The sequence below is a fragment of the Novosphingobium sp. KN65.2 genome (genome assembly GCF_001368935.1).
Taxonomy (GTDB): Bacteria; Pseudomonadota; Alphaproteobacteria; order Sphingomonadales; family Sphingomonadaceae; genus Novosphingobium; species Novosphingobium mathurense.
Window position 1 is genome coordinate 55,388 of the sequence record NZ_CCBH010000202.1, and the last position, 42,938, is coordinate 98,325.

A 42,938-nucleotide genomic window follows, 5' to 3' on the forward strand; every position below is an offset into this window, starting at 1 on the left:
CCGATCCAGGGCCTGATCCGCCACTTCCGCCCCGAGCTGGAACGCCGGATCGCTGAAAACATGCCGGAGGCTGCTGAGTAATGCCCAAGGTAACCGTAGACGGCGTAGAACTCGAGGTCCCCGCAGGCGCCACCGTCCTGCAGGCCTGCGAACTCGCCGGCAAGGAAATCCCGCGCTTCTGCTATCATGAGCGCCTGTCGATTGCGGGCAACTGCCGCATGTGCCTCGTCGAGGTGAAGCCCGGACCGCCCAAGCCCCAGGCTTCGTGCGCGCTTCCGGCCACTGAAGGCCAGGAAATCCGCACCGACTCCGAGATGGTCAAGAAGGCGCGGGAAGGGGTGATGGAGTTCCTCCTCATCAACCACCCGCTCGATTGCCCGATCTGCGATCAGGGCGGCGAATGCGATCTGCAGGACCAGTCGGTGGCCTATGGCCGCGGCGCCTCGCGCTATGACGAGAACAAGCGCGCGGTCACCGAAAAGTACATGGGCCCGCTCATCAAGACGACGATGACGCGTTGCATTCACTGCACCCGCTGCGTGCGTTTCTCGGAAGAGATCGCCGGCGTGGACGAGATCGGCGCGCTCTATCGCGGCGAGAACATGCAGATCACGACCTATCTCGAACATGCTGCCAAGCACGAGATGTCGGCCAACGTGATCGACCTGTGCCCGGTCGGCGCGCTGACCTCGCGCCCCTATGCCTACGAAGCGCGTCCCTGGGAGCTCAAGAAAACCCTGGGCATCGACGTTTCCGACGCGATCGGCGCGAACATCCGCATCGACAGCCGCGGACGCGAAGTGCTCCGTGTGCTCCCGCGCATCAACGACGACGTCAACGAGGAATGGATCTCGGACAAGGCGCGCTACCAGGTCGATGGCCTGACCAAGCGCCGCCTCGACAAGCCGTTCCTGCGTCGCGACGGCAAGCTGGTTCCCGCCAGCTGGGGTGAAGCCTTCGCTGCCATCGCTTCGCTCAACCCGGGCAATTCGATTGCGGCGGTTGCCGGCGACATGCTCGACTGCGAGACGATGTTCGCGGCCAGGAAGTTGGTCGGTGCCCTTGGCTCGAACCTGCTCGAAGGTCGCCAGACCGGCATGGACTACGACACCTCGAGTCTTGCTGCGGTGAACTTCAACTCCACGCTGGGCGGCATCGAGACTGCCGACGCGATCCTGATCGTCGGTAGCAACGTGCGCTCTGAAGCGCCGCTGGTTAACGTGCGTCTGCGCAAGGCCGTGAAGGCCGGCGCCAAGGTGTTCCTGGTCGGACCGGAGTGGGAAACCACGTTCGGCGGCGAGTTCCTCGGCGACGACCTTTCGGTTCTCGGCAAGCTTCCGGCGCATGTCGGTGAAGCGCTCAAGGGCGCGGCGCGTCCGGCGATCGTCGTCGGCGGGGCAGGGTTGGGCCGCGGTGGCCTCGAAGCGGCCCTGGCGCTGGCCGGCGAGTTCAGGCTCGTTCGCGATCTCGAAGACGGCACCAGGTGGAACGGCTTCAACGTCCTGCACATGGCGGCAGCCCGCATGGGCGGCCTGATGCTCGGCTACGCCCAGAAGGGCGGCATCGCTGATATCGTGGCAGCCAAGCCGAAGGTGCTTATCTCGCTCGGCGCGGACGAAGTGGACTACACCAGGTTCGCCGATTCGATGATCGTCTACATCGGCCATCACGGTGACAAGGGCGCGCATGCGGCCGATGTCATCCTGCCGGCAGCGGCCTACACCGAAAAGGCCGGTACCTACGTGAACACCGAAGGGCGCGTGCAGATGGCCGACAAGGCCGTCTTCGCGCCTGGCGATGCGCGCGAGGACTGGTCGATCTTGCGGGCCCTGGCCGACGCTTTCAACGTGTCGGTCGGCTTCGACAGCTTCGAGGAATTGCGCGCAGCGATGATTTCCGAGGTTCCGGCCCTTGGCATCGAAGGTCTGGCCGACTACGGGAGCGACCTGCCTGCTGGTGGCGGTTCTGCCACCGGCGTGATCGCCTATCCGGTCAAGGACTTCTACATGACCAACCCCATCGCCCGCGCCAGTGCGACGATGCAGCGCTGTTCGGCTGAACTGCTGCACGGCGAGGAGATTGCGGAGGCTGCGGAATGACCGCTTTCTTTCAATCCCTTGGCATGTCCCACGACTGGGCCTGGTTCGTCTCGACGATCTGCGGCATCCTGCTGATCGCGCTGCCGCTGCTGCTCGGCGTGGCCATGATCATCTACGCCGACCGCAAGATCTGGGCGGCCATGGCGCTGCGCCGCGGTCCGAACGTGGTCGGCCCGTTCGGCCTGCTTCAGTCCTTCGCGGACGGCCTCAAGGTCTTCCTGCAGGAAACCATCATTCCCTCGGCTGCGAACAAGGGCATCTTCCTCATCGCGCCGGTGGTGACCTTCACGGTGGCGTTGATGGCCTGGGCGGTGATCCCGTTCAATTCGGGCGCAATCCTCTCGGATATCAACGTCGGCCTGCTCTACGTTCTCGCGATCAGTTCGCTGGGCGTATACGGCACGATCATGGCGGGCTGGGCTTCGAATTCGAAGTACCCGTTCTTCTCGGCGATGCGCGCCTCGGCACAGATGATCTCCTATGAAGTCTCGATCGGCTTTATCCTGATCTGCGTTGTCCTTTGGGCCGGCACGTTCAACCTCAACGACATCGTCAAGGCGCAGGAAGGCCACGTACTCGGCATCTTCAACGGCTTCGCGTTCAACCCGTTGCTGTTCCCGATGTGGGTGATGTTCCTCATTTCGGGCATGGCCGAGACGCAGCGCGCGCCCTTCGACCTTACCGAAGCGGAATCCGAGCTCGTCGCCGGTTACCAGACCGAGTACTCGTCGATGGCTTTCGCGGCCTACTGGCTGGGCGAATACGCCAATGTGCTGCTGATGTGCGCGCTCAACGCGACGCTGTTCTTCGGGGGCTGGCTGCCGCCGCTCGACATTCCGATCCTGTACCTCGTTCCGGGCTTCATCTGGTTCCTGCTCAAGGTACTGTTCTTCTTCTTCGTGTTCAGCTGGGTGAAGGCGACCGTCCCGCGGTACCGCTACGACCAGCTGATGCGTCTGGGCTGGAAGGTCTTCCTGCCCGTATCGCTGCTGTTCGTCGTAATCGTCAGCGGCTACCTCATGGCTACCGGACACTTCGCATGACCGTCGGACACCTCATCAAGAGCTTCACGCTCTGGGAGTTCGTGAAGGCGCACTGGCTCACCTTGAAGTACTTCTTCAAGCCCAAGGCGACGATCAACTACCCCTTCGAGAAGAACCCGCTTTCGCCCCGCTTTCGTGGTGAGCACGCCCTGCGCCGTTATCCCAACGGCGAGGAACGCTGCATCGCGTGCAAGCTGTGCGAGGCGATCTGCCCGGCGCAGGCGATCACGATCGAGGCCGCGCCGCGTGCCGACGGTTCGCGCCGTACCACGCGCTACGACATCGACATGACGAAGTGCATCTACTGCGGCTTCTGCCAGGAAGCCTGCCCGGTCGATGCAATCGTCGAGGGGCCGAACTTCGAATACGCGACCGAAACGCGCGAAGAACTGCTCTACGACAAGGCTAAGCTGTTGGCGAACGGGGACAAGTGGGAGCGGGCTATTGCCGCGAACCTTGAAGCCGATGCGCCGTATCGCTAGGGGCGCGCCGAGGTCATGATTCACGTATTTGCCTTCTACCTCTTCGCCGTGATCACCATCGCGTCCGCGGTGACGACGATCACTGCCCGCAACCCGGTCCACTCGGTCCTCTGGCTGATCCTGGCGTTCTTCAACGCTGCCGGCCTGATGGTGCTGACCGGGGCCGAGTTCATCGCCATGCTGCTCGTCATCGTCTATGTCGGCGCGGTCGCGGTGCTCTTCCTGTTCGTCGTCATGATGCTCGACATCGACTTCGCCGAACTGCGTGCCGGGTTCGTCAAGAACTTCCCGCTGGGCCTGCTTGTCGCGATCGTTCTGCTGGCCGAGATGGTCCTGGGCATCGGTGCCTACCGCGCCGGGGCAATGGATCTGGGTACGCCCGACGGCGCAGCGGCGACTCCTGCCGGCGCCAGCAACATCGAGGCCATCGGTGGTCTCCTCTACAGCCGCTACCTCTTCCTGTTCGAAGCTGCGGGCATCATCCTGCTTGTCGCGATGATCGGCGCCATCGTGCTGACCCATCGCCAGCGTTCGGACACCCGGGGCCAGAAGATCTCCAAGCAGATCATGCGCCGCCCCGATGAGGCGACCGTCAACGTCAAGCCCGAAGTGGGCAAGGGGGTCCAGCTGTGATCGGTATCGAACACTATGTCGTGGTGAGCTCGATCCTCTTCGTGCTCGGCGTTCTCGGCATCTTCCTGAACCGCAAGAACATCATTGTCATCCTGATGGCGATCGAACTGATCCTGCTTGCGGTGAACATCAACCTCGTCGCCTTCAGCTCCTTCCTGGGAGACCTGACAGGTCAGATCTTCGCCATGTTCGTTCTGACCGTGGCGGCGGGCGAGGCCGCAGTGGGGCTTGCTATCCTCGTGATCTATTTCCGTGGCCGCGGCAGCATCGCCGTCGACGACGTCAACCGGATGAAGGGATAAGGCCTTGCAGTCGATCCTGCTCATCGTCTTCCTGCCGCTCCTGGCAGCGATCATCGCCGGGCTTGGCAACAAGCAGCTCGGCAATGTTCCGGCGAAGGTGGTCACCACCGGCGCGCTGTTCATTGCCTGTGCGCTGTCCTGGCCGATCTTCATCAGCTTCCTGACCGGCAGCGCCGAAGCGACTGTCGTTCCGGTGCTGACCTGGGTAAAGTCGGGCCCGATGGCCTTCGACTGGGCCCTGCGCGTCGACACGCTGACCGCGGTCATGCTCGTCGTGGTCACGTCTGTTTCGGCTCTCGTGCACCTCTACTCGTGGGGTTACATGGATGAGGAGCCGGATCAGCCGCGCTTCTTCGCCTACCTCTCGCTGTTCACCTTTGCCATGCTCATGCTGGTGACGGCGGACAATCTGGTGCAGATGTTCTTCGGGTGGGAAGGCGTCGGTCTGGCTTCGTACCTGCTGATCGGCTTCTGGTTCCGCAAGCCGTCGGCCTGCGCTGCCGCGATCAAGGCCTTCGTGGTCAACCGCGTTGGCGACCTTGGCTTCATGCTCGGCATCTTCGGCACGTTCCTGGTCTTCGGCACCGTCTCGATCCCCGAAATCCTTCAGGCAGCCCCGGGCATGGCCGGTTCGACGATCGGTTTCCTCGGCCATCGTTTCGATACCATGACCGTCCTGTGTCTGCTGCTGTTCATCGGCGCGATGGGCAAGTCAGCGCAGCTTGGCCTGCACACCTGGCTTCCGGACGCGATGGAAGGCCCGACCCCGGTTTCGGCGCTGATCCACGCGGCGACCATGGTCACCGCCGGCGTCTTCATGGTCTGCCGTCTCTCGCCGATGTTCGAAACGAGCCCGACGGCGATGGCCTTCATCACCGTGATCGGCGGCGCGACCTGCTTCTTCGCCGCGACGATCGGCTGCACCCAGTGGGACATCAAGCGCGTTATCGCGTATTCGACCTGTTCGCAGCTCGGCTACATGTTCTTTGCCGCCGGCGTGGGCGCTTATGGCGCAGCCATGTTCCACCTGTTCACGCACGCTTTCTTCAAGGCGCTGCTGTTCCTCGGTGCCGGTTCGGTCATCCACGCGATGCACCATGAGCAGGACATGCGCTTCTATGGTAACCTGCGTAAGCACATCCCGATCACCTTCTGGACGATGACGGCCGGTACGCTCGCCATCACCGGTGTGGGCATGTTCGGCGTCGGCTTCGCGGGCTTCCACTCGAAGGACGCGATCCTCGAGGCCGCCTATGCCGCAGGCAGCGCTTCGGGCAGCTTCGCCTTCTGGATGGGCATTTTCGCCGCCCTGATGACGAGCTTCTATTCCTGGCGCCTGGTTTTCCTGACTTTCTTCGGCAAGCCTCGCTGGGCCGGTTCGGAGCACATCCAGCACGCCGTGCACCATCACCATGAGGATCCTTCCGAGGAAGCCGGCCATGACAACCATGTCCACAATCCCGAAGGCACCGCCGGCTATCATCCGCATGAAAGCCCGCTGGTCATGCTGATCCCGCTCCTGATTCTCGCATTCGGTGCGGTCGCGGCAGGTTATGTGTTCCAGCACGAGTTCGTCAGCGAAGGTACCGGCGAATTCTGGAAGGGCGCGCTGGTGTTCCACGAGCACCTGATCCACGCGATGCACTCGATCCCCGAGCTCATCAAATGGAGCCCGTTCATCGTAATGGTCATCGGTCTGGTCACCGCCTGGTACGGCTACATCCGCAACACCCGGTTCCCGGCCGCCGTCGCCGAACAGCTCGGCCCGGTTTATACCTTCGTGTACCGCAAGTGGATGTTCGACGAGCTCTACCACTACCTGTTCGTGGTTCCGGCGTTCTGGCTCGGCCGCGTGTTCTGGAAGCAGGGCGACGTCGGTCTGATCGACCGCTTCGGTCCCAACGGCGCGGCCTGGGTCGTCGCCAAGGGGTCGACATACGCACAGAAAGTCCAGTCGGGCTATCTCTACAGTTACGCACTAGTCATGCTGCTGGGCCTAGTCGGCGCCATCAGCTGGGTGATCGCGGGATAAGATGATGAGTGGTTTTCCGATCCTCAGCCTGATGCTGCTTGTGCCGCTCGCGGCGGCACTGGCATGCCTCTTCCTCGAAGCCAAGCCGGCGCGGAACCTCGCTCTGGCGGCCACGCTGCTCGATTTTGCACTGGGCGTCTTGCTCTGGGCGAACTTCGACATCGGTGGTGCGCAGTGGCAGTTCACCGAACGGGTGGAGCTGTTCTCCGGCTTCTCCTACGCGCTCGGTATCGACGGCATCGCCCTGTTGCTGATCATGCTTTCGGTCTTCCTCATGCCGATCTGTATCGGCGCGAGCTGGAAGTCGATCGACAAGCGCGTCGGTGAGTACATGGCCGCGTTCCTGCTGATGGAAACGCTCATGATCGGCGTTTTCGCGGCGCAGGACCTGTTCCTGTTCTACATCTTCTTTGAGGCCGGCCTCATCCCGATGTACCTGATCATCGGCGTGTGGGGCGGTGCGGACCGTATCTACGCTTCGTACAAGTTCTTCCTCTACACGCTGCTCGGTTCGGTGCTGATGCTGATCGCGATGCTGTGGATGGCGAACACCGCCGGTACCACAGACATCCCGACGCTGATGGCCTATGACTTCGATCCGCATGTCCAGACCTGGCTGTGGCTCGCCTTCTTCGCCAGCTTCGCGGTGAAGATGCCGATGTGGCCGGTGCACACCTGGCTTCCCGACGCACACGTTCAGGCACCGACCGCCGGTTCGGTGATCCTGGCAGGCGTGCTGCTGAAGATGGGCGGCTACGGTTTCATCCGCTTTTCGTTGCCGATGTTCCCTGAAGCCTCGGCCTACTTCGGTCCTCTGATCTGGGGCCTGTCGATGGCGGCCGTCGTCCTGACTTCGCTGATCGCGCTCGTGCAGCACGACATGAAGAAGCTGATTGCCTATTCGTCGGTCGCGCACATGGCGATCGTGACGATCGGCCTGTTCGCCTTCAACGTGCAGGGCCTCGAAGGTTCGATGCTGATCATGCTCAGCCACGGTCTTGTTTCGGGTGCACTGTTCCTGTGCGTTGGCATCATCTACGATCGCCTGCACACCCGCGAAATCGACCGTTACGGCGGGCTTTCGATCAACATGCCGCGTTACGCGCTGTTCTTCATGCTCTTTACGATGGCTTCCGTCGGCCTTCCGGGCACCAGCGGTTTCGTCGGCGAGTTCCTGAGCCTCGCGGGTATCTACCAGGTGTCGACGTGGGCCACGCTGATCTGCGCCACCGGCATCATCCTGGGCGCCGCCTACATGCTCTACCTCTATCGCCGGGTCGCTTTCGGCGAGCAGAAGAACGCCGATGCCGCGGCCATGGCCGACCTCGACGTCCGTGAGCTGTTGATGGTGGTTCCGCTGGGCATCGCGGTGCTGTGGATGGGCATCTATCCCGAGAGCTTCATTGCGCCGATGCGCGCCGACATTGCCGCGCTCGACGCCCGTCTTGCCGCCGCCAAGCCGGAAGGAGACTCCAAGGTCGCCATGGGTAAGGAAAAACCTGTGCACGAAGAAGTATCTGCGCATGAGGGGGCACACTGATGGACTGGTCACAGTCGCTGCGCCTGATCGCGCCGGAAGAAACGCTGAGCGTTGCAGGTCTCGTCCTGCTTCTGATTGCCGCCTGGGGCGGTGACAAGTCGAGCCGGCTGATCTCGATCCTTGCCGTCGCCGCGCTTGCCGCTGCGTCCTTCCTCGTTGCCCCCGCGCTTTGCGGTGGGGCGATGGGGCCGGATACGTCGGCCTTCTTCGGCCAGTTCCGTGCCGATGCCTTTGCGTCCTATGCCAAGATCCTGATTTACATCTCGGCTGCCGCATCGCTGGTGATTGCGCCGAAGTTCTTCGATCGCTTGGACGCGATGCGTGCGGAATATCCGGTGCTTGTCGTCTTCGCGGCGCTGGGCATGGGCATCATGGTTTCGGCAGGTGACCTGCTGACGCTGTACATCGGTCTCGAGATGAACTCGCTGGCTGCCTATGTTCTCGCCGCGTTCCTGCGCACGGACGACCGTTCGGCGGAGTCGGGCCTCAAGTACTTCGTGTTGGGTTCGCTGGCCTCGGGTATCCTCCTGTTCGGCATGAGCCTGACTTACGGCTTTACCGGCACGACCTCGTTCTCGGGCATCAACTCCGCGCTGTCCTCCGGGCTGTCGCATGGCGCACTGTTCGGCATCGTGTTCATGCTCGCAGGGTTGGCCTTCAAGATCAGCGCCGTGCCGTTCCACATGTGGACTCCCGACGTTTACGAAGGCGCGCCGACGCCGGTCACGACCTTCTTCGCGACCGCGCCGAAGGTGGCTGCGCTTGGCCTGACCATGCGCGTCATGCTCGATGCGTTCGGCGATCAGGCCGCGGCCTGGCAGCAGATCGTGATCTTCATCTCGCTTGCTTCGATCGTCGTGGGTGCCCTTGGCGCCATCGGCCAGACGAACATCAAGCGACTGATGGCTTACTCGTCGATCAACAACGTCGGCTTCATGCTGATCGGTCTGGCTGTCGCAACGCCGCAGGGCGCCTCGGCGATGCTCGTGTACCTTGCGATCTACGTCGCGATGTCGCTGGGCGGTTTCGTCGCGATCCTGATGCTCAAGGACGAGAACGGCAACTTCGTCGAGGACATCCCGATGCTGGCTGGCCTGTCGCGCACGCGCCCGGCGCTGGCGCTCGGCCTGGCGATGATCATGTTCAGCCTTGCCGGCATCCCGCCGCTGTTCGGCTTCTGGGGCAAGTTCGTCGTCTTCCAGTCGGCAGTGCAGGCCAACATGATCGCACTTGCGGCAATCGGCATCGCAGCATCGGTAATTGGCGCCTTCTACTACCTCAAGGTCGTCAAGATCATGTATTTCGATGAGCCTGCCGATGTGGTGAAGGGTGAGAACGACATTTGGCACAAGATCATCCTTGTCGCCTCGGTCGTGTTCATTTCGCCGCTGGGCTACCTGCTGACCAAGTGGCTGGGCGGTCTCGCAGACGCCGCCGCTGCAGCGCTTTACTTCTCGCTTTGATCCGATCCGTCACTCAGACGGGTTCGACCAACGCTGATCTGGCTGCTCGCCTGTCCGGTGGGGAATACCTCCCGGAAGGCGAGTGGCTGGTTGCGGACCGCCAGACGGCAGGGAAGGGCCGCCTGGGCCGCGCCTGGAATGACGGGCTCGGCAATTTCATGGGTTCGACGGTAGTAAGGCCTGGGCAAGGCGATCCGCCGTTCGCCAGCCTTGCGCTTCTTGCTGGCCTTTCCGTCCATGAAGCCATCGCGTCGCTGCTTCCCGATCCTTCGCCCCTGTGGCTCAAGTGGCCGAACGATCTCTTGCTGTCCGGTAGCAAGGTCGCGGGCATTCTCCTGGAAATGGTCGCCGGCACAGTCATCGTCGGCATCGGCGTGAACTTGCGCGTTGCACCGCATGTCGAAGGGCGTGCCGTTGCCGCGCTCTGCGATCATGGCGTCGATGTTTCCCGCGATGATTTCGCGGTCGGGCTGGCGCGTGCTTTTGCTCTCGAACTCGAGCGCTGGCGTTCGGCCGGCCTTGCTCCCATGCTGCGTCGCTGGCAGAGTGCCGCGCATCCCAAGGGAACCCGGCTCACGGTGCTTCCTCCGGGAGAGGAGGCAATCGAAGGTGGGTTTGCCGGGCTGACGCAAGAGGGGAACCTCCTGCTCAGCCTGAACGACGGATCGCTGCGGACGATCCATGCCGGCGACGTGCTTCTTTCCGCAACTTCGCATTGAGGAAAACCAGGTCCCATGCTGCTCGCCATTGATGCCGGCAATACCAATGTCGTTTTCGCGCTGTTCGACGGACGCGAGTTGAAGGGGCGTTGGCGCATTGCCACCGATCCGCGCCGCACCGGGGACGAGTATGCCGTCTGGCTCATGCAGTTGCTCGGCATTCGCGGGATCGACAGCAAGCAGGTCGATACGATCATCATCTCGACCGTGGTTCCGCGCGCGCTCCACAATCTCGAGATCCTCAGCCGGCATTACTTCGATGTCGAGCCGCTGATCGCCGGACATGGCAAGGCCGATTACGCCATCGACATCGATGTCGATGAGCCGCGCTCGCTCGGGGCGGATCGTGCAGTCAATGCGATCGCGGCCCATGCCAAGCACGGTGGAGACCTGATCGTCGTCGATTTCGGTACGGCCACGACCTTCGACATCGTCGACTTCAAGGGCGCCTACAAGGGCGGCATCATCGCCCCGGGCATCAATCTCTCGCTCGATGCCCTGGTTGGGAATACCGCCAAGTTGCCGCGCATTGCCATCGAGATCCCCAAGACCACCAGCGTCATCGGCCGCAACACCGAGGACCAGATGCTGATCGGCGTTTTCTGGGGCTATGTTGCCATGATGGAGGGCCTGATCGCGCGGATGCGCGCCGAGATCGGCCGGCCCGCCAAGGTCATCGCGACGGGCGGCCTTGCGGTGCTGTTCGACGAGGCGACTGAGATTTTCGATGCCGTGGATGCCGATCTTACGCTCGACGGCCTTGCCATACTTGCCGAAAGGGCAGCTTCTAAGTGATTCCCGGTAACGAATTGTTGTTTTGCGCGCTCGGTGGCTCGGGCGAGATTGGCATGAACGTCAATCTCTACGGTTGCCAGGGCAAGTGGCTGATGGTCGATCTCGGCATGACCTTCGGCATGAATGAGTACCCGGGAATCGATCTCGTCTTCGCCGATCTCGAGTTCATCGAGAACGAGCGTGAGAACCTGCTGGGCATCGTCCTGACCCATGCGCATGAAGACCACATCGGTGCCGTTCCCTATTTCGCCGAGGAACTGGGTGTGCCGATCTACGCCACGCCCTTCACGGCAAAGCTCGTGGCCGCGAAGCTGGATGAGGCCGGTATCCTCGACGATGTCGAACTGATCGTGGTGGAAGACCTTGAGCGTTTCGAGATCGGGCCTTTCGGTATCCGTTACGTTCCGCTCGCGCACTCGATCGCGGAAGGCAATGCCCTGTTGATCGATACGCCGTTCGGCCGGATCTTCCATACCGGCGACTGGAAGCTCGACGATGCGCCGCAGATCGGTACTCCGGCAACCGCCGAGGAACTGACCAGGATCGGCGACGATGGCGTGCTGGCACTGGTCTGCGATTCCACCAACGTGTTCAATCCGAAGGCTTCGGGCTCGGAAGGCGATGTCTTCGACGGCCTGCTTGAGGAAGTGAAGCGTCACAACGGCCGCCGGGTTCTGGTGACGACCTTCGCATCCAATGTGGCGCGGCTGCAGACGCTGGGCGAAGTGGCGCGACGCACCAACCGCAAGTTGTGTGTGGCGGGACACTCGCTCGACCGCATCATCCAGACGGGCCAGGCCTGCGGCTACCTCAAGGATCTGCCCGAGATCGTCGATCCGGAAGCGGCGATGGATCTACCGCGCAGCGACGTGCTGATCGTCGCGACCGGCGGACAGGGGGAACCGCGCGCGGCACTCGCGCGAATTTCCGAAGGCAATCACCCGATCAAGCTGGAGAAGGGCGATGTCGTCCTTTTCTCCAGCCGCCAGATCCCGGGCAACGAAATCGCCATCGGCAAGATCCAGAACCGCCTTGCCGATGATGGGATCGTCATTGTCACCGACCGTCAGAGCCATATCCACGTTTCGGGGCATCCCGGGCGACCGGAACTCGAAGCGCTCTATGGCTGGATCAGGCCGGATATCCTCGTGCCCGTGCACGGGGAGATCCGTCACATGCGTGAGCAGGCGAAACTCGGCCTTTCCTGCGGTATTCCCAAGGCCGTGTTCCAGAAGAACGGCGATCTTGTGCGACTGGCGCCGGGGGCGCCGGGCAAGTTTGGCGAAGTTCGCTCGGGCCGGCTCGTGCTCGACGGCGATATCATCGCGCCGGCTGACGGTGAGGCCATCGTGATGCGCCGGCGCATCGCCTTCAACGGCGTCGTCTCGGTCGCAGCGGACCGCAAGGGGAACGTCGAGGTGGCCGCCATGGGCCTGCCTCTGGACGAGGACTATCGGGCCTTCATCGAAGAGGCGCGCGGCGACGTTGCCAATGCGCTCGCCAAGGCGAAAAAGGCGGACCATGCCGATCGGGTAGAGGCGGCGCGCCTTGCCGCGCGGCGTGCGGCCACCCGCTGGTCGGGCAAGCGGCCGCAGGTCCAGGTCCTGCTTCTCGAGAGTTGATCGGAGCGCGCCCATGCAATGGACATCGATAGCCGCGATCTACAGCCTGCTGTGGGTCCTCAGCGCTTTCCTCGTCATGCCGATCGGCTTGCGTACGCCGGATGAGGTCGACGGTCACAAGGTCGAGACCGGCCATGCCGACAGCGCGCCGATCAATTTCCGGCCCGGCCGCATCGCGCTGCGCGCAACGGTGCTGGCCGCTGTGCTGATGGGGCTGTTCTACCTCAACTACGTATATGGCTGGATCGAAGTCGAGGACCTCAACTTCTTCGGCGATCCGCCGGTCAAGGATCTCGGCTACTGATGGTGTCTCGGCAGGGCTGCTCCCTGATTGGGGAGCTCGCCTTGCCGATTGGCCTACGTGTCAGTTGCGCAGGCGTTCGATGGCCTGTGCCAGCGCCACGTAGAGTTTGCCCATGTCCGATGAGAGCAGGGTCACGCCGAGCGCATTGCCGTCGCGGGTCGAGAGGATCTGGCGCAGGATCGCCTCGAAGTCGTGGATGTAGCGGCTGACGTGCTCGCGGAAGGAATCGTCGCGCTCGAAGATCTGCTGGATCGCCTTGGCTTCCCCGGCTTCGAGCAGGCGCACCGCGCGGCGTGTGAAGATACCGCGGTCGCCGCGCAGGTATGCGGCCCAGGCCGTGTCCGAGACATCGGATGACAGGGCGTTGGCGATGTCGATCGAGTTCGAGTTGAGCGATTCCGTGATGAGCGCAACACGCCGTGAAAAGTCGTTGTCGACCTGTTCTTCGGCGCGGCTGCGGGCGTGGGCGACGCGGTTCTCGAGGTTGCCGACCAGTTCGTCGATCTTGCCGAGCTGGTCGCGCAGCTGGATTGCGGCCTCCCGGGTAGCGCCCGAAGCATGGGCGACGGCCTGATCGAGCTGGCCCGAGACTTCGGCCACGCGTGAGCGCATCGCCTTGTCGATCGCCATGGCGCCTTCCTTGCCGAGCTTCTCGGCGACGCTGGCGACTTTCGCCGCGCTCTTGCTTTCGATCGCTTCGATGCTCTCGGCAATCGTCGCGTTGAGAGCTTCGATGGACGCGCGCAGTTCGGTTCCGGCCTTGTCCGATGCCTTGTCGCTTGCCTGCTCGATATCGTCGAGAGCGCTGCGCAGGTCGCGCAGCAGTGCGGCGTGGTCGCTGCCCTGCCGGTTGATGTCGGCATGGGCCGTGGCAAGCGAAGCCATGAGGTCCTGAAGCGTCCTGCCGGTACCATCGATTTCGTTCGCAAGACCTTCGCTGCCGTCCCCGGCTTGCTTGAGGCTGTCGAGCAGGGCGCCGATGCCCTGATTGACGCGGTCTAGGCGGTCCTCGGTGATCGAGAGGGCTTCGGGCAGGGCATTGTGGGCCTGCTTGGCGCTCGCCTGGATCAGTTCCAGCAGCCGGATGCTGTCGTCGGTGAGTTTCTCGACGTCATTGTCCGTTGCCGCAAGGGTCGCGCGGGCCGAGGTCAGCCTTTCGGTCAGCGCGGTCAGGCTTGCGCTCAGGACTTCCTCGCCTTGGGCGCTGTCTTCCGAAATGGCCCGCAGGCGGGTTTCGAACGCGGAGAGCTGTGCGGTGATCGCGGCTGCCGTTTCGCGCAGGTTCTCGCTCTGGATGCGATGGTTCTCGAGGCGTTCGGCAATGCCGCTGTCCAGTTCGCCCAGTGTTTCGCGCAGGCGCGCGATTGCGGCGTGTTCCTGCTGTTGCTGGCGTTCGAGACGTTCGGCCGCTTCGCCGGCAAGCCGGGCAGAGCGCTCGGCAAACTTCTGGTCGAGCCGCATGGCCTCGTTCTCGATGCCGGCAAGCCGTTCGGTAAGGCTGTCGATCGCCTTGCGCTGGGATTGCGCGATGGCATCGCTGACACCCGCCTGTTCGGTCTGCAGTTCGGCCAGCGACGATTGCAGCCGCTCCACGGCCTTGGTCTCGGCATTGCGCAGGGCGCGCGAGACGACGTCGCTTTCATCGCGCAGGGCCTTGAGGCGTGCACGCAGCGAGGTGAGGCTTTCTGCCTCGTGGGTGTCGAGCTGGTTGCGGGTGCTGGCGATCTCCTCGCTGAGCGCGGCGGCACGGGTGCGCACGGCTGCAAGGGCCTCTATCTCGTGCTTGTCGAGCTCGGTGCGGAATTCCTCGCTCTTTTCGGTAAGCGCCGTGAAGCGCTTCTCGGTGAGGTCTTCGAGCTTTTCGCACTGTGTGGCGAACTCACCCAGCGTGGTCTCGACGGCGCTGCGCAGGGCTTCGACCTGGCGTTCGCTCGCGGTGCCGAATTCGTTCAGGCGGTTGAAGCCGGTGATCATGTCCTCAAGCTGGACATGCGCGGCGCGGCCCGCATTGCCGATGTTGTTGGTGACGTCCTTGGCCGAGCTGGCGATGACGGGCAGCTGGCTGCGCAGCTTTTCCATGTTTTCCAGCGCGGCATGACTGACCGTGCTGATGGAATCGACGCGGTTCCCGTTGTCGCGGATCAGTTCCTCGAGACGTCCGGCGTTCTCCGAGATGCGCTCGGCGGCGATGCGCCCGAGGCTTTCCAGGTCGCGCGACTGCGAGGCAAGGAATTCGCGGGCAAGGCTGAGTTCGCGATTGACGGTGGTCAGGCGCTCTTCGAGCCGTGCGGATTCGCGCGACAGGGACTGTGCCACGTCGCCGAAGCGCTTTCCTTCTCGTGCGCTGTGGCGAAGCACGAGGAGCCAGCACAGTCCGATCAGCAGGACCGGGACGGCCCATTCGCTGACCAGTGTGGGTACGGCCTCCAGGGCGACGCCGGGCTGGAATTGGGGAAGGCGGGCGAAAAGGAACAGCGCCGTCCAGCCTGCCGTCGCCAGACCGGCGAGGAGCGGGGCAATCCACGCGTTGGAGCGCGATTCGTCCGCTTCTTCGTGATCGCCGACCCAGGCTTCGTCCCAGTGCTCGTCCGCCTGACGGGGCTGCTCGGCAACCGCATCTGCGGGTGTGACCTCGGGCGCGGTAGCCTCTGGCTTGTCCGCGTTTGCCTCGTTGCCTCCGGCGCCGAAGGCAATGATCCTGTTTTCTCCAGCCATTTCGATAGAATACCACGAGCCGGGCAGCGATAAACCCCGGTTTAATACATTGCCTATTATCTTGGGGAAATGGCTTACGAATCAGGCGCCCTCGAAGCGACATTGGCTGCTGCGGCAGGCGGGGACGCCGTGCTTTTCGAGGAACTGCGTGCCAGTTTCGTCGAAAGCGTGGCGCGCCAGGTCGACCTGCTTGAACGCGCACGCTGTGATGGCAACTGGAACCTTGCGGCCATGCGGCTCAAGGGCCTTGCAGCCAGCTTCCATTCACGTGCTTTGCTCGATCTGTCGGAGGAAGCTCTGGACGCGGCTCCGGGTGAACCGACGGTCGTCAGGCGCCTGAAGGCATTTCTCGCGGAGTTTTCCGCCGATTGATCGGCCGGCGATGCTTGGCACCGGCCAAGCCTGTGCCTAAATGGGCGCGCTTCGCTGGAGATTGAAAACTGCGCATCGCTTTGCTTGCCATGACTGAACCCGCGGGAGCGGGACATGCGCTTCCTCGTGGATTTCTGCGGGTGGCGGGTGTGAGCGTGGCAGAGCACCAGCTTGGTCTGGCCCTTGCGCTCGATTGCCAGCGCGTGATCTGCATGGCGCGGGGCACTTCGCCTGATCTCCTGGCGCTCCAGCACGCGGCGGAAGATGCCGGACTGCAATTCTACATCGCGACGAACGTGCGCCAGCTTGGCGGGCTCATCACGGCCAGCGACGAAGTGCTCGTGGTCACCGAGGGGCTTTTCGTCGATCCGGGCAGCGTGACCCACCTGTTCGAGAGCCGCGCGCCGGTGGTGCTGGTCATGCCGGTCGAGAATGCGCTGGCGGCCGGGTTCGAACGCATCGATCTCAACCGCGCGGCGGCAGGGGTCATGCGGGTTCCCGGTGAACTGATGGAGCGGCTGCAGGAACTGCCGCCGGACTGCGACATGATTTCGGCCCTGACCCGGATAGCGCTCCAGTCTGGCATTGCCATGCGCGAAGTGCCTTCGGGTGTGCGTATCGGCGCCAACTGGCGTCTGGTCCGCAACGAGGGCGAGGCCGTCGCGGTGGAAGCCGAATGGCTAGCCGAGCAGGTCAGCGACGGACGCCAGCTTTCCCCCGGGGCTTCGGCGGCTCGCCTTGCCGTACTGACGTTCGGCACATCGCTGCTGCAGGCCGGCAACGCCTCGAACATGCTCAGCCTTGGCGCCTTGGGAGCCCTGGGTCTGTCAGCCGTCCTGGGCTGGTTCGGGCTTGTCTGGATAGCCCTGATCTTCGGTGCCATCGCCGCGCTGCTGGTCGAAAGCAGCCGCCTCCTGCGACAGGCCGAGCGTCGGGCCCGGGGGCAGATGACGCCGATCATCCCGCGTGCCGACGCACTGGGCTGGCTGGTCGATATCGAGATCGGTCTGCTCAGCCTTGCCGCTATCCCGCGTATCGCCGGGGAATCGCCGATCTCCTGGGCGTTTCCGCCGATCATGCTGGTCCTGCTGGTCGCGCTGATACCCAACAATCTCACCGGCTCTACCGCATCCTGGTTCCGCGACCGGGTTCTGCTTGGCGTTATACTGGCCCTTGCCGCGCTCTTCGGGCATGTTCAGATCGTGGTCGAGGTGATTTCGATCGGTCTCGTACTTGCGGGGCTGGTCCTGCCTCTGCGGCGCAAGGACTAACCCGGCTTTAACCAAGGATGGCGTAATACGAGCCGATGATCGATCAAGCTGTTCATTCGGCTGACCGGGACAACGTCGAAGCCGTGCTTCGCGACGAGCTTGCTCGCGGCGATGCAATGGCGGGAAGTGTTCTTCCGATTCTGCGGCACCTAATCACCGCGGAGGACAGCTCCGTCTTCAGTGACGAGATCCTTGCGCGCGTGCGCGGGATGCTGGCCGATCTTGCCAATGCCTTGCTCGATGCGCTGGCGCAGAGCGCAGGTCAGCCCGATCGCGCCGTTCATCCGGCCGACGAGGTTTCCCTGCTCACGCGGGCCTTTCTCCAAAATCAGGCGCTCCTGTCGCATCTTCACGCCCTGGCCCTGGAATGGCAGCTGACCGAGCGTCTGCAAACGCGCCTCGCGCTCGATCCGGTAGTATCGCCGCTTTTGCAGAGCTTCGTGTCGGCCCGCGAAGGTGCGATGCAGGATCTTGCGATGAAGTTCCTTGCCGCGCAGGCCCGCTGGTGCCAGTCGCAGCGGCGCATGAGGCTCTCGCTGTTCGAACTGCCGGCGGATCTGTTCCATGAAGCGCTCGTGACCTTGAGCGCGCGCATCGGTGACGATCCCGAGATGATCGAGCACGCGGCTTTTGCCGAAGCGGCCTTGCGCCGGAAATACAACGAAGGTGTGAGCCGGCTCGGGCTCGCAACCCAGCTTGTGTTGACCATGGCCGGCGAAGTCGAGGCCTCGCTCTCGGTTGCCAATTCGGGCGTGGCGCTGTTCCTCTCGGCACTGGCCATCGGTTCCCGGCAGAGCCGCGATGTAGTGGTCCTGTCGACCCATGAGGCGCAACTGGCGCGACTGGCGCTGGCGCTGCGCACCGCCGGCTTGTCATCCACCGGTGTAGAGCAGCAGTTTCTTGCCTTGCATCCTGACATTACCCTGCCGCAAGGTTTTGACCGGCTTGGCGCGGACAAGGCATCCGTCATCCTCTCGACAGGGCGCATTGCAGGCTGATGCAGGCAGGCGGAACCATTCTCGCCCGGGCGGTCAGCGATCCCGAGGACAGGCTGTTGACGGCCGAAGAGCCGCTTGCCGGACTGCAATTGCGTTGCGGTGGCGAGCTTCCCGGCACCATCGCCGTGCCCGAACTGCTGGAACTCGTACGCAAGGCGCGCCGCTATCGCTTCCGTCTTGCCCGCGCGATTTCAGCGAATGACGGAAGCGACACGATTACCGCCTGGGTCGAGGTCGAACCGCGCGAGGACGAAATCGGAGGCACGCCGGGCTGCGACATCGTGGTGCGCAACTGGCAATCTTCGCCGCTGCCTTCGGAAGAGATCAGCTTTGCCGAACGCCGGCGGATGATGACCGACCGCCACCTTGCCGAACTGACTGCGCAGCTCGATGGCTCGCAGCGCTTGCTGACGGCGGTGACGGACAGTCCCGATCTCGCGCAAGTGGCTGCGCGGATGGAAGACGGGATCGGTCGGCTCTGGACCGATTTCCTGCCGCCCGAGAACGTGACGCACAAGCAGCCGCTGCACTGGCGCCTTCTCGACGGGACCCGGGTCAGCGTCGAAGGCTCGGACCGACCCTGGCGGATCACACTGATCCCGCATATCCGGCCCGGCTTCGATCCATCCGGTTTCGAACTCCTGCTGATCTCTGACGAACCGCAGGCAGGTGAAGTCATGGGCGCGAACCCGATCGAGCCGGCCTTGCGGCGCAGTCTCGTCGGACAGGATCTTTCTCCGGTGCTGCGTCAACCGATTTCGCGCATCATCGCCAATGCAGAGACGATCCGCACGCGGCTCGCCGGACCGATCCCCGACGCTTATGCCGACTATGCGGGTGAAATCGCCAGTGCCGGCAAACTGCTGCTAGACCTGCTCGAGGACCTGGCTGACCTCGAGGTCGTGGAGTCCGAGAACTTCTCGACGGCGCCCGATCATATCGACCTGTCGGAAGTTGCACGCCAGGCTGCCGGGATTCTCAATGTCCGCGCGCGTGAAAAGGGCATCGTCATCGATGCGCCGCAAGTGGCCGAAAGCCTTCCCGCAGTCGCCGAATTCCGCCGAGTGCTGCAGATCCTGCTGAACCTGATCGGCAATGCGATCCGCTATTCACCGGAAAAGTCGCGCATCTGGCTGAGGCTGGAATCGCTTGGATCGATGGCCCGCGTCATCGTCGCCGATCAGGGACCCGGGCTCTCGGAAGAGCAGCAGGCCCGCGTGTTCGAAAAGTTCGAGCGTCTGGGGCGCAGCGGCGATGGCGGATCGGGGCTTGGCCTTTATATCTCGCGCAGTCTGGCCAGGGCGATGGGCGGCGAACTGTCGGTCGAGAGCGCACCGGGACAGGGCGCGCGCTTCATTCTCGACGTGCCGGCCGACCGGGAAGCCTGAACCCGTTCAGGACTTGCCGTTGCCGCGGCGCGCCAGCCACACGACGATGCAGCCGACGGCGGCAAGAATGGCGCCGCGAATGGCCCATGTGCGGTCGGCCAGCATGAAGCTTTCGGCAGGCCACATAACCACGCCCGTTCCCTGACCGACCCAGAGCAGGCCCATGGCGATGGCCAGCAGTCCCAGGATAAGTGCGACGATCCTGACAAATAGCATGCAAATACCTCGCCCTGTTCTTTATCGGCTTAGGATATCGAGGTGGCCAGATTAAGGCCGCTTGGCAAGTTCCGTCACGCGGGGTTTGGCCCGGGACAAGAAAAAACCCCCGCTTTCGCAGGGGTTTCTCCTCAGGACCGACCCCGAAGAGCGGTCCAGTCCGGCTAGCCGGCTATCAGCGCTGCGACAGCGGCACGTAGTCGCGCTGCGTCGGGCCGGTGTAGAGCTGGCGCGGACGGCCGATCTTCTGGCCGGGATCCGAGATCATTTCGTTCCACTGCGCGACCCAGCCCACGGTGCGGGCGAGGGCGAAGAGCACGGTGAACATGGTGGTCGGGAAGCCGATCGCCGAAAGGATGATGCCCGAGTAGAAGTCGACGTTCGGGAAGAGCTTCTTCTCGACGAAGTACGGATCGTTGAGGGCGATTTCCTCGAGACGCAGGGCGGTCTCGAACAGCGGGTCGTTGACCTTGAGGGCGTCGAAGACTTCCCTAACGGTGGACTGCATGACAGTCGCGCGCGGGTCGTAGTTCTTGTAGACGCGGTGACCGAAGCCCATCAGGCGGAACGGATCGTTCTTGTCCTTCGCACGCTCGATGTAGTGCGGGATCTTGTCCGGCGTACCGATTTCCTTGAGCATGTTCAGCGCAGCTTCGTTCGCGCCGCCGTGTGCCGGGCCCCAGAGGCAGGCAATGCCGGCCGCGATGCACGCAAACGGGTTCGCGCCCGACGAACCGGCGAGACGCACGGTCGAGGTCGAAGCGTTCTGCTCGTGGTCGGCATGGAGGATGAAGATGCGGTCCATGGCCTTTTCGACGGCCGGGATCACTTCATACTCTTCCGCGGGCACGCCAAAGGTCATGCGCAGGAAGTTACCGGTGTAGGACAGGTTGTTGTCCGGGTAGAGGAAGGGCTGACCGATCGAGTACTTGTAGGCCATCGCAGCGATCGTCGGCATCTTCGCGATCAGGCGGTGCGAGCTGATCTTGCGGTGCTCGGGATCCGAGATGTCGGTCGAATCGTGGTAGAATGCCGAAAGCGCGCCGACGACGCCGCACATGATCGCCATCGGGTGTGCGTCACGGCGGAAGCCGCGATAGAAGGTGGCGAGCTGCTCGTGCAGCATGGTGTGACGGCTGATGGTGAACTCGAACTTCTCGAGCTCGTCCTTGCTCGGCAGTTCGCCATTGAGCAGCAGGTAGCTGACTTCCATGAACGACGAATTTTCCGCCAGCTGACCGATCGGATAACCGCGGTGGAGCAAAACGCCCTCATCGCCGTCGATGTAGGTCAGGGCACTTTCGCAGCTCGCGGTCGAAGTGAAGCCCGGGTCGAACGTGAACAGCCCGGTCTGGCCGTAGAGCTTGCGGATATCGACGACATCCGGGCCGACGCTACCTTTCAGGACAGGATATTCGTAATCCGCACCACCTGCGGACAGTTTAGCCTGATCACCCACCAGTTCTTACTCCTTATACCTGTGACCCGGCCGGGACGTTGGCCTGTGCGGCGATGCGCGCGAGGCTTTCGTTCCTGCCGAGCAGAACCAATACGTCGAAAATTCCCGGCGAGGTCGTCTGACCCGTCAGGGCTGCCCGCAAGGGTTGCGCGAGCTTGCCGAGGCCCAATTCGAGTTCCTCGGCCATTGCTTTCAGGTTGGCTTCCAATGCCTCCAAAGTCCAGTCGGATTCCCCCGACAGACGCTCATGAATGACAGCCAGGCGCCCCCGCGCCTCGTCGGTCAGAAGAGCTTGCGCCTTCTCGCTCATCGCGAGAGGACGGGTGGCAAACAGGAAGGCGGCGCCTTCTGCAAGTTCGTTGACGTCCTTTGCTCGCACCTTGAGGACCGGCATGGCCTTTTCGAGCAGGACGGGATCTGGGTTTGCGAAGCCATTGGCCGCGACAAGCGGAAGGACGAGTGCCGCGAGGCGGGCGTCATCCGCCTCGCGCAGATAATGTCCGTTGAGATTCTGCAACTTGGCGAGGTCGAACCGGGCAGGCGACTTGCCGACATGGGCAATGTCGAACCATTCGACTGCCTGCTCGCGGGCGATGATCTCCTCATCGCCATGGCCCCAGCCGAGGCGCAGGAGGTAATTGAACAGCGCTTCGGGCAGCACGCCCAGGTCGTCGCGATAGGCATCGACGCCCAAGGCACCGTGGCGCTTCGACAGCTTGGCGCCGTCCGGGCCGTGGATCAGCGGGACGTGGCCGTAAGTAGGCACCGTCCAGCCCATCGCGTTGACGATGACGAGCTGTCGGAACGCGTTGTTGAGGTGATCGTCGCCGCGGATGACGTGGGTGACGCCCATGTCGTTGTCGTCGACGACGACAGCCAGCATGTAGGTCGGCGTGCCGTCGGAGCGCAGGATGACGAAATCGTCGATCTCGACGTTCTGGACAGTCACCTGTCCCTGCACGAGGTCGTCGATCACGGTCTCGCCGTCGCGCGGGGCCTTGATGCGTACGACATAGGGGCGGTCGCTCGGCCAGCTCGAAGGATCGGCATCGCGCCATTCGCTGTCGATGCGGAACGGGCGACGCTCTTCCTGTGCCTTCTGGCGGCGTTCGGCGAGTTCCTCGGTCGTGAGATAGCAGCGATAGGCGTGACCGGATTCGAGCAACTGCGCGGCCACTTCGGCGTGGCGCTGCGAGCGCGCGAACTGGAACACAGGTTCTTCGTCACCTTCGAGGCCGAGCCACGTCAGGCCGTCGAAGATTGCGTCGATGGCCGGTTCGGTCGAACGGGCGCGGTCGGTGTCTTCGATGCGCAGCAGGTACTTGCCGCCATGGTGGCGGGCGAAGAGCCAGTTGAACAGCGCCGTACGGGCACCGCCGATGTGAAGGTAACCCGTGGGCGAGGGGGCAAAGCGCGTAACGACGGCAGACTGGCCGTTCGATCCGCTCGATGCACTGCCGCTTGCCATTGTAAATCCCTTCCTGTCCAATGTTCGCCATGGCCAGCCAAGCCACAGCCAGTAATGAAAATAACGCATGCCACGGCCTCGCCGGGGGCGCTGCATTGCAGCATCGGCCATGGAACAGCAAGAGCGACTTGTCGAGGGTTTTGGCGGCGCTTGAGCGATTTCTTTCGCGTGCCGGCTTCGATCGCGGGCCCTGGCTGGTGGTCGCATTCGGAGCGGGAATCGCGGCGTGGTTCGGCCTTCCCGGACCGCTCCATTGGGCTGCGTTTGGCGCCGTTTGCGCTGCCATTGCGGCTCTTGCGGCATGGGTCTGGCCGGATCGCGCGCGTTTTCCTCACCTGAGAGTGGCACTCTGCGCAGTTTTCCTCATGTTTTTCGCGGGTTGCCTGACCGTCTGGACGAAATCGGCGCTGGTGGGACACGAAGCGATCGATCGTCCGGTTTCAGGCGTCTTCCTGGGCAAAGTGCTAGGGGTGGATGAACAGCCTGCCGAACGGCGGGTCAGATGGCTCGTCGCGACCCGGGAGCCTGGTTTGGGGCGTCGCATCAAGGTTCGGCTCAACGTTGCCGACGGCCTTGGCGTTGAATCCGTGTCGCCCGGAGCAGTGATTCGCTTTGAGGCGCGGTTGATGCCACCTGCGCCGCCGATGTTCCCCGGCGGTTATAATTTCGCGCGCGCCGCTTGGTTCTCCGGCCTTTCTGCAAGCGGGAAGGTGAGCGGCAAAGTCGAGATCGTTACGTCAGGCGGTGAGGGCGAGACCCTTGAGGCTGCCCGCAGCGTGCTTTCCCGGCACGTCCGTGAGAGGCTGAGCGGCTCGCAAGGCGGGATCGCCGCGGCATTGGCGAGCGGCGACCGCGGCGGCATCGTCGAGGAGGACGCGCAGGCGATGCGCGATGCGGGCCTTGCGCATCTGCTGGCTATCAGCGGCCTGCACGTCAGTGCAGTGATCGGGGCAGCCTATTTCCTCGCCCTGAGGTTGCTCGCGCTTTCTCCTGCACTGGCCTTGCGGTTCCGGCTTCCGGTGGTGGCCGCGCTATGCGGAGCCCTGGCCGGGATTGCCTATACCCTCCTGACCGGATCGCAGGTGCCGACGGTCCGTTCGTGCATTGGGGCGATGCTTGTCCTCATTGCACTGGCGCTGGGGCGAGAAGCGCTATCGCTGCGGTTGCTGGCAGTTGCCGGGTTTGCGGTCCTGCTGCTTTGGCCCGAATCGCTGACGGGGCCCAGCTTCCAGATGAGCTTTGCAGCCGTTCTTGCCATCGTGGCGCTGGCAACTTGCGGGCCGGTGCGCCGGTTTCTGGCCCCGCGAGAGGAATCGTGGCTTTCGCGGCTCATGCGGCAAGCGGTGATGCTGTTCGTGACGGGCTTCGTGATCGAAATCGTCCTGATGCCGATCGGCTTCTACCATTTTCATCGTGCCGGTGCTTACGGCGCGCTTGCCAATGTACTTGCGATCCCGCTCACGACTTTCGCTGTCATGCCTTGCATTGCCCTGGCGCTACTGTTCGATCTTGTGGGTCTGGGCGGACCGTTCTGGTGGCTGGCGGGGCAGTTTATCGACCTTTTGCTGGGGTTGGCGCACAAGATCAGCGCACTGCCCGGGGCGGTTTCGGTTCTGCCGGCGATGGGTACGGGCGGCTTCCTCCTGTTCGTTTCGGGTGGTCTGTGGCTCGGGCTGTGGAGTGGGCGGGTTCGGCTGCTGGGGCTCGTGCCCGCCTGCCTCGGCATAGTCTGGCTCATCCTGCTCGAGCCGCCCGATATTCTCGTGACCGGCGATGGCCGTCATGTCGGGCTTGTGGTCGATAATGGTGAGAGGCTCGTGACCCTGCGCGATACCGGCAGCGACTATGTCCGCGACAATCTGCGTGAATTTGCCGGTGTCGAGGGCGAACTGACGCCCTTGGCATCATGGCCGGGCGCACGATGCAATCGCGAATTCTGTTCGGTTCGCATTGAAAGACAGGGCCGCTCCTGGGACCTGCTGATCGCCAGAGGCCGGGACCAGGTCCCAGAGCGGGCGTTGGCAGCGGCTTGCGACAAGGCCGACATCGTCATTGCCGACCGCTGGCTGCCCCGAAGCTGCTCTCCGCGCTGGTTGAAGGCGGACCGCAACATGCTGCAGAGAACCGGTGGCCTTGCTATCCGGCTGCGGCAAAAATCGGTCGAGACTGTCGCCGAAGGGCAGGGCCATCATGGCTGGTGGACGCCGCGAGCGCCCTGATCCCGTCAATTCAAGGAGTGGCGGTCGTAGCAGCGACGCGCCTCTCCTCGGCAAAGCTCAATGATAGCGGCGCAGCAGCCCGGCGAGCTTGCCCTGAACCTCGATCTCGTCAGGGCCGTAGACCTGCGGTTCGTAGGCGGCATTGGCGGGAACGAGGCGGACCATGGCGCCATCGCGCTGCAGGTATTTGAGCGTCGCTTCCTCGCCGCGAACCAGGGCAACGACGATTTCACCGTCGCGCGCGGTGTTGGTGCGACGGATCAGGGCAAAGTCGCCGTCGAGAATGCCGGCTTCGACCATCGAATCGCCCGAAACCTCAAGCGCGTAGTGTTCGCCCGAGCCGAGCAGGGCTGCGGGAACCGGAAGCATCGACTGGCCTTCCAGGGCTTCGATCGGAACGCCGGCGGCAATGCGGCCGTGCAGCGGAATTTCGATGACGTCATTCGCCGGTTCGGGCGTGCGTTCGGGCTGCTTGAGCGCGGCAAGCGCATCCTGCCCGGCAGGAACGGCGGCCTTGGCCGCGGGCTTGCTGGTGACGTCTTCGGGCTGGCGCAGGATTTCCAGTGCGCGGGCGCGATTGGGCAGGCGACGGATGAAGCCGCGTTCCTCAAGTGCGGAAATGAGGCGATGCACGCCCGATTTCGACTTGAGGTCGAGCGCTTCCTTCATTTCCTCGAAGCTGGGCGAGATGCCGCTTTCTTCCAGCCGGACCTGAATGAACTTGAGCAATTCATGCTGCTTGCGCGTCAACATCTGCGTTGCCTCTTTCTCTGCGTCCCCGAGCGATGTTCTGCCTGTGAACAATGAGAGAACAATTAAGCAACAGATTCTGGAACGTCAAGCAATACCGCCATTTTCGAGCAGGAACACGCGGACCGCTTCACCAGCCGCGGCGGCAGGGGCATGGGCAGGACGATCGATCAGCACGTTGCTGGCCGCAAGAGAACTGAGCGCGCCGCTGTCCTGAAGCGTCATCGGCATCACGCTTTCGCCGTTCCAGTAGCCGCGCAGGAATTCGCGGCGGTGGCCGATGGCCCTCAGCGGAGCATCCAGAACGGTCGAGATAGGCATGGGCAGCGGACGGGCGGCGCCGAGCATCGCGCGCAGCAGGGGCAGAACGAAGTGATAGGCCGTGACCATGCTCGATACCGGATTGCCCGGCAGGCCGATGACGATCTGGGTGCCGCCATCGCTGCGTTCGCGCTTGGCAACGAGGATCGGCTTGCCCGGCTTGATGGCGACCCGCCAGAAATCGAGCCGGGCCCCCCAGCGTTCGAGCGCCGGTCGCACGAGATCGTGATCGCCCACCGATGCACCGCCGCTTGTGACGATCACGTCGCAATCCGCCGCTTCGTCGAAAGCGCCGATCAGCGCCTCGAGCGTGTCGGGAACCGGGCCGATCCGGCGGGCGTCGACCGGCAGCGGGCTGACCAGCGAGACGAGCATGGCACCGTTGCTGGCCGGGATCTGGTGAGTGGGGCAGGTTTCGGGATCGGCAGCCAGTTCGTCGCCGCTGTCGATCACCGCGACTTTAGGCATCCGGCGGACGGGCATGTGGCGATGCCCGGCCGAGAGGGCGAGCGCGATGTGGGCTGGGCCGATTCGGACGCCCTCGGCTAGCACCTGATGGCCTGCGGTGAAGTCCATGCCGCAGGGGCGGATGTGCCTGTGCGGCGGTTCAGGCAGATCCCCGGTCAGAGTGATCCGATCGCCTTCACGCTTCAGGTCCTCCTGCAGGACAACCACGGCTGCGTCGGCAGGCATGATCGCACCTGTCGAGATGCGCACGGCCTCCCCCTTTTGCAGCGTGCCGGTGAAGGGGTGGCCTGCCGCGCTCTCTCCGATCACCTGCCACGGCCCGGAGAGGTCGTCCTTGGTGAGGGCGTAACCGTCCATGGCCGAGAGATGGGCGGCGGGCTGGGTTCGCCGCGCCAGCAGCGGTTCGGCAAGAAACCGGCCCAATGCGCTTTCGACATCGACGCGCTCGACCGGCAGGACTTGCGCCAGCGAGAGCAGGCGCGCCTGTGCGTCTTCGAGCGGGATCGGCGCGGGACCGGCCATCAGTGACGGTCCTGCGCGCGCCAGGGGCCGGACTTGCCGCCGCGTTTCTCGATCAGGCGGATGTCGCCGATGACCATGCCCTTGTCGAGCGCCTTGGCCATGTCGTAGATCGTCACAAGTGCGACGGAAACCGCTGTAATGGCTTCCATTTCCACGCCGGTTTTGCCCGTGAGCGAGGCGGTGGCCGTGGCTCTGACAGCCTTGTCTTCGAAGCTGAAATCGACATTGATCGCATCGATGGCGAGGGGGTGGCACATCGGGATCAGATCCCCGGTGCGCTTGCCCGCCATGATCCCGGCAATGCGCGCCGTGCCCAGGACATCGCCCTTGGGCGCATTGCCGGCGCGGATCGCCTCGAGCGCCTCGGCCGACATCGTGATCCGGCCCGAGGCGATGGCGAGCCGCTGGGTCTCGGCTTTCGCCCCTACGTCCACCATGCGTGCGGTGCCGTCCGAATCGATGTGGGTGAGGCTCTTGTTCATCTCAGACCTTGAAATCCTGACGAGGTTTACACGGTTTACACAGTCCGGAAGTATAAGCGGAGCCGCCCTTTCATCTCCGGACAAACAGGGTTTCGGGACTGGACGCATTGGCGATCATGTCCCCTCGATGGCAGATTTCCCCGATGTAGGACAGGTCTGGACCGCACGAAAACCGTCGCTTCCGCGTTTACCCTTCGAGCAGGGTGCGCGTCGCCGCCTCGACATCGTCCTGCCGCATCAGGCTCTCGCCGACGAGGAACGTGCGCGCGCCGCATTGCGAGAGGCGCAGGAGGTCGGCGTGGCTGTTGATGCCGCTTTCGCTGACGAGCAGGGTGCCTTCCGGAGCAAGCGGGGCAAGCCGCTCGGTCGTGGCGATGTCGGTGACGAAACGCTTGAGGTCGCGGTTGTTGACGCCGATCAGGCGCGACTTGAGCCGGGCCGCGCGCTCCATTTCCGCTTCATCGTGTACCTCGACGAGGCAGTCCATGCCGCGTTCGAGCGCGGCAGCCTCGATCTCGGCCATCAGCGTGTCGTCCAGCGCGGCGGCGATGATGAGGATGGCGTCGGCGCCGATTGCGCGGGCTTCGGCGACCTGCCAGGGGTCGACCATGAAGTCCTTGCGGATGACCGGCAGCGAAACCGCGGCACGGGCCGCGACAAGATAGTCCTCGTGGCCCTGGAAATAGGGCGCATCGGTCAGGATCGAGAGACAGGCCGCGCCGCCTTTTTCGTAGGCAAGGGCATGGTCGGCCGGGTGGAAGTCCGGACGGATCAGGCCCTTCGACGGGCTGGCCTTCTTGATTTCCGCAATGAGGGCGAACCCGTCCCCGGCCTTTCGGCGCAGCGCTGCCTCGAACCCGCGGGGCGCGCTCTGGCCTGCCGCCTTGGCATCGAGCTCGGACAGCGAGGCCAGCGCCTTGCGGGCAGCGACTTCCTCGCGCTTGGTATCGCAGATCTCGGTAAGCTTGTCGGACATGGCGGGCCTTTTGTGCCTGATGCGTTTCGGTAAGGGCGGGAAGCGGCGTTACTTGAGCGCGTCGATCCAGCAATTGAGCAGGGCATTGGCGAGGCCCTTGTCGATCGCCTCTGCGGCTTCCTCGACGCCTTCCTGCCAGGTCTTCGCTTCACCTGCGACGATAAGTGCGCCGGCGGCGTTGAACAGCACCGCGTCGCGATAGGCGCCGGGTTCGCCCATGAGCAGGCGACGCAGCGCCTGGGCGTTATACTCGGGATCGCCGCCGCGAATGGCATCGACAGGAGCGGCGGGCAGACCCGCGTCCGCGGGCGAGACACGGCGCATGGCCAGTTCGCTGCCGGTCACTTCGGCGACCTCGTTGCCGCCAGCGAGGCTGAGTTCGTCGAGGCCCTCGTCGCCCGAGACGACGAGCGAATGCTCGGTGCCCAGGCGACGGATCGCGTCTGCATAGATCGGCACGTAAGCGGGCCGGGCAATGCCGACCAGCTGGCGGCGGACCTGCGCCGGATTGGCGAGCGGGCCCATCAGGTTGAAGATCGTGCGGCGGCCCAGCGACTTGCGCAGCGGCATCAGGCGACCCAGCGCCGGATGGTGGCGCGCGGCGAACAGGAAGCAGATGCCGAGGTCCGCGAGCGTCGCCTCGGCGGTTTCCACGGCGCGGTCGAGATTGAGGCCGAGGGCCTCGAGCGTGTCGGCCGCACCTGCCTTGGAACTGGCGGCGCGGTTGCCGTGCTTGGCGACCGGCACGCCGCAGGCCGCGACGACCAGCGAGACGGCGGTCGAGACATTGAGGGTGTGGTGACCGTCACCGCCGGTACCGCACACGTCGATGGCATTGACGGGGGCTTCGACCGGGATCATGCGCGCGCGCAGGGCGCGGGCAGCGCCGGCGATCTCGCTGGCATTCTCGCCCCGGTCGGAGAGCGCGATGAGGAATTCGGCGATCCGTCCCTCGGGCACTTCGCCGTCGAGGATCGCGGCGAAGGCAGCTTCCGCCTCGGCTTCCCCGATCGGATGGCTGGGATCGGGCAGCGTCATGCGACGGCCTTGGTCTCGATGCCGCACAGGCGCAGGAAGTTCGCCAGCATGTCGTGACCGTGTTCGGTCGCGATGCTTTCCGGGTGGAACTGCACCCCGTGGATCGGCAGGCTCGCGTGGCGGAAGCCCATGACGTGGCCGTCGTCCGAGCGGGCGTTGACCAGCAGTGTCTCCGGAATGTCCTCGACGATGAGCGAATGATAGCGCGTGGCGGTGAACGGCGAGGGCAGCCCCGCGAACACGCCGGTATCGTCATGCGTGACCGGCGAGGTCTTGCCGTGCATCAGCCCGCCGCGCACGACCTTGCCGCCGAAGTACTGGCCGATCGACTGATGGCCCAGGCACACGCCGAGCAGCGGCTTTCCGGCATCGGCAGCCGCGCCCACGAGGTCGAGGCTGATGCCCGCCTCGTTCGGGGTGCATGGCCCCGGCGAGATGAGGAAGCCCTGCGCGCCGCTGGAAATCGCCTGCCCAGCCGAGAGCGCATCGTTGCGCACGACTTCGACCTCTGCCCCCAGTTCCATCAGGTAATGGACGAGGTTCCAGGTGAAGCTGTCGTAGTTGTCGATGACGAGGATCATGATTTGCCCTTTGCCCTTTTCTCGACGACGATCAAGGGGCCGAGCGGAGGGCCGCCGTCGACGCGGCCCATGTGCGGGTCCCACAGGGAAGAGACGCTGCCGTCGAGGAACAGCGCATTGGGGCAGTCCAGCGCGTCGCGGAAATAGCGCGCGAGCTTGCCGAAGGAGATCGGTTCGTCGGAAATGACGAAGTGTGCGCGCCCCTCGCGGTCGACCCCCACGCCATTGCGCAGCTTGAGCGACTGGCCGTCAGGCGCGATCCGCGGATGCAGCTTTCCGGCAATGACGAGCATTGGCCCCGACTGGGTGCCGAACTGCGGCCGGTGCTCGACGTTCTGCGCAAAGTCTTCGCTGGTGCGCACGGCCCAGTGGCCATCGGTATCGCCGTAGAACACGCCGTTGGGCAGGAGGTGGAAGTTGCCGTAGCCCTCGTTGCGGTTGAGCGTGTGCAGGCGTTCCCCGTCCTCGACGTAGTAGCCGATCGGCTGCCCCTTCTCGTCGAACATGCCACCGTTCATCGCGAAGGCGACTTCGTGGCTCATTTCAGGCCGGTCGACGGCGAGCTGGGAGAGGCTGCGGTAAGGCTCGCCACCCTTGGGCCCCATGACCATGTGGATGGCGTGGCGGCCCGGCTCTGCGGTGCAATGGGTGAGCGAGGTGCCCTCGAAGCTGGCGGCCTCGCACGGCGGCGGCGGTGGCGCCGCGGCTTCCTGCTTCGCATCGCCCGAGGAACAGGCGGCGAGCAGCAGCGCCGGCAGCAGGGCAGGCGCCGTGCGGGTCACTGCCCGAAGCCCGGCTCTCCTGCGACGCGGACCGCTTCGCGCGCGGCGGCGAAAAGGGCGCCGGACTTGGCTTCGCATTCGCGCTGTTCGTAGGCCGGGTCGCTGTCGGCGACGATGCCTGCACCCGCCTGGACGTGGAGCACGCCGTCCTTGAGCAGGCCGGTGCGCAGGACGATGCAGGAATCGACCGAACCGTCGGGCGCGAAATAGCCGACGCCCCCGGCATAGGCGCCGCGCGTCTCGGGTTCGAGCTCGGCGATGATCTCGCAGGCATGGACCTTGGGCGCGCCCGAAACGGTGCCCGCCGGGAAGCCTGCGAAGACCGCGTCGATGGCATCGTGCTTGGCGGTGTCGAGCTGGCCGACCACGTTCGAAACGATGTGCATGACGTGGCTGTAGCGCTCGATCGTGTAGCTGTCGGTCACTTCGACGGTGCCCGCGGCCGCCACCCGGCCGACGTCGTTACGGCCCAGGTCGAGCAGCATGAGGTGCTCGGCGCGTTCCTTGGGATCGGCGAGCAGGCTCGTCTCGTTAGCCTTGTCCTCGGCCGGTGTCTTGCCGCGCGGGCGGGTGCCGGCAATCGGGCGGATCGTGACTTCGCCGTCACGGACGCGCACGAGGATTTCCGGGCTCGATCCGACGAGCGCGAAGCCGGGCAGGTCGAGGAAATAGAGGAAGGGCGAAGGGTTTACCCGGCGCAGCGCGCGGTAGAGCGCGAGCGGCGGCAGCGGGAAGTCGCAGGTGAAGCGCTGGGCCAGCACCACCTGGAAGATGTCGCCTGCCTGGATGTACTCCTTGGCCTTGAGCACCATAGCCTTGTAGTCGTCGGCCGCCATGACCGGCCTGGGCTCGGGTATCGCCAGGTCGGGCTGCGCCGGGGCGAGCGTTGCCGGGACCGAAAGGCGGCGCAGCGCCTCGTCGATGCGTTCGGCCGCGGCTTCGACCACGCGGTCGGGCAAACCGGCATCGGGCCAGACCGGCGCAACGCAGAACAGTTCGTCGCCGAGTCGGTCGAACACAAGGATCAGCGAAGGCCGCACGAAGAGCATGTCGGGCACGTCGAGGCTGCTTTGCGGCGCGCGCGGCAGCTTCTCGACGAGGCCGATGGTCTCGTAACCGAAATAGCCGACGAGGCAGGCAAGCGCCTTGGGCAATTCGCCGGGTACGTCGATGCGGCAGGCTTCGACGAGGCTGCGCAGCTCGGACAGGCTGTCGCCGGGCAGGGGCGCGAAGGCGTCCCTGTCGGACTGCCACTTGCGGTTGATCTCGCAGCTGGCGCCGCTGGCACGGAACACGAGGTCGGGGTCGAGGCCGATCAGGCTGTAGCGCCCGCGCACTTCGCCGCCTTCCACCGATTCCAGCAGGAAATCGCCGCGACCGTCCTCGAACAGCCGCAGGGCTGCCGCGACCGGGGTCTCGGTATCGGCGACGAGCTTGCGCCAGAGCAGGGCGGGGCGCCCTTGCTCCAGTTCCTGCCTGACCGCGTCTCTGTCCGCTTCGCGCTGCATCGCCTGTCCTGCCTGCGCTTACTGGGCCGCGCCGTTACCGGCGAGTTCGTCGCGCACGGCCTTGATCGCCGCGGCATTCTTGGTCACGCCCACGTCCTTGCGGATCGCCTTGCCCAGCGCGTCGGCATAGGCCTGGCCGAGCTGTTGGCCGAGTTCCTTCTGGGTGTTGGCCAGGAGTTCGTCGGAGTCGATCTTCGCCGGGTCGATCTTCTTGAGAGCCACCACGAACCAACCGCGTTCCTGTGGCGCCGACTGCACCTTCACGGTGTTCTCGGCCATGTGGAACATGAGCGAGATCGGCGGCGGAACCTGGCGGCCGCTCTGGATCGCGGCGGTCAGCGTCGGACGCGACATCGTGACGGGCTGGATCGGAGGCAGGCGCTTGCCTACCGCAGCGACGGCCTTTTCGAGCGCGGTGCCCTTCCTGATCTCGGCCTGGACCTTGAGCGCGGCGGCCTTGGCGGCCTGCGAGCCCTTGTCCATCGACCACGCGACCTTCACGTCGTCCTTGATATCCTTGAGCGGAGCCGGGGCGGACGTGTCGATCTCGCTGACGTCGTAGATCATGAAGGTCTTGCCGCGTTCGACTTCGGCGACCTGCGGCTGCTCTTCCTCCATCGAGAAGGCGGTCTTGATCACCGGGGCGATGACGTCAGGCGCCTTTTCGCCGGGCTTGAGATAGACCTGGCCGTCAGCCGTGATCGGCGCGGTGATCTGCACCTCGATGCCGAGCGACTTGGCGACTTCGGTCAGGTTGGCGCCGTCGGCGAACTTGTCCTCGAGGCTGGCAAGCTCGTCGGTGAAGGCCGCGCGGCGCTTTTCCTGCTCGATCTGCTTGGCGAGGTCGTCCTTCACTTCGGCAAGGGTGCGGGCAGGCTTTTCCTGCTTTTCCTCGACGCGGATGACGTGCCAGCCCAGCGCGCTCTTCTGCGGCGCGGCGAGCTTGCCGATATCGGCAGCGAAGACGGCATCGGCGACGGCCGTTGAGAACTGTTCGCCCAGTTCGGTCTTGCTGAAGAATTCGAGCTTGGCGGTCGACAGACCCTTTTCCCTGGCGGCGGTTTCGAGCGACTTGCCGCCGTTTACTTCGGCGACGATCGCCTTGGCGGCGGCCTCGGTCGGCACGATCAGCTGGGTGATGCGGCGCTTGTCCTGCGCGGCGTACTGCGCCTTGTTGGCGTCATAGCGCGCGGCGATTTCCTTGTCGGTCGGCGCGGCAGGAGCCTTGATCGCGTCCTCCCCGAAGGTCGCGTAACGGATCACGCGGCGCTCGGGACGGATGAATTCGTTGATGTGGTCCTTGTAGAAGGCCTGGATCTCGATGTCGGTCGGGTCCTTTTCGGGCACGAAGGCCGCGGAGGGGAAGGCCGCGATCGTTCCGGTGCGGCTCTCGCCCAGCAGCGAAGCATAGCGCCTGGCGGCATCCTTCGACATCACCGCGCCGTACTGGGCCGGAACCAGCAGCTGCTGCGATACGAGACCCTGGGCGATATCTTCGCGCAGGACCTTCTCGGTCAGGCCCTGCTGCGCGAGCGCCTGGCGGAAGGTGTCCTGGCTGAACTTGCCGTCAACGCCCATGAAGCCGGGGATCTGCGCGATTTCACTGTCGATCAGGCGATCGCCGGCAACGACGCCGTGCTTCTTGCCGAACACGAAGAGCGCGGTGCGGTCGATCAGATCGTCGAGGACCTGCTCGACCCCGCCTTCCGCCACCATCAGTTTCATGGTCGCGGTGGGCTGATTGCGCTTCACGCGCTCCAGCGCGGCACGGGCCGACTGCGTCAGCTGGGGCGCGTCGATACCTTCCTTGCCCACGGAGGCGACCTTCGTCCCGCCGCCGAGGCCGGCAGAGGAACTGAGGCCCGCGATATCGCCGCTGGCGAAGGCGAGCGCGATAACGACGAGCATGATCAGCGCGATAGCCGCACCGACCTTGGACTTGAGCATTGAACGGAAGAAAGTGAGCATGGATCCGTGCCGATCAGCGATGACTTGAGCGAAAACGAAGGTTTCGCAGGAAACGGCCGCAGGCTTTAGGGGGGCTTGCGCGTTACTGCAATGCCGACTCGCATGCGATTGCTTCGGCGACACACAGGAAAGTTTTACCTGAACGAAGGCTGCATGTGTTTTGACAATGGTGGTCCGCCTGTCCTAGCTGCGCGGCGCAAGCGGAGCGGCGATTCTTTGGCTGGACCGAAGGCGGCGCTTCGCACTTGATGAAATCAAGGGTTGGAAATGGCTGGACTGCCTTACATCGTCGGTAACTGGAAAATGAACGGCACGCGCGCGATGCTCAACGAGGCGCGCGCGATCGACCGGGCGGCGGCACGCTTTCCCAAGGTGCAGGTCGCGGTCGCGCCGCCGGCGACGCTGATCTATCGCACGCGCGATGCAGCGGTCATTATCGGCGTGGGCGGGCAGGACTGCCACGCCGAAGAGAGCGGAGCCTTCACCGGCGACATCTCGGCGCAGATGCTCAAGGACGCAGGCGCGGACTTCACCATCGTCGGCCACTCGGAGCGCCGCACGCTCCACGGCGAAAGCGACGGTGACGTCAAGGCCAAGGCAGATGCCGCGCTCGGTGCGGGCCTCAGCGTGATCCTGTGCGTGGGGGAAACCGAATCCCAGCGCGATGCCGGCGAGGCCGAAGCGGTCGTCGGTGCGCAGCTCGAAGGTTCGTGCCCGCGCGTCGACGGCGCACCGGAAAAGCTGTCGATTGCCTATGAACCGGTCTGGGCCATCGGAACCGGCCGGGTTCCCTCGGTCGAGGACGTTGCAGCGATGCACAGGGCGATCCGCGCAAAGCTCGTCGCGCTTTACGGCGAGGGCGGTGCGGACGTGCGCATCCTTTACGGCGGTTCGGTGAAGGCCGACAATGCCGCCGAATTGCTGGCCGTGCCCGAAGTGGGCGGCGCGCTCGTCGGCGGGGCAAGCCTGTCGGCCGAGAGCTTCCTTGCGATCGTCGGGGCAGCCGCTTCGCTGGACGCGGACTGATCGAAAAAGTGCTGCAGGGCCCGGGCGTTGATGGCCGGGCCTTGCGAAAACCCGTTGACGGGTTGCGCCGCGAAGGCGTTGCGCCTATCTGCGCGACGTGTGATGCGGGCTTGATGCTCCCCAGAAGGCTGAGACTGAGATGTTCCTTTTCCTGACCGTCCTCCAGGCGCTCATTGCAGCGGCGCTTGTCGGTGTGATCCTGATGCAGAAGTCGGAAGGCGGCGGTCTGGGTGTCGGTGGCGGCAGCCCCTCGGGCCTGATGTCCGCGCGCGGTGCGGCCAATTTCCTGACCCGCGCGACTTCGGTCCTTGCCGCTCTCTTCGTGGTTCTCAGCATCATCCTGGCAGCGCTGGCCGTCGATGTGACGACCGGGCGCGATATCGACACCTCGCTTGAACGCGGCGCAGCTGCGCCGACGGCTCCGGCCCAGCCGGCCGACCCGCTCGCTGGCGCGGCGAATCCCGCTGCGGCTCCGGCCCAGAGCGATGGCGCGGTGCAGCAGACGCCGGCCGAAGATCCGCTTTCGGGTGCTGCCAAGCAGTAATTCCGAGGCATTTCCCGTAACCGAAATGCCGTCTGGCAGTGGCAGGCGGCATTTCATGTAGTATTGACCTGTGGATTCAGGCTCTGGGCGCTTGCCTATGGGCCTCCATGCAATTTAAGGCCCGACTCCCATGGCGCGGCACATTTTTATCACCGGCGGCGTGGTTTCCTCGCTCGGCAAGGGGCTCATGGCAGCGAGCCTCGCGGCTCTCCTGCAGGCACGCGGTTTCCGCGTCCGCATCCGCAAGTTCGACCCTTATCTGAACGTCGATCCGGGCACGATGAGCCCGTATCAGCACGGTGAGGTCTATGTGACCGACGACGGGGCCGAGACCGACCTCGACCTTGGCCACTACGAACGCTTCACCGGCGTTTCGGCCCGCCAGAGCGACAACATCACCTCGGGCCGCATCTATCAGGACATCATCGCCAAGGAGCGCCGCGGCGACTATCTCGGCGCTACCGTCCAGGTCATTCCGCACGTCACCGACGCGATCAAGAACTTCGCGATGTCCGATACCGACGATCTCGATTTCGTCCTGTGCGAAATCGGCGGCACCGTCGGCGACATCGAAGGCCTGCCGTTCGTCGAGGCCATGCGCCAGCTGCGCAACGAAATGGGCCGCGAGCAGACCTGCTTCGTGCACGTGACGCTGGTGCCCTACATCGCTGCAGCCGGTGAGTTGAAGACCAAGCCGACGCAGCACTCGGTGCGCGAACTCACCGGCCTTGGCATCCAGCCCGACATCCTGCTGTGCCGCTGCGATCGTGAGCTGCCGGAGAGCGAGCGCCGCAAGATTGCGCTGTTCTGCAACGTACGCCGGGAAGCCGTCATCCCGGCGCTCGATGCGCCGAACATCTACGCGGTGCCGCTGCAGTACCACCAGGAAGGGCTCGACGCCGAAGTCCTGCACCATTTCGGCCTGACTTCGCCCGCGCCCGACATGGCGCGCTGGGATGAAGTGACCGACCGCTATCAGCATCCCGAAGGCGAAGTGACCATCGGTGTCGTCGGCAAGTACGTCGGCCTGCCCGATGCCTACAAGTCGCTCAATGAAGCGCTCGTCCATGGCGGGATGGCCAACCGGGTCAAGGTCAACATCAAGTGGATCGATGCCGAGCTGTTCGAGAAGGACGATGCCGAGATCGCGGCCGAGCTTGAGCCGATGCACGGCATTCTCGTGCCGGGCGGCTTCGGTGAACGCGGTACCGAGGGCAAGATCGCCTCGGTGCGGTTCGCGCGTGAGCGCGGCGTGCCGTTCTTCGGGATTTGCCTTGGCATGCAGATGGCCTGCATCGAGGGCGCGCGTTCGGCCGGCATTGCCGCGGCGAGCTCGACCGAGTTCGGCCCGACGACCGAGCCGGTGGTGGGCATCATCACCGAATGGATGGGCAAGGACGGCCTCGAGAAGCGCGCTGCGGGCGGCGATCTGGGCGGTACCATGCGCCTTGGCGCCTATCAGGCGGAGCTTTCGCCCAACAGCCACGTGGCCTCGATCTACGGTTCGACCACGATCAGCGAACGCCACCGTCACCGCTACGAAGTCAACGGCTCGTACCGCGAGGCGCTGGAAGGCGACGGTCTGATCTTCTCGGGCATGTCGCCCGATGGTCTGCTGCCGGAAATCGTCGAGCGTCCGGACCACCCGTGGTTCGTGGGCGTGCAGTTCCACCCCGAACTCAAGTCCAAGCCGTTCGATCCGCACCCGCTGTTCAAGGGATTCATCGCGGCGGCGCTGCAGCAGGCACGCCTCGTCTGATCGGACCTGCGACAATCATCGGACAATGAAAAAGGACCGGCCGAAAGGCCGGTCCTTCTCGTTTGTGGCGATGTGCCTTCTCGAAATCGAGTCGACCGGATCAGAGCAGCTTCCAGGTCAGCGGGAGCACGACCGAGCTGGTGCCGGCCGGCGGCGCGGGGAGGTTACCCATGCGCGCGAAGACGGCTTCGGCCTCACGGTCGAGCGTGTTCGAGCCCGAAGTCGCTACCAGTTCGGTGCGCTCAACCTTGCCCGATGCCGAGACGTAGACCTTGACCTTGGCCGTCCCTTCCTCGCCGCGCATCTGCGCCGTGCGCGGATAGGTCTGCTTGGAAGCGACGGTGCGCTTTACCGTGTTGAGCCAGTCGTCGGCCAGGGCGGGAACCGCCGTCATGGCAAGAACCGAAGCGACCGCAGCGGCTTTGAGAACGATATTCTTCATGCACTCACTCCATTGTTATCGGGATGACGAGCCCCACCGGCAGGCCATCCGTTTCTTCAGGTTTCGAATTTCAGAAGTCCGACCAGTCATCCATGTCGAGCGCGGCGTTGCCGACGAAGGCCGGTGCAGCGGCGGGAACGGGCCGTGCAGGCGCTGCGGCGACGGGTTGATGGCTCAAGTCATTGCCGTTCCTGGAAGCGTTGCCGGCATTGTCATTGCCGCTCCGGCTTTCCTTGATCCGGAAGGCGGCCATCTGCGCCATCAGCAGCTGCGTTTCTTCTGACAGGTTGCGGCTGCCCGCAGAGCTTTCCTCGACCATCGCGGCGTTCTGCTGGGTGAAGCTGTCCATGCCTGCGACCATCGTCGAGATTTCCGATATGCCATCGGCCTGCTTTTCGGCGGCCCCGGCGATCTCGTCGACGAGGTTGGAGACGGTGACCACTTCGCCGACGATCTGGCGCAGGGCCTCGCCGCTGCTCTCCACGAGGGCAACGCCGTCGCCGACCTGACGGCTGCTGCGGTCGATCAGGGTCCGGATGTCCTTGGCGGCATCCGCGGAGCGCTGGGCAAGGGCGCGCACTTCGGTGGCGACCACGGCAAAGCCCTTGCCGGCCTCGCCGGCACGCGCCGCCTCGACCCCGGCATTGAGCGCAAGCAGGTTGGTCTGGAAGGCGATCCCGTCGATCGTGCCGATGATTTCGGACATCTGGCGAGAGGTCGTCTCGATGCTGCGCATGGCGTCCACGGCCTGGTGCGCAATGCCTTCCACGCGGTCGGCAGTCTCTCGGGCGACGCCGAGGCGCGAACTGGTCTGGCGTGCATTCTCCGCCGTGACATGCACAACGCTGGTGAACTCGTTGAGCGTGCGCGAGGTATCGGCGAGCGAACTTGCCTGCTTCTCGGTGCGTTCGGCAAGGTCCGAGGTGGCCGTCGCGATCTCGTTCGTGCCGATCCTGATGGACTGGCACCCGTCGATAATGCGGCCCATCGTATCGCCCAGTCGCGAGACGGCGACGTTGAAATGCTCATGAAGCTGCGCCAGCGAGCCGCGTGCTTCGGGAACCCGGTGGACCAGATTGCCCTTTGCCAGCTCGGCAAGGCCGTTGCCGATGGCATCGATCGTGTGCTGCAACTCGCGGGCGCGTTCCTGCTCTTCGTGCGCGCGCTGCTGATCGGTTGCGACGAGCTGCTGGAAGTTCTCCAGCGCGCGGGCAAGGCTGCCCAGTTCGTCGCCGCGCTTGCTGCCCGGGATCACGACGTCGATGTCGCCATCGATCAGGCTGCGCACCGATTCGGAAAGCTGCTTTACCGGTCGAGCGATGGATCGCATGAGGTAGAGCATGAGGGCGATGGCCGAGAGGACGCCGGCGATCGCGGCCACAAACATGACGTGGCGGGCATTGGCATAGATCGCCTGGCCTTCCTCGGCTGCGGCCTTTGCGGTCGAGCTGTTCAGTTCGATCAGGTTCAGCAGCTGGTCTTCGATCGCATAGAAGCTGTCGAGCCCTTCACCGTCGAACATGTCGAGGGCACCTGCCTTGTCGCTTTGCGCCAGGTTCAGCATCGCCTCGTTCTGCTGGACATAGGACTGCCAGCTTTCGCGCACGCCCTTGAGGGCCTGCAGCGTTTCGGGACGCTTCACGTGCTTTGCATAGTCCGCCAGGACCTCGTCGATCACCGCGCCGGAGTTGCGCAGGACCTTGACCTGCCGGTCCCATGCGGCCGTGCCGGCGGCCTTGACGGTGTCTGCCTGATGGATGCGATACTGCGAGACATAAGCATGCAGGTCACCCAAAGCCTGTGAGGCAGGCAGGGAATTGCCGTTCAGTTCTTCGGTGAGGGCATTGACCTCGCCGATCTGCTTGAGCGCGAAGGCTCCCATTGTGCCCATGATCGCCAGCAGCAAGCCGAAGGCGAGCAGGAGACGGTGACTTATCCGCAATCGATTCATTGCTCTGAAGGTCCCCCCACGTTTTCCACTGGGGAGACCATCTAGAGGATAAGTCTTTGATGCGCTTTAAGATGACCTCGTGTGCGTGCCCTTATCCCTTTGTTTCAAAGCGCTTAAACAATCTTGCAATGTTACTTCGTGCCGTAGTTAAGTCGAGGTTGCCACTATTGCAGTCGGCTGCACTAACTGGGCTTTATCGACGCAAAAAGGGCGGCCCGGTATCCCAGGCCGCCCCCAGACATCTGTTCCTCGAACGGCAGTGATCAGGCTGCTTCGGTGCCTTCGTCGGATGCATTGTCGACAACCGTGAGCGTGTTGCCGCCAATCGCGATCTTCTTGGGCTTCATCGCCTCGGGCACTTCGCGCACGAGGTCGATCACCAGCAGGCCGTCCGCAAGGTCGGCGCTGTCTACGCGGACATAGTCGGCAAGCTCGAAGCGGCGCTCAAACCCGCGCTGTGCGATGCCGACGTGCAGATATTCGCCCTCGACGCCGTCATCGGGCTTGTGGCCCTTGACGGTCAGGAGGTTGGCCTGGGCGGTAATATCGATGTCGGCAGGCTTGAAGCCGGCAACGGCAAGCGTGATGCGATAGGCATCCTGGCCGCGGCGTTCGATGTTGAACGGGGGATACTTGTCGCCGGCGTTCGGACGGTTCTGGTTCTCGATCATGTCGAAAAGGCGATCGAAACCAACCATGCTGCGGCGATAGGGCGAAAAGTCGATACGGTTCATGACAAAAATCCTCCAATGAGCAATCTTCGTATTGTTCGGGCCCGTGAAATCCGGCGCCCTGGCTTCGAGCCATCCCCACCGTGGGCCATGACTCGTCCCATTAGATATGATACCGGCGCCCACTTTCAAGTGACCGCCAGCACAGTTTCGAGGAGCAATTGTCCATGAGCAAACCCAAGGTCGAGATCTACACCAAGTGGGGCTGTCCCTATTGCGTTGCGGCCAAGTCGCTGCTCGACGGCAAGGGCGTTTCCTATGAGGAATACGATATCACCATGGGCGGCCCCAAACGCGACGAGATGGTGGAGCGCGTTCCCGGTGCCCGCACCGTGCCGCAGGTCCTCGTCGCCGGCACGCCCTATGGCGGGTTCGACGACATCAATGCCCTCGATCGCCAGGGCAAGCTCGATCCGATCCTCGGGCTCTGACAGCACGCTAGCAAGACCATGACCCGCGCTGCCCTGTTCCAGATGACCACCGGCATCGATCCCGCGGCCAATGCCGAGGCGATCGTATCCGCCGTTTCGCAAGCGAAGCAGGGCGGGGCGGCGATGCTGTTCACGCCGGAGATGTCGGGCCTGCTCGACCGCCAGCGTCCGCGCGCTTCCCAGGTCATCCGCAGCGAGGCCGAGGATCGCGTGCTTGCAGCGGTTCGCGAAGCCGCCGCGCGCGAGGGGATCTGGGTCCATCTCGGCTCTCTCGCCATCGTGCGTGAGGACGGGCGCTGGGCCAACCGGGCCTTCGTGATCGACGAGAGCGGCGAGATCCGCGCCCGCTACGACAAGATCCACATGTTCGACGTCGATCTGGCAACCGGCGAATCCTGGCGCGAATCCAATGCCTATGCTGCGGGCGACGAAGTCGTGACGGTGGAAACGCCGCTGGGCAGGCTGGGCCTGTCTATCTGCTACGACGTGCGCTTCCCCGCGCTTTTCGAGGCGCTCGGCCGGGCTCGCTGCGACGTGATCGCCATTCCGGCGGCCTTCACCGTCCCGACCGGGAAGGCGCACTGGCATCTTCTGCAGCGCGCCCGCGCGGTGGAGGCAAGCGCCTATGTCCTGTCCGCAGCCCAGGTCGGCAGGCATGAGGACGGACGCGAGACCTACGGCCACTCGCTGGCAATCGATCCATGGGGCGAGATCATCCTCGACATGGGCGGTGAAAAGGTCGGTCTGGGCTTTGCCGAAATCGATCCTGCCCGTATCGCGGAAATTCGGGCGCAATTACCGAGTCTTGCCAATCGGCGGACAATAGCCAAATAGAATTGACCATGATCGTCTATGATCTTGAATGCCGTACCGGGCAGCATCGGTTCGAGGGCTGGTTCAAGTCTTCGGAGGATTTCGCGCGTCAGCAGGAGAGGGGCCTGGTGTCCTGTCCTCACTGCGGATCTGCCGAAGTCGGCAAGGCCATCCAGGCCCCGCGTCTTTCGCGCAAGGGCAACCAGATGGTCGAAGCACCGTCCCGCCCGCAGCAGCCCTCCAGGCCCGCGGAAGTGCCCACAGCCCCGGTGGCCAGCGCGCCGATTCCGGCGGAAGCCGTCGAAGTGATCCGCAAGCTTGCGCAGATGCAGGTCGAGGCCCTGAAGTCCTCGCGCTATGTCGGCAAGAATTTCGCCGAAGACGCGCGCGCGATGCATTATGGAGAGCGCGAAGCCGAAGCGATCCACGGCCAGACCAGCGCGTCCGAAGCGCAGGAACTGCTGGAAGAGGGTATCGCCGTGATGCCCCTGCCATTCCCGGTGACGCCGCCGGAACAGGCAAACTGACCGCAACAGATTGCCAACCCGAAAAACCCAAGCTAGGACCCGGCCCCGAGTGCGCCCGTAGCTCAGCAGGATAGAGCACCAGATTCCTAATCTGGGGGCCACAGGTTCGAATCCTGTCGGGCGCACCATTTAAGACCCCCGGGTTTTCGCGGGGTTTTTTTTTTGCGAGTGGGTCCGT

The 42,938-nt window shown here is 64.2% G+C and carries 40 protein-coding genes and 1 tRNA gene (1 of these 41 cut by a window edge); 25 read left to right on the top strand and 16 right to left on the bottom strand.

Annotated features, from left to right (window positions below; translation table 11 throughout):
* The 13 genes in view from nuoF to SPHV1_RS21810 are tightly spaced (at most 15 nt apart) and all read left to right on the top strand, a layout consistent with a single transcriptional unit that may run on beyond the window.
* Positions 1-81, top strand: partial view of an NADH-quinone oxidoreductase subunit NuoF gene (gene nuoF, locus SPHV1_RS21750; RefSeq protein WP_054948086.1) — the end only. The gene continues 1,218 nt to the left of window position 1, outside the view; the window shows 81 of its 1,299 coding nt (coding positions 1,219-1,299); its start codon lies off the left edge, out of view; it ends in the stop codon at positions 79-81.
* Positions 81-2,099 (top strand): NADH-quinone oxidoreductase subunit NuoG, encoded by a 2,019-nt coding sequence (nuoG, locus tag SPHV1_RS21755; protein WP_054948087.1) that lies wholly within the window; start codon positions 81-83, stop codon positions 2,097-2,099. The genes nuoF and nuoG overlap by 1 nt, the downstream gene beginning before the upstream one ends.
* Positions 2,096-3,142: an NADH-quinone oxidoreductase subunit NuoH gene (gene nuoH / locus SPHV1_RS21760; RefSeq protein ID WP_054948088.1), complete on the top strand. Its 1,047-nt coding sequence runs from the start codon at positions 2,096-2,098 to the stop codon at positions 3,140-3,142. The genes nuoG and nuoH overlap by 4 nt, the downstream gene beginning before the upstream one ends.
* A complete protein-coding gene (nuoI, locus tag SPHV1_RS21765) occupies positions 3,139-3,624 on the top strand; it encodes an NADH-quinone oxidoreductase subunit NuoI (protein WP_007015106.1) in 486 nt (161 codons plus the stop codon). Before nuoH ends, nuoI begins: the two co-directional genes overlap by 4 nt.
* A gap of 15 nt (positions 3,625-3,639) precedes the next feature.
* Positions 3,640-4,257 carry an NADH-quinone oxidoreductase subunit J gene (locus tag SPHV1_RS21770; RefSeq protein ID WP_054948089.1) on the top strand — a complete coding sequence of 206 codons (618 nt, stop codon included), beginning with the start codon at positions 3,640-3,642 and terminating at the stop codon, positions 4,255-4,257.
* On the top strand, positions 4,254-4,559 hold the full coding sequence (gene nuoK / locus SPHV1_RS21775) for an NADH-quinone oxidoreductase subunit NuoK (protein ID WP_007015108.1): 306 nt from the start codon (positions 4,254-4,256) through the stop codon (positions 4,557-4,559). The genes SPHV1_RS21770 and nuoK overlap by 4 nt, the downstream gene beginning before the upstream one ends.
* 4 nt (positions 4,560-4,563) lie before the next feature.
* Positions 4,564-6,591 carry an NADH-quinone oxidoreductase subunit L gene (nuoL, locus tag SPHV1_RS21780; protein ID WP_054948090.1) on the top strand — a complete coding sequence of 676 codons (2,028 nt, stop codon included), beginning with the start codon at positions 4,564-4,566 and terminating at the stop codon, positions 6,589-6,591.
* 4 nt (positions 6,592-6,595) lie between these two features.
* Positions 6,596-8,131, top strand: a complete 1,536-nt coding sequence (locus SPHV1_RS21785) for an NADH-quinone oxidoreductase subunit M (protein WP_054948130.1) — start codon at positions 6,596-6,598, stop codon at positions 8,129-8,131.
* Positions 8,131-9,594, top strand: a complete 1,464-nt coding sequence (nuoN, locus tag SPHV1_RS21790) for an NADH-quinone oxidoreductase subunit NuoN (protein WP_054948091.1) — start codon at positions 8,131-8,133, stop codon at positions 9,592-9,594. The genes SPHV1_RS21785 and nuoN overlap by 1 nt, the downstream gene beginning before the upstream one ends.
* A complete protein-coding gene (locus SPHV1_RS21795) occupies positions 9,591-10,313 on the top strand; it encodes a biotin--[acetyl-CoA-carboxylase] ligase (RefSeq protein ID WP_054948092.1) in 723 nt (240 codons plus the stop codon). The genes nuoN and SPHV1_RS21795 overlap by 4 nt, the downstream gene beginning before the upstream one ends.
* Before the next feature lie 15 nt (positions 10,314-10,328).
* Positions 10,329-11,108, top strand: a complete 780-nt coding sequence (locus tag SPHV1_RS21800) for a type III pantothenate kinase (protein ID WP_054948093.1) — start codon at positions 10,329-10,331, stop codon at positions 11,106-11,108.
* The gene (locus SPHV1_RS21805; protein ID WP_054948094.1) at positions 11,105-12,730 is read left to right on the top strand and encodes a ribonuclease J; all 1,626 of its coding nucleotides are present in this window, start codon (positions 11,105-11,107) and stop codon (positions 12,728-12,730) included. The genes SPHV1_RS21800 and SPHV1_RS21805 overlap by 4 nt, the downstream gene beginning before the upstream one ends.
* 13 nt (positions 12,731-12,743) lie before the next feature.
* Entirely contained in the window at positions 12,744-13,034 is a 291-nt protein-coding gene (locus SPHV1_RS21810) for a DUF1467 family protein (protein WP_054948095.1), read from the top strand.
* A gap of 60 nt (positions 13,035-13,094) precedes the next feature.
* Here the strand turns inward: SPHV1_RS21810 and SPHV1_RS21815 are convergent, their stop codons facing one another.
* Positions 13,095-15,749: an ATPase gene (locus SPHV1_RS21815; protein ID WP_054948096.1), complete on the bottom strand. Its 2,655-nt coding sequence runs from the start codon at positions 15,747-15,749 to the stop codon at positions 13,095-13,097.
* A 69-nt stretch (positions 15,750-15,818) separates the two neighbouring features.
* Here SPHV1_RS21815 and SPHV1_RS21820 point away from each other — a divergent pair, with 69 nt between their 5' ends.
* The 4 genes from SPHV1_RS21820 (at position 15,819) to SPHV1_RS21835 (ending at position 19,778) form a co-directional block, all read left to right on the top strand.
* Positions 15,819-16,121 carry a hypothetical protein gene (locus SPHV1_RS21820; protein WP_054948097.1) on the top strand — a complete coding sequence of 101 codons (303 nt, stop codon included), beginning with the start codon at positions 15,819-15,821 and terminating at the stop codon, positions 16,119-16,121.
* Between the two features lie 140 nt (positions 16,122-16,261).
* Entirely contained in the window at positions 16,262-17,392 is a 1,131-nt protein-coding gene (locus SPHV1_RS21825; protein ID WP_231634813.1) for a hypothetical protein, read from the top strand.
* A gap of 35 nt (positions 17,393-17,427) precedes the next feature.
* The gene (locus SPHV1_RS21830) at positions 17,428-18,390 is read left to right on the top strand and encodes a hypothetical protein (protein ID WP_054948099.1); all 963 of its coding nucleotides are present in this window, start codon (positions 17,428-17,430) and stop codon (positions 18,388-18,390) included.
* Entirely contained in the window at positions 18,390-19,778 is a 1,389-nt protein-coding gene (locus SPHV1_RS21835) for a sensor histidine kinase KdpD (protein WP_054948100.1), read from the top strand. The genes SPHV1_RS21830 and SPHV1_RS21835 overlap by 1 nt, the downstream gene beginning before the upstream one ends.
* Positions 19,779-19,784: 6 nt before the next feature.
* Here the strand turns inward: SPHV1_RS21835 and SPHV1_RS21840 are convergent, their stop codons facing one another.
* From SPHV1_RS21840 to gltX, 3 genes are all read right to left on the bottom strand, one after another.
* Positions 19,785-19,994 (bottom strand): hypothetical protein, encoded by a 210-nt coding sequence (locus SPHV1_RS21840; protein WP_054948101.1) that lies wholly within the window; start codon positions 19,992-19,994, stop codon positions 19,785-19,787.
* Between the two features lie 175 nt (positions 19,995-20,169).
* The gene (locus tag SPHV1_RS21845; RefSeq protein ID WP_054948102.1) at positions 20,170-21,453 is read right to left on the bottom strand and encodes a citrate synthase; all 1,284 of its coding nucleotides are present in this window, start codon (positions 21,451-21,453) and stop codon (positions 20,170-20,172) included.
* 13 nt (positions 21,454-21,466) lie between these two features.
* Entirely contained in the window at positions 21,467-22,921 is a 1,455-nt protein-coding gene (gene gltX / locus SPHV1_RS21850; RefSeq protein WP_054948103.1) for a glutamate--tRNA ligase, read from the bottom strand.
* A gap of 29 nt (positions 22,922-22,950) precedes the next feature.
* Between gltX and SPHV1_RS21855 the strand changes: the two genes are divergently transcribed.
* Positions 22,951-25,140: a ComEC/Rec2 family competence protein gene (locus SPHV1_RS21855; RefSeq protein ID WP_054948131.1), complete on the top strand. Its 2,190-nt coding sequence runs from the start codon at positions 22,951-22,953 to the stop codon at positions 25,138-25,140.
* A 57-nt stretch (positions 25,141-25,197) separates the two neighbouring features.
* Here SPHV1_RS21855 and lexA read toward each other — a convergent pair whose 3' ends face one another.
* The 9 genes from lexA to SPHV1_RS21900 all read right to left on the bottom strand — a co-directional run bounded on the left by lexA (position 25,198) and on the right by SPHV1_RS21900 (position 34,536).
* Positions 25,198-25,893 carry a transcriptional repressor LexA gene (gene lexA / locus SPHV1_RS21860; protein ID WP_054948104.1) on the bottom strand — a complete coding sequence of 232 codons (696 nt, stop codon included), beginning with the start codon at positions 25,891-25,893 and terminating at the stop codon, positions 25,198-25,200.
* 84 nt (positions 25,894-25,977) lie between these two features.
* The gene (locus SPHV1_RS21865) at positions 25,978-27,201 is read right to left on the bottom strand and encodes a molybdopterin molybdotransferase MoeA (RefSeq protein WP_054948105.1); all 1,224 of its coding nucleotides are present in this window, start codon (positions 27,199-27,201) and stop codon (positions 25,978-25,980) included.
* Positions 27,201-27,683: a cyclic pyranopterin monophosphate synthase MoaC gene (moaC, locus tag SPHV1_RS21870; protein WP_054948106.1), complete on the bottom strand. Its 483-nt coding sequence runs from the start codon at positions 27,681-27,683 to the stop codon at positions 27,201-27,203. The genes SPHV1_RS21865 and moaC overlap by 1 nt, the downstream gene beginning before the upstream one ends.
* 187 nt (positions 27,684-27,870) lie before the next feature.
* Entirely contained in the window at positions 27,871-28,659 is a 789-nt protein-coding gene (gene trpC / locus SPHV1_RS21875; protein ID WP_054948107.1) for an indole-3-glycerol phosphate synthase TrpC, read from the bottom strand.
* Between the two features lie 48 nt (positions 28,660-28,707).
* Entirely contained in the window at positions 28,708-29,697 is a 990-nt protein-coding gene (trpD, locus tag SPHV1_RS21880; protein ID WP_054948108.1) for an anthranilate phosphoribosyltransferase, read from the bottom strand.
* Positions 29,694-30,278, bottom strand: a complete 585-nt coding sequence (locus SPHV1_RS21885; RefSeq protein WP_054948109.1) for an aminodeoxychorismate/anthranilate synthase component II — start codon at positions 30,276-30,278, stop codon at positions 29,694-29,696. Before SPHV1_RS21885 ends, trpD begins: the two co-directional genes overlap by 4 nt.
* Positions 30,275-31,060 carry a phosphodiester glycosidase family protein gene (locus SPHV1_RS21890; protein ID WP_054948110.1) on the bottom strand — a complete coding sequence of 262 codons (786 nt, stop codon included), beginning with the start codon at positions 31,058-31,060 and terminating at the stop codon, positions 30,275-30,277. Before SPHV1_RS21890 ends, SPHV1_RS21885 begins: the two co-directional genes overlap by 4 nt.
* Entirely contained in the window at positions 31,057-32,568 is a 1,512-nt protein-coding gene (locus SPHV1_RS21895; RefSeq protein ID WP_054948111.1) for an anthranilate synthase component I family protein, read from the bottom strand. Before SPHV1_RS21895 ends, SPHV1_RS21890 begins: the two co-directional genes overlap by 4 nt.
* 18 nt (positions 32,569-32,586) lie before the next feature.
* Entirely contained in the window at positions 32,587-34,536 is a 1,950-nt protein-coding gene (locus SPHV1_RS21900; RefSeq protein WP_054948112.1) for a SurA N-terminal domain-containing protein, read from the bottom strand.
* Positions 34,537-34,803: 267 nt separating this feature from the next.
* Here SPHV1_RS21900 and tpiA point away from each other — a divergent pair, with 267 nt between their 5' ends.
* The 3 genes from tpiA (at position 34,804) to SPHV1_RS21915 (ending at position 37,865) form a co-directional block, all read left to right on the top strand.
* Complete coding sequence (gene tpiA, locus SPHV1_RS21905; RefSeq protein WP_054948113.1) at positions 34,804-35,562, top strand: triose-phosphate isomerase; 759 nt, start codon at positions 34,804-34,806, stop codon at positions 35,560-35,562.
* Between the two features lie 139 nt (positions 35,563-35,701).
* Positions 35,702-36,106 carry a preprotein translocase subunit SecG gene (secG, locus tag SPHV1_RS21910; protein WP_054948114.1) on the top strand — a complete coding sequence of 135 codons (405 nt, stop codon included), beginning with the start codon at positions 35,702-35,704 and terminating at the stop codon, positions 36,104-36,106.
* 130 nt (positions 36,107-36,236) lie between these two features.
* A complete protein-coding gene (locus SPHV1_RS21915; RefSeq protein WP_054948115.1) occupies positions 36,237-37,865 on the top strand; it encodes a CTP synthase in 1,629 nt (542 codons plus the stop codon).
* 100 nt (positions 37,866-37,965) lie between these two features.
* Here SPHV1_RS21915 and SPHV1_RS21920 read toward each other — a convergent pair whose 3' ends face one another.
* The 3 genes from SPHV1_RS21920 to SPHV1_RS21930 all read right to left on the bottom strand — a co-directional run bounded on the left by SPHV1_RS21920 (position 37,966) and on the right by SPHV1_RS21930 (position 40,992).
* Positions 37,966-38,307 carry an energy transducer TonB gene (locus SPHV1_RS21920; RefSeq protein WP_054948116.1) on the bottom strand — a complete coding sequence of 114 codons (342 nt, stop codon included), beginning with the start codon at positions 38,305-38,307 and terminating at the stop codon, positions 37,966-37,968.
* A 70-nt stretch (positions 38,308-38,377) separates the two neighbouring features.
* A complete protein-coding gene (locus SPHV1_RS21925) occupies positions 38,378-40,258 on the bottom strand; it encodes a methyl-accepting chemotaxis protein (RefSeq protein ID WP_054948117.1) in 1,881 nt (626 codons plus the stop codon).
* 263 nt (positions 40,259-40,521) lie between these two features.
* Positions 40,522-40,992 (bottom strand): Hsp20 family protein, encoded by a 471-nt coding sequence (locus tag SPHV1_RS21930; RefSeq protein ID WP_054948118.1) that lies wholly within the window; start codon positions 40,990-40,992, stop codon positions 40,522-40,524.
* Positions 40,993-41,156: 164 nt separating this feature from the next.
* Between SPHV1_RS21930 and grxC the strand changes: the two genes are divergently transcribed.
* The 4 genes from grxC (at position 41,157) to SPHV1_RS21950 (ending at position 42,888) form a co-directional block, all read left to right on the top strand.
* Positions 41,157-41,420: a glutaredoxin 3 gene (grxC, locus tag SPHV1_RS21935; RefSeq protein ID WP_054948119.1), complete on the top strand. Its 264-nt coding sequence runs from the start codon at positions 41,157-41,159 to the stop codon at positions 41,418-41,420.
* A gap of 18 nt (positions 41,421-41,438) precedes the next feature.
* Entirely contained in the window at positions 41,439-42,254 is an 816-nt protein-coding gene (locus tag SPHV1_RS21940; protein WP_054948120.1) for a carbon-nitrogen hydrolase family protein, read from the top strand.
* A gap of 8 nt (positions 42,255-42,262) precedes the next feature.
* Entirely contained in the window at positions 42,263-42,760 is a 498-nt protein-coding gene (locus SPHV1_RS21945; RefSeq protein ID WP_054948121.1) for a DUF1178 family protein, read from the top strand.
* A gap of 51 nt (positions 42,761-42,811) precedes the next feature.
* Positions 42,812-42,888, top strand: a tRNA-Arg gene (locus tag SPHV1_RS21950).
* The last annotated feature ends 50 nt before the right edge of the window (positions 42,889-42,938 follow it).

Bases quoted from the DNA above. Each gene is read 5' to 3' on its own strand.
- lexA (WP_054948104.1), bottom strand. From the start codon at position 25,893: ATGTTGACGCGCAAGCAGCATGAATTGCTCAAGTTCATTCAGGTCCGG.
- nuoH (WP_054948088.1), top strand. From the start codon at position 2,096: ATGACCGCTTTCTTTCAATCCCTTGGCATGTCCCACGACTGGGCCTGG.
- SPHV1_RS21885 (WP_054948109.1), bottom strand. From the start codon at position 30,278: ATGATCCTCGTCATCGACAACTACGACAGCTTCACCTGGAACCTCGTC.
- SPHV1_RS21810 (WP_054948095.1), top strand. From the start codon at position 12,744: ATGCAATGGACATCGATAGCCGCGATCTACAGCCTGCTGTGGGTCCTC.
- SPHV1_RS21830 (WP_054948099.1), top strand. From the start codon at position 17,428: ATGATCGATCAAGCTGTTCATTCGGCTGACCGGGACAACGTCGAAGCC.
- SPHV1_RS21785 (WP_054948130.1), top strand. From the start codon at position 6,596: ATGAGTGGTTTTCCGATCCTCAGCCTGATGCTGCTTGTGCCGCTCGCG.
- SPHV1_RS21800 (WP_054948093.1), top strand. From the start codon at position 10,329: ATGCTGCTCGCCATTGATGCCGGCAATACCAATGTCGTTTTCGCGCTG.
- tpiA (WP_054948113.1), top strand. From the start codon at position 34,804: ATGGCTGGACTGCCTTACATCGTCGGTAACTGGAAAATGAACGGCACG.
- moaC (WP_054948106.1), bottom strand. From the start codon at position 27,683: ATGAACAAGAGCCTCACCCACATCGATTCGGACGGCACCGCACGCATG.
- SPHV1_RS21835 (WP_054948100.1), top strand. From the start codon at position 18,390: ATGCAGGCAGGCGGAACCATTCTCGCCCGGGCGGTCAGCGATCCCGAG.
- nuoI (WP_007015106.1), top strand. From the start codon at position 3,139: ATGACCGTCGGACACCTCATCAAGAGCTTCACGCTCTGGGAGTTCGTG.
- SPHV1_RS21840 (WP_054948101.1), bottom strand. From the start codon at position 19,994: ATGCTATTTGTCAGGATCGTCGCACTTATCCTGGGACTGCTGGCCATC.
- gltX (WP_054948103.1), bottom strand. From the start codon at position 22,921: ATGGCAAGCGGCAGTGCATCGAGCGGATCGAACGGCCAGTCTGCCGTC.
- secG (WP_054948114.1), top strand. From the start codon at position 35,702: ATGTTCCTTTTCCTGACCGTCCTCCAGGCGCTCATTGCAGCGGCGCTT.
- SPHV1_RS21915 (WP_054948115.1), top strand. From the start codon at position 36,237: ATGGCGCGGCACATTTTTATCACCGGCGGCGTGGTTTCCTCGCTCGGC.
- SPHV1_RS21770 (WP_054948089.1), top strand. From the start codon at position 3,640: ATGATTCACGTATTTGCCTTCTACCTCTTCGCCGTGATCACCATCGCG.
- SPHV1_RS21815 (WP_054948096.1), bottom strand. From the start codon at position 15,749: ATGGCTGGAGAAAACAGGATCATTGCCTTCGGCGCCGGAGGCAACGAG.
- SPHV1_RS21820 (WP_054948097.1), top strand. From the start codon at position 15,819: ATGGCTTACGAATCAGGCGCCCTCGAAGCGACATTGGCTGCTGCGGCA.
- nuoG (WP_054948087.1), top strand. From the start codon at position 81: ATGCCCAAGGTAACCGTAGACGGCGTAGAACTCGAGGTCCCCGCAGGC.
- nuoN (WP_054948091.1), top strand. From the start codon at position 8,131: ATGGACTGGTCACAGTCGCTGCGCCTGATCGCGCCGGAAGAAACGCTG.
- trpC (WP_054948107.1), bottom strand. From the start codon at position 28,659: ATGTCCGACAAGCTTACCGAGATCTGCGATACCAAGCGCGAGGAAGTC.
- SPHV1_RS21930 (WP_054948118.1), bottom strand. From the start codon at position 40,992: ATGAACCGTATCGACTTTTCGCCCTATCGCCGCAGCATGGTTGGTTTC.
- trpD (WP_054948108.1), bottom strand. From the start codon at position 29,697: ATGACGCTGCCCGATCCCAGCCATCCGATCGGGGAAGCCGAGGCGGAA.
- SPHV1_RS21920 (WP_054948116.1), bottom strand. From the start codon at position 38,307: ATGAAGAATATCGTTCTCAAAGCCGCTGCGGTCGCTTCGGTTCTTGCC.
- SPHV1_RS21865 (WP_054948105.1), bottom strand. From the start codon at position 27,201: ATGGCCGGTCCCGCGCCGATCCCGCTCGAAGACGCACAGGCGCGCCTG.
- SPHV1_RS21925 (WP_054948117.1), bottom strand. From the start codon at position 40,258: ATGAATCGATTGCGGATAAGTCACCGTCTCCTGCTCGCCTTCGGCTTG.
- SPHV1_RS21855 (WP_054948131.1), top strand. From the start codon at position 22,951: ATGGCCAGCCAAGCCACAGCCAGTAATGAAAATAACGCATGCCACGGC.
- SPHV1_RS21940 (WP_054948120.1), top strand. From the start codon at position 41,439: ATGACCCGCGCTGCCCTGTTCCAGATGACCACCGGCATCGATCCCGCG.
- grxC (WP_054948119.1), top strand. From the start codon at position 41,157: ATGAGCAAACCCAAGGTCGAGATCTACACCAAGTGGGGCTGTCCCTAT.
- SPHV1_RS21895 (WP_054948111.1), bottom strand. From the start codon at position 32,568: ATGCAGCGCGAAGCGGACAGAGACGCGGTCAGGCAGGAACTGGAGCAA.
- SPHV1_RS21900 (WP_054948112.1), bottom strand. From the start codon at position 34,536: ATGCTCACTTTCTTCCGTTCAATGCTCAAGTCCAAGGTCGGTGCGGCT.
- SPHV1_RS21945 (WP_054948121.1), top strand. From the start codon at position 42,263: ATGATCGTCTATGATCTTGAATGCCGTACCGGGCAGCATCGGTTCGAG.